The following is a 55,528-nucleotide window of genomic DNA, read 5'->3' as shown; positions in this document are numbered from 1 at the left end:
GCTGCCCGTGCAGCACAAGAACAGCCGCGACCCGGGCGACAACCAGGCCATGGTCGAAGCCCGCCGTGACTTCCTCGACGCCGGCCACTATGCCCCGGTGGCGCGGCGCCTGGCGGAGCTCGCCGCCGAGCGCCAGCCCCGCGCCTGGCTCGACATCGGCTGCGGCGAGGGTTACTACACCGCGCAATTGGCCCAGGCGCTGCCAAACGCCGACGGCTTCGCCTTGGACATTTCCCGCGAGGCGGTCAAGCGCGCCTGCCGCCGTGCCCCCGAGGTGACCTGGATGGTGGCGAGCATGGCCCGCGTGCCCTTGCAGGGTGAGAGCTGCGACTTCCTCGCCAGCGTGTTCAGCCCGCTGGACTGGCAGGAGGCCAAGCGCCTGCTCGCCCCCGGCGGTGGCCTGATGCGCGTCGGCCCGACCAGCGGCCACCTGATGCAGCTGCGCCAGATGCTCTACGATGAAGTGCGCCCTTATGCCGACGACAAGCACCTGGCGCTGGTCCCCGACGGCATGCAGCATGCCCATGGCGAGGTGCTCGAGTTCACCCTGTCGCTGGCTGAAGCCAAAGCCCGCGCCGACCTGCTGGCAATGACCCCGCACGGCTGGCGCGCCAGCGCCGAGAAGCGCGCACAAGTGATCGAGCGCCCCGAACCGCTCGAGGTCACCGTTTCCATGCGTTATGACTATTTCGTGCGCCAAGACTGAGCACACCCGGAGCCCCGACATGCGCCAACCCGATATCGAGATCTACCTCAAGGACAGCGACGTCGATCACAAGCGGATCGCCGAATGGCTGACCCAGGCCCTGGGCCCGTGCAGCGAATGGAAGCAGAAGGGCCAGACCTTCAAGTGCCAGGCCGGTAACATTCCGGTCACCTGGTTACCGAAGGCTGTAGGGAAATGGAACAGCCTGTTCCTGGAAAGTGACCAGACGCCGTGGGACGATGACATCGCCTGCGCCCGCGCCGCCTTCGCCGCGCTCAACGTCGAAGTGCGCTGCGCACCCGGCAGCTGGGTGGAGGAAGATGGCGAGGAAGATGCCGACCGCTGGGTCCGCATCAGCGCCGACGGTGAAGAGGAAATCACCTGGCGCACCAGCTGAAACGTTCGCATCAGGCTGCAAGTTCCACGGTCAACTTGCAGCTTGAAGCGTAAGCCAGAGCCTCAGAGCCCGACCACATCCTCGGCCTGCAGGCCTTTCTGGCCCTGGGTCAGGTTGTACTCGACCCGTTGTCCTTCGAGCAGGGTCCGATGCCCCTCACCGCGGATCGCCCGATAGTGGACGAACACATCCGCCCCACCCTCGCGCTGAATGAAGCCGTAACCCTTGGCATCGTTGAACCACTTAACATTCCCAGTCTCACGAGACGACATCTGAACTACTCCGGATTTTTATTGTGAAGATCGCCTTGCTGGCACGAGAACGTCCCGCACCGACACAGCTTGGGTAAATTTCCTGCAAGCTGCGGACCGAGTATATGACAGCGAACAAAAAAATTTCATGACTGCCCGGATTTTGCCGAACTTCAGCGGATACGGCAGACTAACTGGCTGGAATATCACCTGAACCTCTCACCCAGGGCACTCACCCCATGACCCGTTCCCCCCTGCGCCGCCTGATTTTCGGCGCCCTGCGTCGCGTCCTGTACCTGTGGGTGCGTTCCGAAACCATCAACCAGTCGTCCCTGACCCTCAAGCTCGATCGCAGCCGCCCGGTGTTCTACGCCCTGCCCTCGCCGTCGCTCACCGACCTGGCGGTGATCGACCGCGAATGCACCAAGGCAGGGCTACCGCGCCCGGTCGTGCCGGTCGCGGTGGGCACGCTGCACGAGCCGGCGGCCTTCTTCTACCTGACCCCGGACCCCGACTGGCTCGGCCGCCACGACAAGCGCGGCGCGCCGCCAACCCTGGAGCGCCTGGTCGCGGCGGTCAGCCAGCACCCCGAGGAAGACGCGCAGATCATCCCGGTCAGCGTGTTCTGGGGCCAGTCGCCGGCCAGCGAGTCGAGCCCATGGAAGCTGCTGTTCGCCGACAGCTGGGCGGTCACCGGGCGCCTGCGCCGCCTGCTGACCATACTGATCCTGGGGCGCAAGACCCGCGTGCAATTCTCCGCCCCCATCCACCTGCGCGAACTGGTGCAGCACAACAAGGGCCATGAACGCACCGTGCGCATGGCCCAGCGCCTGATGCGCGTGCATTTTCGCAACCTCAAGACCGCCGTCATCGGCCCGGACATCTCGCACCGGCGCAACCTGGTCAAGGGCCTGGTGCACGACCCGCTGGTGCGCCAGGCGATCAGCGACGAGGCCGAGCGCGAGAACATCCCCTACGCCAAGGCCGAGGCCAAGGCGCTGCACTACGGCAACGAAATCGCCTCGGACTACACCTACACCGCCATCCGCTTCCTCGAAGTGGTGCTGAGCTGGTTCTGGAACAAGATCTACGACGGCATCAAGGTCAACCACATCGAGCAGGTGCAGGGCATCGCCCCGGGCCATGAGGTGATCTACGTGCCCTGCCACCGCAGCCACATCGACTACCTGCTGCTGTCCTACCTGCTGTTCCGCAACGGCCTGACGCCGCCGCACATCGCCGCCGGCATCAACCTCAACATGCCCGTGATCGGCGGCCTGCTGCGCCGCGGTGGCGCGTTCTTCATGCGCCGCACGTTCAAGGGCAACCCGCTGTACACGGCGGTGTTCAACGAGTACCTGCACACCCTGTTCACCAAGGGCTTCCCGGTCGAGTACTTCGTCGAGGGCGGGCGTTCGCGCACAGGTCGCATGCTGCAACCGCGCACCGGCATGCTGGCGATCACCTTGCGCAGCTTCCTGCGTTCCTCGCGCACGCCGATCGTCTTCGTGCCGGTGTACATCGGCTACGAGCGCGTACTCGAAGGCCGTACCTACCTGGGCGAGCTGCGCGGCGCGAGCAAGAAGAAGGAGTCGATCTTCGACATCTTCAAGGTTATCGGCGCGCTGAAGCAGCGTTTTGGCCAGGTCTACGTCAACTTCGGCGAGCCGATCCGCCTGGCCGGCTTCCTCGACCAGCAGCAACCCGGCTGGCGCGAGCAGGAACTGGCCCCGCAGTTCCGCCCCGACTGGCTGAACGACACCACCACGCGCCTGGGCGAGACCGTGGCCCGGCACCTCAACGAGGCCGCGGCGATCAACCCGGTCAACCTGGTGGCCCTGGCGCTGCTGTCCACCAGCCGCCTGGCCCTGGACGAGCGCGCCCTGACCCGTGTGCTCGACCTGTACCTGGCGCTCCTGCGCCAGGTGCCCTATTCGGCGCACACCACCCTGCCCGAAGGCGATGGCAAGGCGCTGATCGAACACGTGCGCGGCATGGCGCTGCTGGCCGAACAGAAGGACGCGCTGGGCCGCATCCTCTACCTGGATGAAGCCAACGCGGTGCTGATGACCTACTACCGCAACAACGTGCTGCACATCTTCGCCCTGCCGGCGTTGCTGGCGAGCTTCTTCCAGAGCAGCTCGCGCATGAGCCGCGAGCTGGTCGGCCAGTACGTCCGTGCGTTGTACCCCTATCTGCAGTCAGAGCTGTTCCTGCGCTGGGCGCCCGAGCAACTGGAAGACGTCATCGACCAGTGGCTGGCGGCGCTGGTCGAGCACGGCCTGCTGCGCTTCGAGAACGGCGTGTACCTGCGCCCGGCGCCCAGCTCGCGGCAGTTCGTGCTGCTGACCCTGCTGGCCCGCGCCATCACCCAGACCCTGCAGCGCTTCTACATGGCCACCTCGCTGCTGCTCAACAGCGGGCAGAACACCCTCACCGCCGAAGAGCTGGAGAACCTGTGCGTGATGATGGCCCAGCGCCTGTCGATCCTGCATGGGCTGAACGCCCCGGAATTCTTCGACAAGACGCTGTTCCGCCACTTCATCCAGACCCTGGTGCGCGAAGGGGTGCTGACTCCGGATGGCAACGGCAAGCTGGGCTATCACGATAAGCTGGGCGAGTTGGCCGAGGGTGTGGCCAAGCGCGTGCTGTCGGCGGAACTGCGTCTGTCGATCCGCCAGGTGGCGCTGCATCGGGACGAGACACTGGACGCGGAGGTGGTCTGAGACCGCCCCGCGATAGGGCCGCCGCATTCACGCAGGCACACCCCATTGCGCTAACCTTCTCCAGGTTGGCCAAACACCAAGGATCCGGAGATGCCATGAAAAAACTCGTCACGCTGTGCTGCGCCACCCTGCTCGCAGCCTGCTCCAGCCAAACACCCAAGCCCCAGGCCAGCCTCGACGGCGAGGTCTTCTACCTGCAGCGCATCGCCCTGCCGTCTGCCGCCACCTTGAGCGTGAGCCTGCAGGATGTCTCGCGGATGGACGCCCCCGCCGTGACGCTGGCCAAGCAGTCCGGCCCGGTCCAAGGCAATGTGCCGCTGCCGTTCCACCTCGCCTACGACCCCGCCCAGGTCAAGCCTGACCACCGCTACGCGGTGAGCGCGCGTATCGAACTGGACGGCAAGCTGCTGTTCATCAACACCGAGCACCATGGCGTGCAACTCGACGGCAGTGACCCGCTCCCCTTGCGTATCAAGGTCGACCCGATTCGCTGATTCACGTGTATTTCTGCCCATAAGGAAGCCCTCATGATTCGTTCCTCCCTGCGCTTCACCACCTTGTGCGCCGGCTTGCTGCTGTCGGCCGGCGCCATGGCCCTGTCGCTTGGCGACTTGTCCCAGAACGATGCCGCCGGCGGCCTCAAGGACGCCCTCACCCAAGGCGCGCAGATCGCCGTCAAGCAACTGAGCACCCCAGGCGGTTTCAGCAACAACCCCGACGTGCGCATCGAACTGCCAGGCAACCTTGGCAAGGCCGCCAAGGCCATGAAGATGTTCGGCAAGGGTGATCAGGTCGATGCCCTGGAAACCAGCATGAACAAGGCCGCAGAGGCGGCGGTGCCGCAGGCCCAGGCGATCCTGGTGGACGCGGTGAAGAAGATGACCGTGACCGACGCCAAGGGCATCCTCAGCGGTGGCGAGGACTCGGCCACCCAGTACCTGAACAAGAGCAGCCGCGAGCAGATCCGCGCCAAGTTCCTGCCGATCGTCAAGCAGGCCACCGACAAGGTCGGCCTGGCCCAGCAGTACAACAGCTTCGCCGGGCAGGCCAAGGGGCTGGGGCTGATCAAAGATGACGCGAACATCGAGAACTACGTGACCGAGAAGGCCCTGGACGGGCTGTTCGAGATGATCGCCAAGCAGGAGCAGAACATTCGCCAGAACCCGGCGCAGGCGGCGACCAGCCTGGCCAAGAAGGTGTTTGGCGCGCTCTGATACGCGCAGTTGCAAGCGCCTAGCTGCAAGCCCCAAGAAAGAGCGAGTCCACACCGCCCCTCTTGCAGCTTGCAGCTAGTCGCTAGTCGCTAGCGTTCCTTCCTGACCCTGAACCACGCCGCATACAGCGCCGGCAGGAACAACAGCGTCAGCACCGTGGCGACGATCAACCCGCCCATGATCGCCACCGCCATCGGCCCGTAGAACACCGAGCGCGACAGCGGGATCATCGCCAGCACCGCCGCCAGCGCGGTGAGCACGATCGGCCGGAAGCGCCGCACCGTGGCCTCGATGATCGCTTGCCAGCGCTGCATGCCGCTGGCGATGTCCTGTTCGATCTGGTCCACCAGGATCACCGAGTTGCGCATGATCATCCCCGCCAGGGCGATGGTGCCGAGCATGGCCACGAAACCGAATGGCTGGCGGAACACCAGCAGGAACAGGGTCACGCCGATCAGCCCCAGGGGCGCGGTGAGGAACACCATCACCGTGCGCGAGAAGCTGCGCAGCTGGAGCATCAGCAAGCTGAGCACCACCAGGATGAACAACGGCATGCCGGCGTTCACCGACTTCTGCCCGCGCTCGGAATCCTCGACCGTGCCGCCCACCTCCAGCAGGTAGCCGTCCGGCAGTTGCTCGCGCACCTGCTGCAAGGTCGGCGAGATCTGCTTGATCAGCGTCGCCGGCTGCTCCTTGTCGTAGATGTCGGCGCGCACGGTCACCGTCGGCAGGCGGTTGCGGTGCCAGATGATGCCTTCCTCGAAGCCGTACTCCAGGGTCGCCACCTGTGACAGCGCCACGCTCTGGCCGTTGTCGGTGGGCAGCGCCAGGCTGCCCAGACTGCCCAGTTGGCCACGCTCCTGCTGGGTACCGCGCAGGAGGATCTCGATCAGCTCGTTGTCCTCGCGGTACTGGCTGACGGTACTGCCGGTCAGCGAGCTTTGCAGGAAGCTCGCCAGGTGCGCGGTACTCACGCCCAAGGCTCGGGCGCGGTCCTGGTCGACCGCCAGGAACACCGCCTTGCTCGGCTCTTCCCAGTCCAGATGCACGTTGACCACGTGCGGGTTCTCGCGCACTTTGGCCGCCACCTCGCGGGCCAGGGCGCGGACCTTCTCGATATGCTCGCCAGTGACCCGGAATTGCACCGGGTAGCCCACTGGCGGACCGTTCTCCAGGCGCGTGACCCGCGAGCGCAGCGCCGGGAACTGCTCGTCCAGCGTGCCGATCAACCAGCTGCGCAGGTGTTCGCGGTCTTCCAGCGATTTGGCCAGCACCACGAACTGGGCGAAGCTTGCCGCCGGCAGTTGCTGGTCCAGCGGCAGGTAGAAGCGTGGCGAACCGGTGCCGACGTAGGCCACGTAGTTGTCGATGCCGTCCTGCTGCTTGAGCAGCGCCTCAAGGCGCTTGACCTGCTCGGCGGTGTTGCTCAGCGAGGCGCCCTCGGCAAGCTTCAGGTCGATCATCAGCTCTGGGCGCCCGGAAGCCGGGAAGAACTGCTGGGGCACGAAGCGGAACAGCAGGATACTGCCGACGAACGCGGCGATGGTCAGCAGGATCACCGTCTTGCGCCGCCGCACGCACCACTCCACGACTCGCCGCACGCGCTGGTAGAACGGCGTGGCATACGGGTCCGGCGCGTGTTCAGCGTTGCCGTGGCGCGCCGCATGGCGCTTGGCCAGGTCTGGCAGCAAGCGCTCGCCCAGGTAGGGAACGAACACCACGGCCGCCACCCAGGAGGTCAGCAGGGCGATGGTCACCACCTGGAAGATCGAACGGGTGTACTCGCCAGTGCTCGAGGCGGCGGTGGCGATCGGCAGGAAGCCCGCCGCGGTGATCAGGGTGCCGGTGAGCATTGGAAACGCCGTGCTCGACCAGGCATAGCTGGCCGCCTTCAGCCGGTCGAAACCCTGCTCCATCTTGATCGCCATCATCTCCACGGCAATGATCGCGTCGTCCACCAGCAAACCCAGCGCCAGCACCAGCGCGCCAAGGGAGATCTTGTGCAGGCCGATGCCGAAGTAGTGCATGGCGGCAAAGGTCATGGCCAGCACCAGCGGGATCGCCAGCGCCACCACCAGGCCGGTGCGCAGGCCCAGGGAGAAGAAGCTCACCAGCAGCACGATCGCCAGCGCCTCGACCAGCACCTGGACGAACTCGCCGACCCCGGCCTTCACCGCCGCCGGCTGGTCGGAGACCTTGCGCAGCTCCATGCCCGCCGGCAGGTTGCGCGCCAGGCGGGCGAACTCGCCTTCCAGGGCCTTGCCCAGCACCAGGATGTCGCCGCCGTCCTTCATCGACACGGCAAGGCCAATGGCGTCCTCGCCCATGAAGCGCATGCGCGGCGCGGGCGGGTCGTTGAAGCCACGGTGCACTTCGGCCACGTCACCGATGCGGAAGGTGCGGTCGCCCACGCGAATCGGGAACTGGCGGATCTGCTCGACGCTGTCGAACTGCCCGCTGACGCGCAGTTGCAAACGCTCGCTGGGGGTTTCGAAGAAACCTGCGGTGCTCACCGCGTTCTGCTCGCGCAGGGCCTGCTGCACGGCGGCCAGGGGCACGCCGAGGGTGGCCAGCTTGAGGTTGGACAGCTCGATCCAGATCTTCTCGTCCTGCAGGCCGACCAACTCGACCTTGCCCACGTCCTTGACCCGCTGCAACTGGATCTGGATGCGGTCGGCGTAGTCCTTGAGCACCGCGTAGTCGAAGCCTTCGCCCGTGAGGGCGTAGATGTTGCCGAAGGTGGTGCCGAACTCGTCGTTGAAGAACGGGCCCTGGACTTCTGGCGGCAGGGTGTGGCGAATATCGGCGACCTTCTTGCGGATCTGGTACCACAACTCGGGAATGGCGTTGGAATGCATCGAGTCGCGGGCCATGAAGGTCACCTGAGACTCACCGGGGCGTGAGAACGAGACGATGCGCTCGTACTCGCCGGTTTCCATCAGTTTTTTCTCGATGCGCTCGGTGACCTGGCGTGAGACTTCCTCGGCGGTGGCGCCGGGCCACAGGGTGCGGATGACCATGGCCTTGAAGGTGAAGGGCGGGTCTTCGCTCTGCCCCAGCTTGGTGTAGGACATGGCGCCGATCGCTGCCAGCAGGATCATCAGAAACAACACGATCTGGCGATTGCGCAGCGCCCAGGCGGAAAGGTTGAAACCCATCGGGACTTACTCCTTGGTCGCCAGGTTCACCACACGGTTGGTGCGATCCACTGGCCGCACTTCCTGCCCCTCGCGCAGCACGTGGCCGCCGGCGGCGACCACCCAGTCGCTGGCCCCCAGGCCCTCCAGCACCGACACGTTGTCGGCGCCATAGGGGCCCAGGCGCACCGGGGCGCGTTCCAGGCGGTTGTCCTTGTTCACCCGCCACACGTAGGCACGCCCCTCTTCGGCGGTGACCGCCGACAGCGGCACCGACAACGGTGCGTGCTCGGCATGGGCGATGAATACTCGGGCACTCTGGCCGAGTTCGGCGGGGGCCTGGGTGGACGTGAAGGCGATACGCGCGGCGAAGGTGCGCGAACGCGGGTCGGCGGCGGGCGACAGCTCACGGATGCGCCCGTCGAAGCGTTGGCCAGGGTGGGACCACAACTCCACGCTGACCGCCTGGCCCACGGCGAAGCGGGCGAACTGCTGCTCCGGCAGGCCGATGAGCACCTCGCGCTCGCCGTCGGCGGCGAGGGTGAACACCGTCTGCCCGGCCGCCACCACCTGGCCGACCTCGACCTGGCGCTTGGCGATCACGCCATTTTGCGGTGCGCGCAATACGGCGTACTCGGCCTGGTTGCCCGCCACCTCGAACTCGGCCCTGGCCTGCTTGAGTCGGGCCAGGCCTGCGCGGTAGAGGTTCTCGGCGTTGTCGAACTGCGAGTGGCTGACCATCTGGCGCTCCAGCAACTTCTGGTAGCGGTCGCGCTCGGCCTTGACCAGCGCCAGGTTGGCCTCGGCGGCCGCCACTTGCGCGCGGTTGGCTTCCAGTTGCAGGCGCACGTCCTGGGGGTCGAGCTCGGCCAGCGGCTGCTCTGCCTTGACCCGCTGCCCCTCCTCCACCAGGCGCTTGCTGACCTTGCCCGCAATGCGGAAAGCCAGCTCAGGCTCGAAGCGCGCCCGCACCTCGCCAGGGTAGCTGTCGGCGGAGGCAGCGCTCGGCTGCGGCTGAATCACCAGGGCCGGGCGCGGCGCGGCGGGAGGGGCCGCTTCCTGGCCGCAGGCGGCGAGCAACAGGAGGGCGGCAACGGGCAAGACAAGGGGCAAGGCGCGACGCAACATGACGAATGACCTTTGGCAGAGGACGCATCGAATATTTATACTGGCGGGTATATTAAGTCAGGGATCGGGGTCGGGGAAGCAGGCAGGCGCGAGAAAAAATGTATTTGCCGCGCGACGTGCGTAGCAGCCCGAGGGCCTTCGACCCGGTAAGATGGGCGACCTTTCAGACAGACACGGAATCCAATGTCCAACGACGCACCCATAGGCCCAGGCCGGCCCAAGGACCTCGCCAAGCGCGAGGCCATCCTCGAAGCCGCCAAGTCGCTGTTCCTCAGCCTTGGCTACGCCAACACCAGCATGGATGCGGTCGCTGCGGCGGCAGGTGTTTCAAAACTCACGGTGTACAGCCACTTCACCGACAAACAGACACTGTTCGGCGCAGCGGTCATGGCGACCTGCCAGACGCAATTGCCCGACCTGATCTTCGAGCTGCCCGAAGACGTCCCGCTGGAGCAGGTGCTGCTGAACATCGCCCGGGGTTTCCAGGCGCTGATCAGCAGCGACGAATCGGTGAAGCTGACACGGCTGATCATGACCTTGGGCACGCAAGACCCAAGCTTCGGGCAGTTCTTCTACGAAGCCGGGCCGAAAGTGGTGCTGGCGGAGATGGAAGCGCTGCTGCGTTGCGCCAACGAACGTGGACTGCTACGCCTGGACAACCCGTTGCGGGCGGCCGAGCATTTCTTCTGCCTGATCAAGGGCGCGCCGGATTACCGGCTGCTGCTGGGGTGCGCGCCCGCGCTGGAGGACGAAGCGGCCGAAGCGCATGTGCGCGAGGTGGTCGGGGTGTTCATGCGGGCGTATCGGGTTTAGCGGTTGGCGGGGCGGGCCCTATCGCGGGGCAAGCCCGCTCCAGGTTCACCGTTGGCACTAAGAGCTGCGGGGTACCTGTGGGGCTTGCCCCGCGAGAGGGCCGGCAGCGTCTACGCCTTCAACGCCTTCTTCGGGTAGATGTCGTACCGGCTCGACTTGCCTTCCAGGCTGTGGCTCGGCTTCACCCCTTCGATGATCGGCGCCTTGCGCGGGCGCTTGACCACCACCCGGTGCGTCGCCAGTGCCAGCGCCGCCTCCAGCAACGCCGGCGCATCCAGGTCATCCCCCACCAGCGGCCGGAACACGCGCATTTCCTTTTTCACCAACGCGCTCTTGTCCCGGTGCGGGAACATCGGGTCGAGGTAGATCACCTGCGGCGCCTCGCCCTCCCACGCGCGCATGCGTTCGATCGCGTTACCGGTCAACAGCCGCATGCGCTCGACGATCGCCCCCACCTCGGCATCTCGCCGGCCGCGCGCCAACCCATCCTCCAACAGCGCGGCAATCAACGGCTGGCGCTCGATCAAGGTCATCTGGCAGCCCAGGCTGGCCAGCACGAACGCATCCTTGCCCAACCCCGCCGTGGCATCCAGCACCTGCGGGCGCACCCCCTGGGCGATGCCAACCGCCTTGGCGATCATTTGCCCATTGCCGCCGCCATACAGCCGCCGATGGGCTGCCTGGCCTTCGACGAAGTCCACCCGCACCGCGCCCGGCGCCTGCGGCCCGAGCTGCTGGACCTGCAGGCCGTCAACGCCGACCTGCACGGCGAAGCCCGCCGCCTCATCCTGCAAAGGCAGCCCCAGGCGCTCGGCCCATGCCGCGGCCTGCGTCTGAAACTCCGGCGATAACGCCTCGACCCTGATACCCAAGCCCTGCTCTTGCTCCACCATCCGCCCCGCACTCAAAAAAATTAAGGAAACCCCGGCCACGGCCGATACACGCAGTATCCGCTATTCTGCCAGAGCACAACGCGCGCGACTGCCATGTCAGACACCCTTCCCATCGGCTTGACCTACCTGTCGCCTGTCGGCAACTACGGTCGGCAGAATACCCAGGCACTCGGAGGCGTCAGCCACCTGTGGCAGGATTTCTTCGCCCGCGCCATGGCCGAGCCGCAAGGGGATGTCACCGACAGTGTGAGCCAGGCCCTGGCCCAGTACCACGACAAGGAAAGCGGCGAGCCTACTGGCGGCGCCCGTGCCCTGGCCCTGATCGATGCCCAGCGCGCCTGTGCGGTGCACGACACCGAGGTCAAGCCGCCCGAGCCGCTGTTCCTGCCCAAGGCCGAGCTGGAGCGCGACCTGCTCGAACCCGCCGCCGAACCCTTCAGCGCCGTCGAGCTGATCGAGCAGCAGCGTCAGTTGGATATCAACAACAGCTGGCTGCGCCCGGTGGTGATAAGCCAGGGCCATCCACACCCTGAGCCTGGCCCCGCGCCGACGCCACGCGCGCTGTTCCTGCCGATCGCCGAGTTCGAGACCGAACTGCTGGACAAGGCAGCGGAACCCTTCGACGAGGCCACCCTCGCCAAGCAGCAGAACGACCTGGAATTCGACATGCACTGGGCACGCCCGGTGGTGCTGAACAACGTTCGCGTTCACGCCTGACCTCAGCGGCAGACCTGCCAGCGCCCCATATCCACGTGAAAGTGGTTGTGGTGGGCAGCGTTGTAGTCAGGCCCGAGCACCGTGCTGAAACTTTTGCAGGCTGCCTGCTGAACCTCACGCAGGAACTCCGCCTTCTTTCCTGCCCCCTGCCAGTCCCGCGCCAGGACGATGCGTTCACCATCGGCCAGGCGAAAACCACTGATGTCCAGGGCATTGGCCGCCGCGTGCTGGCTCAAGCGGCCTTGCTTGCGGTGATAGACGTTGCGACAGGCAAAGCTTCCCAAGTGCTCGACCTGCGCCACGGACTGGCCGAACACCCGCTGCGCCGCTGGTTGCAGGCCATGGGTCTCGAACAACGCATAGGCCACCGCCAACGGGCAAGTGGCGAGGAAGCTGCTGGCCAGCCGCGCCTGCCCGCCTTCGATGCGCCACACGTTGCGCAAAGGGCACGCGGCGTTCGCCGGGCTGTCGGCCTGCGGGCGGTAGCGCAGTGTCGAGGTTTCCAGCGCCTGGCGGCACAGGGTGGGGTCATCGCGCAGGCGGGCGAGCTTGTAGGGGGTCAACAGGTTCGGCGGTTGCCGCACATCGAGCACAGCCCAGGGGTTCCACGCGGCCGGCAGGCGCCAGCCCGATTGCCAGGCAACGCCCGCTGCCAGCAGCAAGGCCACCAACAGCAGGAACGCGCGCATCGGGCCTCAGCGGCGGAACAGGTCGTTGAGTTCGGCGAACGGCACCGCCTGCTCGCCATAGCTGAAGGTGCCCTGCTCGTGGATCTCCCGCGCGGCACGCTGGAAAGCCCCCAAGGCTGCCCGCGCCAACGACGAACCGACACTGATGCGGCGCACACCCAGGTCCTGTAGTTGGTTAACGCTCAGGGGCACACCGGCCATGCCCATCAGCACGTTGACCGGCTTGGGCGCCAGCGCCTGGACCACCGCGCGAATCTCGTCGATGCTGCGCAGCCCCGGCGCGTACAGCACATCGGCCCCTGCCTCGGCATAGGCTTGCAGCCGCAGGATGGTGTCGTCCAAATCCAGGCGCCCGTGCAGCAGGTTCTCGGCCCGGGCGCACATGGTGAACGGGAACGGCAGGCTGCGCGCCGCCTGCACTGCGGCGCGGACACGCTCGACCGCCAGCCCCAGGTCGTAGATCGGCATGTCGGCACGGCCACTCGCGTCCTCGATCGAACCGCCCACCAAACCCACCTCGGCACCCCGCAGGATAGCCTGGGCGCAATCTTCGGGGCGGTCGCCGAAACCGTTCTCCAGGTCAGCGGCTACCGGCAACGGCGTGGCGTCGACGATGGCGCGGGCATTGTCGAGGGTTTCATCCAGGCTCAACGCGCCCTCGGCATCCGGTCGTCCCAGGCTGAAGGCCAGGCCCGCACTGGTGGTGGCCAGCGCCTCGAAACCGAGGCTTGCGAGCAAACGCGCGGAGCCCGCGTCCCAAGGGTTGGCGATGACGAAGGCGCCATCGCGCTCATGCAGTGCCTTGAAGGCTTCGGCTCGCAGGGTTTGCACATCCATGGTCATGACCTCCGGCAGGTGGGGAATATCAAAGCAGGCCCAGTTGTTCGACCTCGGGTGCGCGTGGCAATTCCGGCAACGGCGCAAGCCCCGGCAAGCGCTCGGCCAGGCGCTGGTGGAAGCGCTGGGCCAGGGCGGCGGCGCGGTAGTTGTCGGCGGTGTGCAGGAAGACGTAAGGGTGGCGCCCCTCTTCGATCCACTCCGCCACCTTGGCCACCCAAGGGGTGAGGAAGGGTTCATTGGCCTCCAACTCCGGGTGGCCGATGAAGCGCACCTGCGGGTGCTGGCTGAACGCGGCCGGGCGCGGGGGCACCCTTGGCTTCTTGGCCTGGGCGTGGAGCACGCCCGGGTCGCGTGAAGTGCAACTGAACAGGGCGCGCGGGTCGAGACAGATACGCTCGACGCCACGGCCGTGCAACAGGCGGTTGAGCAGGCGTTCTTCCTCGCCCTTGGCGAAGAACGCGTCGTTGCGCACCTCGACTGCCACCGGCACGCCGATCTCGTCGAGGAAGTGGCTGAGTTCCGCCAGGCGCGCGGGGCCGAATTGGGCGGGCAGTTGCAACCAGTAAGGCGAGACCCGCGCCCCCAGCGGGGCCATCAGGCGGGTGAAGTCCAGCGCCGACTCGAGCTGGTCGCGCAGGTCGCCCGCGTGGCTGACGTCGCCGGGGAACTTGGCGGTAAAGCGAAAATGCGCGGGCATGACCTTGGCCCAACGGTCCACCATGGCGGGCGCGGGGCGGGCATAAAAAGTGGTGTTGCCCTCGACAGCGTTGAACACCTGGCTATACAGCCCAAGGTACTCAGAGGAGCGGGCGTCGGCGGGATAGAGGTAGTCGCGCCAGGCGTTTTCGCTCCAGGACGGACAACCGAGACAGTAAGGCGGGGGCGATGGATTCATCCATCAAATGTACAGGTCCAACCCCAGCACTTCCATCTCCCAGTCGGTGAAACCGGCGGTGGTCAGGTAGCTGGCCAAGGCGGTGGCGGTGCGCCGATCACGTGCGCGGGGGAAGATCATGTCCTGCTGGCGGGCCGGCAGGCCGGCGCCACGACGGCTGGCCTTGGCCTGGACGGGCTCGACCTCCTCGACCACTTCGACGTCGTCGATCGCTTCATCGCGCACCGCTGCCTTGCGCGGCGGACGCTTGACCGGGTAGGACTGGGAGGAGAAACCATCGATGCGCATGGCGTGGCACTCGGAATCAATGATGGCAATTTAGCAGCATCAGAGTTCCATCACCAATGCTCGACTGATAACTGGACCACAGTTTGCTCAAAAGGTTTTAGTGTGAATGGCGATAGCCGACGAACTGCACCTTTTTGGATGAGTTCTTTGGTGGTTTTGACATTGTGTTCGTGGAGAAACACCGGTCTCGAGGACGGTGGAGTACCTGTGGGAACGGGCTTGCCCGCGATGAGGCCTGCACGCTCGCGGCCCCAACCGCGATGTATCAGGGCCGCGCCTTGGGCGTAGCGACATTGTCACGCAGGTAGACCGGCTGCGCCTGCTCGGCGGCAACCGCCTCGCCACGGGCCCAGGCGAAACGCGCCAGGCTCAGCACGTCCAGGGCATTGGGCAGCGCCGTGGCATCACAGGCGCCAACCTGCGCCGCCAGGCGCTCGGCATAACCCCAACCGGTGCCGGCACCGAACCACTCGCCACCTTCAGGCAGCACCACCCGCTCCGGCGCTACCACCACTTCCTGGCCGACCAGGCGCATCTCACCCGCTTGCGCCCGGTAGCACCCCCAGTACACCTCATCCATGCGCGCATCGATGGCCGCAGCCACCTGCTGCACACCCTGCCCACGCAGCGCGCCCTGGGCCAGGGCGGCCAGATTGGACACCGGCAGCACCGGGCGCTCCAAGGCGAAGGCCAGGCCCTGCACCACGCCAATGGCGATGCGCACGCCGGTAAAGGCGCCCGGGCCACGGCCAAAGGCGATGGCATCCACAGCGCTCAGGGCCACACCGGCCTCGCCCAGCAACTGCTTGATCATCGGCAATAGCTTCTGCGCATGCAGGCGCGGGATCACCTCGTAGTGGCTGGTCACCTTGCCGTCATGCAGCAGGGCGACGGAACAGGCTTCGGTGGCGGTATCCAGGGCCAGCAGGGTGGTCATCGAACGTGTATCCAGGCGAGAGGAAAAAGAGCGGCAGTATAAACGACAACGGCCCGCAAGCGGGCCGTCGTGTAGCGCGGGCGTGGATCAGCTCAGGGCTGCCAGGACCTTGGCAGTGATCGCTTCGACCGAGCCGACGCCTTCGATGTGGCTGTACTTCGGCTTGCCGTCGGCAGCGGCCAGCTTCTGGTAGAAGTCGACCAGCGGCTTGGTCTGGGTGTGGTAGACCGACAGGCGATGACGCACGGTCTCTTCCTTGTCGTCGTCACGCTGGATCAGGTCTTCGCCCGTGACGTCGTCCTTGCCTTCCACTTTCGGCGGGTTGTACTGGATGTGGTAGGTGCGGCCCGAGGCCAGGTGCACGCGGCGGCCGGCCATGCGGCCCACGATCTCTTCGTCGTCGACGGCGATCTCGACCACGTTGTCGATCTCGACACCGGCGGCGACCATGGCTTCAGCCTGGGGAATGGTGCGTGGGAAGCCATCGAACAGGCAGCCATTGGCGCAGTCCGGCTGGGCGATACGCTCCTTCACCAGGCTGATGATCAGTTCGTCGGACACCAGTTGGCCGGCATCCATGACTTTCTTCAGTTCCAGGCCCAGTGGGGTGCCGGCCTTGACCGCGGCACGCAGCATGTCACCGGTGGAGATCTGTGGAATACCGAACTTTTCGGTGATGAACTTTGCCTGAGTACCTTTACCGGCCCCGGGAGCTCCCAGCAGAATTACGCGCATCTTGTGCTCCTCATATTTTTTTATGCAAATCAATGGATTCGGCGCACAGGGCCAAGTCCGGAAAATCGGTTCAGACCGAAAAATCGGTCAAAAGGCTGCTCAAGATACACAGCGCCCGGCAGGCAGACAAGCGTTCCAAAGTGGCAGGAAAGCGCCTTTTCCGACTACCGGCGCCGCAGGTTGCGCCCGGCGCAACCCACCCACGCGGCCTCCTGGACGTTCGCCAGGCATCCAGCCCGGCCACCCTGCCCACGCCCCTCAGCCGGTGTTGCGCAAACCAGCGGCGATACCCGCCACGGTGACCAGCAGGGCCTGCTCCAACGGGCTGTCCAGAGCGGCTTCGCGGGCGCGCGAGCGCGCCAGCAGCTCGGCCTGGAGGCGATGCAGCGGGTCCAGGTAGGTATTGCGCAGACGGATGAATTCCAGGGTCTCGGGGCTGTGCGCCAGTAGCACCGGCTGCCCGGTCAGGCCCAACACCACCTGGCACGACTGCGACAATAGGTCGCGCAGGTGCGCACCCAGCGGCAGCAGGGCCGGTTGCACTAGACGTTCGTCGTAGGCCTTGGCGATTTCCGCGTCGGCCTTGGCCAGGACCATCTCCAGCATGTCGATGCGCGTGCGGAAGAACGGCCACTGCTCACGCATCTGCCCCAGCAGCGCGCCCTGGCCGCGCGCCAGGGCATTGCTCAACGCGCTCTCCCAGCCCAACCAGGCCGGCAGCATCAGGCGCGTCTGGGTCCAGCCGAAGATCCACGGAATCGCCCGCAGGCTTTCGATTCCCCCGGCGCGGCGCTTGGCCGGGCGACTGCCCAACGGCAGGCGCCCCAGTTCCTGCTCGGGGGTCGACTCGCGGAAGTACTCGACGAAATCCGGGTGTTCGCGCACCACGCCGCGGTAGGCCTTCAGGCCATCGGCGGCGAGCTGGTCCATCACCTCGCGCCACGCTGGCTGCGGCGGTGGCGGGGGTAACAGGGTGGCTTCGAGCACCGCCGCCAGGTAAAGGTTGAGGTTCTGCTCGGCGATGCCCGGCAGGCCGAACTTGAAGCGGATCATCTCGCCCTGCTCGGTCGTGCGGAAGCGCCCCGCCACCGAACCCGGCGGCTGCGACAGGATCGCCGCATGGGCCGGGCCGCCACCGCGCCCGACGGTGCCGCCACGGCCATGGAACAGCAGCAGCTCGACCTGATGCTCACGGCAGATGCGCACCAGGTTCTCCTGGGCGCGGTACTGCGCCCAGGCCGCAGCCGTGGTGCCGGCGTCCTTGGCCGAGTCGGAGTAGCCGATCATCACCTCCTGCGGCCCATGCAGGCTGGCGCGGTAGCCTGGCAGGCCGAGCAGGCGCTCCATCACCGGGCCAGCGTTGTCCAGGTCGGCCAAGGTCTCGAACAGCGGCACCACACGCATGGGCCGAGTCAGTCCGGCTTCCTTGAGCAGCAACTGCACCGCCAGCACGTCGGAAGCGGCGCCGGCCATGGAAATCACGTAGGAGCCCAGCGAGGCGCCCGGGGCTGCGGCGATCTCACGGCAGGTGGCCAGCACTTCGGCGGTTTCGGCCTGGGGCTGGAAGTGCCCCGGCAGCAAGGGCCGGCGGTTCTTCAGTTCGGCCTGGAGGAAGCCGATGCGCTGCTCCTCGTCCCAGTCGGCGTAGCGGCCCAGGCCCAGGTAGTCGGTGATCTCCGACAGCGCCTCGCGGTGGCGGGCGGCGTCCTGGCGCACGTCCAGGCGCACCAGGAACAGGCCGAACGTCACCGCCCGGCGCAGGGTGTCGAGCAGCGGGCCATCGGCGATCACGCCCATGCCGCACTCATGCAGCGAGTGGTAGCACAGCTCCAGCGGCTCGATCAGCTCGCGGTTGTCGACCAGCACCTGGGCGCTGGCAGGCTGGGTGCCGGTGAGCGAGGCATGGGCCCAGGCGCGCGTGGCGCGCAGGCGATCGCGCAGTTGCTTGAGCAGGGCGCGGTAGGGCTCGGCGCTGTCACCTACACGAGCGCGCACAGCGTCGCTGGCCTGCTGCATGGACAACTCGGCGGCCAGGTAGTCGATGTCGCGCAGGAACAGGTCGGCGGCCATCCAGCGCGCCAGCAGCAGGACTTCGCGCGTGACCGCGGCAGTGACGTTGGGGTTGCCGTCGCGGTCACCGCCCATCCACGAGGCGAAGCGCACCGGCGCGGCCTCCAGCGGCAGGTGCAGGCCGGTGGCCGCGTGCAGGGCCTGGTCGACCTTGCGCAGATGGTTGGGGATAGCCTGCCAGAGCGAATGCTCGATCACCGCGAAGCCCCACTTGGCCTCGTCCACCGGGGTCGGCCGGGTGCGACGGATCTCCTCGGTGTGCCAGGCCTCGGCGATCAACCGGCGCAGGCGCTCGCGCACTTGTTGCCGCTCGGCCGGGGTGAGGTCGCGGTGGTCCTGGACGGCCAACTGCGCGGCAATGGCGTCGTACTTCTGGATCAGCGTGCGCCGCGCTACCTCGGTGGGGTGCGCGGTCAGCACCAGCTGGATGTCCAGGCGCCCCAGCTGCCGGGCCAAGGCGTCGTTGGCATGGCCGGCCTGCTGCAGGCGGGCCAACAACTCGGGCAGCGCGCGGTCTTCAAAAGACGCGGGCTGGTCGGCATCGCGACGGCGGATCAACTGGTACTGCTCGGCGATGTTGGCCAGGTTGAGGAACTGGTTGAAGGCCCGTGCCACGGGCAACAGGTCGTCTTCGGCCAGATCCGCCAACGTCGAGCTCAACTGCTCGGCCGCGCCACGGCGGTCGGCCTTGGCGCTGTGGCGGATGTCCTCGATCTTCTGCAGGAACGCCTCGCCGTGCTGCTGGCGAATGGTCTCGCCAAGCAACTCACCCAACAGATGGACATCCTCACGCAAGCGCACATCGATATCGGTCATTGCCTCTCCCTTGTGGCGCGGTCCACCCGCGCAGCCGCCCAGGTCATGCCACCAAGAGTGCCCACAGGCAGGGCCGCAAGGCAAGCCGTGTTCGGCCAATGCAACTAAAGTGAACACAGGCCCTCCCACAGTCATACCCTGGCGTTCAACGAGGTCATCATGAAAATCCGCGAGCTTGCACAGCACTGGGAAGAGAATGCCGCCGGGACATTGAGCAACACCGGCCATGTGCTGCACCTGGACCTGGAGGCCGAGGCGCGCCTGGCCGCGCTGATCGACATGTACCCCAAGCGCAGTGCCGAAGAGCTGCTCGGTGAACTGGTCGCAGCAGCGCTCGAAGAGCTGGAGGCCAGCTTCCCTTATGTCAAAGGCCAGCAGGTGATCGCCACCGACGAGGAAGGCGACCCGCTGTTCGAGGATGTCGGCCCCACGCCACGCTTCCTCACCCTCTCCCGCCGCCACTTGCAGGCCCTGAGCCAACGTGTCGAGGGTGACGAGAACTGATCGCGGTTGCGCGCGCGTACCGTGACGGAGTGCAAAAGTTTCGTGGTAAATGCGCTGACTGATCAGTCAGAAATAATTGCCAAGCCTAGGTAACTTTTTTCTGAACTATCCTGAAAACGCTCAAGTCACAGCCAATAGCCATCACGCAAAAACCCTGCACACATGGTCTTTGGCGCTGCGGCTTGAGCGACGAGCTTTGTCAGGGAATTGGCGATGGACTGCTACGGACATCGTTATCAGGAGTGATCCAATGGAGTTGACCACTATGAAGACCCGCACCGCGAAACCCTCATCCCCTCAACTGCGCGGGCTCAAGCTGGCCGCGCTGGCGCTGGGCAGCAGCCTGGTCTTGGCCGGTTGTGCTGGCAACCCGCCGACCGAGCAGTACGCCGTCACCCAGTCGGCGGTGAATTCCGCCGTCAGCGCCGGGGGCACCGAGTACGCGGCCGTCGAGATGAAAGCGGCCCAGGACAAGTTCAAGCAGGCGGAAATCGCCATGCATGACAAGAAGTACGACGACGCCAAGCGCCTGGCCCAACAGGCTGAATGGGACGCTCGTGTAGCCGAGCGCAAAGCACAGGCGGCCAAGGCCCAGAAGGCCGTGCAGGACGCCCGCCAAGGCGTTCAGGACGTGCGTGAGGAAGGCCTGCGCAGCGCTGAATGAGCGCTGCCTCGCAACCCACTGCCTTCGCAATCGATCAAAGGATGAACACCATGCGCAATTACGTAATGATCCCCGCCCTGCTGGCCCTGAGCGTTGGCCTCGCAGCCTGCTCCCATGACCCGAACCCGAACCTGGAGTCGGCCCGCAGCAACTTCTCGGCGCTGCAGAGCGACCCGCAGTCGAGCAAGGTCGCGGCGTTGGAGACCAAGGACGCCCAGGACTGGCTGAACAAGGCCGACAAAGCCTTCATGGACCGTGAGGACACCAAGCAGGTCGACCAATTGGCCTACCTGACCAATCAACGCGTCGAAGTGGCCAAGCAGACCATCGCCCTGCGCACTGCCGAAAATGAGCTGAAAAACGCGGCCGCAGAGCGCGCCCAGGCCAAGCTGGACGCCCGTGACGCGCAGATCAAGAAGCTGCAGGACAGCCTCAACGCCAAGCAGACCGACCGCGGCACCCTGGTGACCTTCGGTGACGTGCTGTTCGACTTCAACAAGGCCGAACTCAAAAGCAGCGCCTACCCGAACGTGACCAAGCTGGCGCAGTTCCTCCAGGAAAACCCGGAGCGCAAGGTCATCGTCGAGGGCTATACCGACAGCGTCGGCTCGGCGGGTTACAACCAGAGCCTGTCCGAGCGCCGCGCCAACGCGGTGCGCATGGCGCTGGTGCGTGCTGGCGTGGACCCGGCGCGCATCGTCGCCCAAGGCTACGGCAAGGAGTACCCGGTGGCGGACAACTCCAGCAACTCGGGCCGCGCGCAGAACCGTCGGGTGGAGGTGACCATCTCCAACGACAACCAGCCAGTCGCACCGCGCTCGGTGAGCCAGCTGTAAGGCGCATCTCGGGCTGAATGAAGAACCCCGCCGTGATGGCGGGGTTTTTCGTTTCTGGGTCTGGCTTGCCCAGCGATAGGGCTGCAACTCACTGCACCTGCTGCGGCGTCTCCTGCCCCATGCACCGGATCGCACGCTTGCGGTTGTCCACTAGCACCCCGGTCAGCCCCTTCTGCTGGGTATCGAACAGCACCAGCACGCCATCGACGCACTGCGCCACCTGTGGCGCCGGCTCCAGTGACACTTTGTAATCCTCCCCCGGCAGGGTCTTGAGCATGGTGTAGTCCTGCAACAGCAGCGCATCCTGCGGCTTGGCGAAATGCAGGTAGCCGTAGTGCCACAGCACGCCCACGGTCACGATGATGCTGCCAATGCCGGTCAGGATCAGCGGGATGGCGTTGCGTTCTTCACTCATTGCTCATTGTTCTCGTCAGGGAAGTTCGGCACTTCGGCCAGTCGGCGCAGGCCGTTGAAATGGCTGGGGTCGTCGAGGAAGCGCAGCATCACCTGGCGCCAGGTCGGGTCGGCGAAGGTCTGCACATGGTCGCCTCGGGTCAGTTGCAGCACCCGCGGCGGCGGCGCGTGCTGGTACAGGCGGATGCCGTTGCCCATCGGCACCAGCTTGTCGTCGATGCTGTGGAAGAACAGCTTGGGCGGGCTGTCGAGGCGCGCGATCGAATGAATGGCGCTATCGCCATCGGGTACCAGCCACGACAGCGGCACCTGCAACGGCCAGGTCATCCACGACGTACTCAGGGCGAACCGGCCCACCTCGCGGTAGCTGGCCGGCACGCCGTCGAACACCAGGGCGCTGAAGCGCTGGCGCTGCTCGGGGTGGGCCGCCAGGTAGTGGATGGCCATCGCCCCGCCCAGGCTCTGGCCCAGCAGCACCAGGGGCTTGCCGCCCACTTCGGGGGCCGTGCCGAGCCACTCCATGGCTGCATCAATGTCCTGATAGACCGCAGGCAGAGACGGCTCGCCCTGCGACAGCCCATAGCCCCGGTAATCGATCATCAACACCTGGTAGCCGGCCTTGGGCAACCAGTAGCTGCCGCCCAAGTGCCACGCCAGGTTGCCGCCGTTGCCATGCAGGTGCAGCACCGTCCCCTTGACCTCGACACCGTCCTTGGCCGGCAGCCACCAGCCGTGCAGGCGGGTACCGTCACGGGCGATCAGGGTGATGTCGCGGTAGGCCAGGTGCGCTTTCTCCGGGGTGAACGGCTGGCCCGGCTCGGGGTAGAACAGCAGGCTGCTGCACCCGCCCAGAAGCAGCAGCCCCAGCCCCAAGGCCAGGGCGCGGCAGGCCTCAGAGAATGTTCGCGTAGTCGGCTTCAATGCGGTCCAGGCTCAGGTGGTTGAGGAAGTTGGAGAAGCACATCCAGGCCGACAACGCATTGAGGTCACGGAACTGCTCGGGCAGGTACTTGGGGGGCTCCACCAGGCCTTCCTCGACCAGCTGGCGCAGGGTGCGCATGTCTTCCAGGGTGGTCTTGCCGCAGAACAGCAAGGGGATCTGCTCGAGCTTGCCCTTCTTCACGGCCAACTGAATGTAGTTGTAAACCATGATGAAGCCCTTGAGGTAGGACAAGTCCTTGGTGAATGGCAGGCCGTTCGGCACCGAGCCACGGAACACGCGGCTGGCGTTGCCGTAGCTTTCCGCCATTTCAAAGCCCTGGCCACGGAAGAACTCGAACACCTGCATGAAGTCGGCGCCCTCCTCGACCATGTGGATGGCACGGGTGCGGTTGGTCAGCTTGCGCAGGCGGCTGGGGTAGGAGGCGAAGGCGATCACCTCCATGAGGATGGCCAGGCCCTCCTGGGTCACCGTCGACGAGGGCGGCCCCTTGGCCAGGAACGTGCAGATCGGCTGGTTCAGGCCATTGAGCGTGGTGCCCACGTGCACCAGCCCTTCGTGCACCTCCAGCGCGCGCACATCGCGGCTGTTGAACATGGCATCGGCACGCACCTTGATGTAGTCGGCGCCGGCCGCGGCGTCGGCGACGATGCCGTCGGACTCGAACACGCGGATGGTTTCCTCGGCCTCGCCGAACACCTTGTTCAGGCGGCGCTGGAGGATCTCCACGGCCTCCTTGGCGGTGAGGCTCTTGGGTTCGTCCTTCAAGTCGCCACGGCCATCGATGTTGTTCAGGTAGTCAGAGAGCATCAGGCCCAGGTCGGCCAGGGTCGGGTCGCCGGCATGGAAGGCGTCGGAGGCGGCGCCGTACAGCTCCTGCGAGATCAGCCCGAAGTCCTCGGTACCGCGCGCCTCGAGCATGCGCACCACCATGCGGTACTCCTTGCACATGCGCCGCATGATCTGCCCCACCGGGTTGAACTGGCCGAGCTGGCGGGTGATGTCACGCTCGATGCTCTGGAACTCGGCCTTCACCGCGTTGGAGTCGAACGACAAGGGCCGGCCCTGGTAGTAGGCGCGGTCGACTGCCGGCGGCTCCTTGCCCTTGGCCTTGAGGAAGCCCTGGCGAATGCCGTCGTCCCACTTCACCGCGTCGAGCACACGGATGGGGGTCTGCGCCGCGACGATGCGGTCGGACAGCGCGCGTATGGTCTGCTGGTATTCGTCCACCGGGGCTCCTTACGTGGGCCAGAGTGCCTTGCAGTGTCGGTAGTGGCTTCTTCGCAGGCTCGCCTACGAAGCGGCCAGCGTCATCATTTGCCGACGCGCTGGAAGCGCGCCACCTCGACGAACAGGTCGGAGTTGGCCGGGTCGTCCAGATACGCCAGGACCCGCTCGGCCGGGCTGTCGATCAGCACACCGGGGCCGTTGTCCTCCGGCACCTCGGTGCTGCGCCCGCTCAGTTCCTTGTTGTCCACCGCCTGCTGGACCTGCTCGACGTCCAGGTTGTAGACCACCAGTTGCTGGTTGCCCTCGACGACCTCGAAGCCGCCGATCAGGAACTTGCCCCCCAGGCGCTTGGGCACGCCGGCCGAGAGGTACCAGCGGTTGCCATGGCGCGACACGGTGAAGGCGTACTCCTGCGGCGCCTTGCCCTGGGCACGGGCCACGGCCTTGTAGGTGTTGCCGCCGGCGCGGCTGATGCTCAGCTTCAGCGGTTGGCCCCAGGCGTCCTTGCTGCTCCACTGGCCGAGCAGCGCCTTCGGTGCCTGCTGGTTACTGGCCAGCGGCTCGTCGAAGGTCACCAGGCAGCCGCCGAGCAGCAGGAACGACAGGGTCAGCAACAACACACGCCAGGCTTTCATCAGGTTCTCCTTGAAAAATCGGCCGCGCACCTCAGGCCGCCGCCAGCACCAAGTGCAGGTAACGGGTAAGGATAGCGAGCATCTGCCCATCGGCCTGTGCGTTCGCCTCTTTGAGCAGCCCTTGATATTCCATCTGCTCGATGATGGCCGTCAACACCAGGGCATCCTGCTCGGGCTGGCGCGAGCCGACCACCTGAAGCATCTGCCGCGCGCCATGCAGGAGGATCTGCTCGTGCGCGCGCACCAGGTCGGCCAGGCGCGAGCACAGCAGCGCTTCCTGGCGGAAGGCCTGCTCGGCCATGAGGAAGTCGCGGCGGTTGAACAACTGGCGAGTGACGTATTCGGCGGTCATGCGCGCCACCTCGTCGGCCAGCCGTGCCCGCGACTGCGGGCTGCCGTCGCCTTGGGCGAGCAGTTGACGCAGCACGCCCTCGGTATTGGCCCACAGCTTGGCCATGTACGCGGCGCTGCGCTCCACGTACTGGGCGAAGGTGTCGGTGAGCAGGTCTTCGATGTCCTTGAAGTAGTAGGTGGTGGCAGACAGCGGCACACCGGCCTCGGCGGCCACCGCGCGGTGGCGCACGCCGCGCACGCCATCGCGCACGACGATGCGCATGGCGGCGTCGAGGATCTGCTGGCGACGTTGTTCGCTGCCCTGGCGGCTGGTCTTGCGGCCCTGGTACTGGACGTTCTCGGCGACGGCGCTGGCCACGCCGGCGGCGCCTTGCTGGGCGTTTGCGGGGGTCACGGTGGGGACCTCGGGTCTGTCTGGTGGATATTCATCGTCTGTACCGACCCTGTAGCGGGCTTGCCCCGCGATAGGGCTGGTACAGACACTACACAGCCAGGCAAGAAAAAGCCGCCCCGAGAGGCGGCTTTTTCAAATCACTCAAGCCTGCGGACGCATGTGCGGGAACAGGATCACATCACGAATCGATGGCGAGTTGGTCAGCAGCATCACCAAACGGTCGATGCCGATGCCTTCACCGGCGGTCGGCGGCATGCCGTACTCCAGGGCGCGGACGAAGTCGGCATCGTAGTGCATGGCCTCGTCGTCACCGGCGTCCTTCTCGGCCACCTGGGCCATGAAGCGCTCGGCCTGGTCCTCAGCGTCGTTGAGCTCGGAGTAGGCGTTGGCGATCTCGCGACCACCGATGAACAGCTCGAAGCGGTCGGTGACGCTCGGGTCCTGGTCGTTGCGGCGGGCCAGCGGCGAGACTTCGAACGGGTACTCGGTGACGAAGGTCGGCTGCTCCAGCTTGCTCTCCACCAATTCCTCGAAAATCATCACCTGCAGCTTGCCCAGGCCTTCGTGGCCGAGCACCTTGGCGCCGGCTTGCTTGGCGATGGCACGGGCCTTGTCGACGTCCAGCAGGTCGGCCTCGGTCAGCTCCGGGTTGTACTTGAGGATCGCCTCGCGCACGGTCAGGCGGGCGAACGGCTCGCCGAAGTGGAACAGCTTGTCGCCGTACGGCACGTCGGTGCTGCCCAGCACCAGCTGCGCCAGCTCGCGGAACAACTCCTCGGTGAGGTCCATGTTGTCCTTGTAGTCGGCATAGGCCTGGTAGAACTCGAGCATGGTGAACTCGGGGTTGTGCCGGGTCGAGACACCTTCGTTGCGGAAGTTGCGGTTGATCTCGAACACTTTCTCAAACCCACCAACAACGAGCCGCTTGAGGTACAGCTCCGGCGCGATGCGCAGGAACATGGCCATGTCCAGGGCGTTGTGGTGGGTTTCGAATGGCTTGGCCGCGGCGCCGCCAGGGATGGTCTGCAGCATCGGCGTCTCGACTTCGAGGAAGTCGCGCTTGGCCAGGAAGCTGCGGATGTGCGAAATGACCTGCGAGCGCACGCGGAAGGTGTGGCGGGTTTCCTCGTTGACCATCAGGTCGACGTAGCGCTGGCGGTAGCGCTGCTCGGTGTCGGTCAGGCCGTGGTGCTTGTCCGGCAGCGGGCGCAGGGACTTGGTCAGCAGGCGCACGTCGGTCATCTCGACGTACAGGTCGCCCTTGCCGGAACGGGCCAGGGTGCCCTCGGCGCTGATGATGTCGCCCAGGTCCCAGGTCTTGACCGCCGCCAGGGTTTCTTCCGGCAGGGTCTTGCGGTTGACGTAGACCTGGATGCGCCCGGTCATGTCCTGGATGACCATGAACGAGCCACGGTTGAGCATGATGCGACCGGCGACCTTCACCGGGATCGCTGCAGCTTCCAGCTCTTCCTTGGTCTTGTCCGCGTACTGTTTCTGCAGGTCGTTGCAGTAGCTGTCGCGACGGAAGTCGTTGGGGAAGGCATTGCCCTTGGCACGCTCGGCGGCAAGTTTTTCCTTGCGCAGGGCGATCAGGGCGTTTTCTTCCTGTTGCAGGTCTTGCGGTTGGGTGTTCAGGTCGCTCATGTCGTCATTGTTTCCATCAGGTATTCGTTGCCCCTGTCGGGCAGGGCGCGCGATACCGGCGCCGGGCCAGGTATCGCGGCAGTGGTGTACGGCTTACAGCCCCTGCTTGAGGCTCGCTTCCAGGTACTGGTCGAGGTCACCGTCCAGGACCTTCTGGCAGTCGCTGCGCTCGACGCCGGTGCGCAGGTCCTTGATGCGCGAGTCGTCGAGCACGTAGGAACGGATCTGGTGGCCCCAGCCGATGTCCGACTTGCTGTCTTCCAGCGCCTGCGAGGCGGCGTTGCGCTTCTGCATCTCCAGCTCGTACAACTTGGCCCGCAGCATTTTCATGGCGGTGTCCTTGTTGGCGTGCTGGGAGCGTTCGTTCTGGCAGGCCACCACGGTGTTGGTCGGCACGTGGGTGATACGCACCGCAGAGTCGGTGGTGTTCACGTGCTGGCCACCGGCGCCCGAGGAGCGGTAGGTGTCGATGCGCAGGTCGGCCGGGTTGATCTCGATCTCGACCTTGTCGTCGATCTCGGGCGAGACGAACACCGCCGAGAACGAGGTGTGGCGGCGCGCGCCGGAGTCGAACGGGCTCTTGCGCACCAGGCGGTGCACGCCGATCTCGGTGCGCAGCCAGCCGAAGGCGTACTCGCCCTTGATGTGCACGGTGGCGCCCTTGATACCGGCGACTTCACCTTCGGAAAGCTCGATGATGGTGGCGTCGAAGCCACGCTTGTCGGCCCAGCGCAGGTACATGCGCAGCAGGATGTTGGCCCAGTCCTGCGCCTCGGTGCCGCCGGAGCCGGCCTGGATGTCCAGGTAGGCGTTGTTCATGTCCATCTCGCCGCTGAACATGCGACGGAACTCGAGCTGTGCCAGGCGCTCTTCCAGGCCTTCCAGCTCGGTCACGACGTCGCCCACGGCGCCTTCGTCATTTTCCTCGACGGCCATCTCGAGCAGGTCGGTGCAGTCGGCCAGGCCACCGGACAGCTTGTCCAGGGTCTCGACGACCTGCGCCAGCATGGCGCGCTCGCGGCCCAGGCCCTGGGCGTACTCGGGCTTGTTCCAGACGTTGGGGTCTTCCAGTTCGCGGTTGACTTCGATCAGGCGGTCAGCTTTTTGATCGTAGTCAAAGATACCCCCGAATGGACTGGGAGCGTTCGGTGAGGTCCTTGATGGTGTTGAGGATCGGTTGGATTTCCATGGGCTGCCTACTCGCGCGAATTCGGTGAAAAGCCCGCGAGTATAACGCAGTCTCGTGTGCGACGGCAGGGCCGTCGAGCGGTGATGATCGGTGTCGCTCGCATCGCGGGGCAAGCCCGCGCCTACAGGGGCTGCGCCGTGCCTGTGGAAGCGGGCTCACCCCGCGCCGTCAGGCGATGCCGACCTGGTTGCGCCCACTGTGCTTGGCCTGGTAAAGCCCCTTGTCCGCCGCCGAGATCAACTGCCGGCATTGGCTGCCAATGCTCGGCGTCTGGGTCGCCAGGCCGATGCTCACGGTCAGGCGCGAGTCGGCCTGCGGCGCGGTATGCGGGATATTCAGCGCATGCACGGTCTGGCGCAGCTTCTCGGCGACCAATCGGGCACCGCCCGGCGACGTGTTGGGCAGCACCAGGGCGAACTCCTCGCCGCCATAACGCGCTGGCAGGTCGCTGGGGCGCGAGCAGGAGCCGCGAATGGCCTCGGCCACCTGGCGCAGGGCCTCGTCGCCGGCCAGGTGGCCGAAGCCGTCGTTATAGGCCTTGAAGTAGTCGACGTCGATCATCAGCAGCGACAACTGCTGCTGCTCGCGCATCGCCCGGCGCCACTCCAGCTCCAGGTACTCGTCGAAATGGCGGCGGTTGGACAGCCCGGTCAGGCCGTCGGAGTTCATCAGCCGCTGTAGCATCAGGTTGGTGTCCAGCAGCTGTTGCTGGCTCACGCGCAGGGCGCGGTAGGCCTCGTCACGCTGCAGCAGGGTCAGGTACGAGCGCGAGTGGTAGCGGATGCGCGCCACCAGCTCGATGGTGTCCGGCAGCTTGACCAGGTAGTCGTTGGCACCGGCGGCAAAGGCCGCGCTCTTGACCAGCGGGTCCTCCTTGGTCGACAGGACGATGATCGGAATGTCCTGGGTGGCCGGGTTGTTGCGGTACTCGCGCACCAGCGTCAGGCCGTCCAGGCCCGGCATGATCAGGTCCTGGAGGATCACCGTCGGCTTGATGCGCATGGCCTGGGCCACCGCCTGGTGCGGGTCGGCGCAGAAATGGAAGTCGATGTTCTCCTCGTGGGCCAGCCCACGGCGCACCGCTTCGCCGATCATCGCCTGGTCGTCGACCAGCAACACCATCGCCGCGCTTTCGTTGATGGTCGTGAAACCTTCGATCGGTAACTCATTCATTCCAGTTCACCCGGTCACTGCGCGCCTGGCGGCGTGACTCAATACATAGCGTCATTTCGAAAATATCTCCACAAGTCGCCCGGCAATCCTTTCCAGCGGACGGATCTCCGTGGCCGCGTCTATTGCCGCGGCGGCCTTCGGCATGCCGTAGACCGCACTGCTGTGCTGGTCCTGGGCAATGGTCAGGAAGCCGCGCTGACGCATGTGTTTCAGCCCCTGGGCGCCATCGCGCCCCATCCCGGTCAGCAACACCCCAACCGCATCGCCACCCCAAAAACGCGCCACGCTCTCGAAAAACACGTCGATGGATGGCCGGTAGATCTCGTTCACCGGCTCGGCCGTGTAGGCCAGCTGGCCGCCCTGCAACAAACGAATATGGTGGTTGGTACCGGCCAACAGCACCTGCCCCGGCTGCGGTGGCTCGCCTTCGCAGGCCAGGCGCACCGGCAACCCGGACACGCCACTGAGCCATTCGGCCATGCCGGCGGCGAACACCTGGTCGACGTGCTGCACCAGCACGATGGCCGCCGGGAAATGCCGCGGCAGCCCCTTGAGCAGCACCTCCAGGGCCGCCGGCCCACCGGCCGACGAGCCAATGGCCACCAGGCCCTTGCGCTGGATCGCCTCACGCAGTGGCGTGGCGACCGCGCGCGGCGCGCTGGGCCGCTGCTGGCCGATCAACCAGCCGATGTTGAGGATCTTGCGCAGCAGCGGCGCCGCCGCCTCGCGCGCATCCCCTGCGCCCAGCGCCGGGGTGTCGACCACGTCCAGGGCGCCATGGCCCATGGCCTCGAACACCCGGTGCACGTTCTGCTTGCGGTCGACGGTGACGATGACGATGGCACAGGGGGTCTCGGCCATGATCCGCCGGGTCGCCTCTACGCCGTCCATCACCGGCATGATCAGGTCCATCAGGATCAGGTCCGGCGTCTGCTCGGCGCACAAGCGCACGGCCTCGGCGCCATCGCTGGCCACCCACAGCACCTGGTGCGCCGGCTCGAACGCCAGCGCCCGACGCAAGGCCTCGACCGCCATGGGCATGTCGTTGACGATGGCGATCTTCATCCCTGAGCCCCTCCGATCAACTCCACCACGGCATCGAGCAAGGCGTCGTCATGGAAACTCGCCTTGGCCAAATAATAGTCGGCGCCGGCATCCAGTCCACGGCGTCGATCTTCTTCACGGTCCTTGTACGACACCACCATCACCGGCAGCGATTGCAGGCGGTGGTCGCGGCGCACCAGGGTCACCAGCTCGATGCCGTCCATGCGCGGCATGTCGATGTCGGTGATCAGCAAGTCGAAGTCTTCGCTGCGCAGGGCGTTCCAGCCGTCCATGCCATCGACCGCCACCGCCACGTCGTAGCCGCGGTTGCCAAGCAGCTTGCGCTGCAGCTCGCGCACGGTCAGCGAGTCGTCGACCACCAGCACGCGCTTGCGCGCCACCCCACGGCCCGCCCTGGCGCCACGGTCGATACGTTCCAGGCGGCCGGTGCTGAGCAGTTTCTCCACCGAGCGCAGCAGGTCCTCGACGTCGATGATCAGCACCACCGAGCCGTCGTCGAGCAAGGCGCCGGAGGAAATGTCCTGGACCTTGCCCAGGCGCGGGTCGAGCGGCATCACCACCAGCACCCGCTCGCCCACCAGACGCTCCACGGCCACGCCATAGAGCTGCTCGCGCTCGCGGATCACCACCACCCGCAGGTTGCTTTCATCGCCCTGCCCCGCAGGCCGGTTGAGCAACTGGCTGGCGGCGACAAGGCCGATATGCCGGCCTTCGTGCCAGAAGTGCTGACGCCCCTCGATTTGCACGATGGCCTCGGCCGGCACGTCGACGGTGCGCTCGATGTGCGCCAGCGGGAAGGCATAGGCTTCTCCGCCCACTTCGACCACCAGGCTGCGCACCACCGACAGGGTCAGCGGCACTTCCAGGTGGAAACAGCAGCCCTGGCCAGCGACCTGGGTCAACTCGATCGAGCCACGCAGCTCGCGCACCATGTGCTGCACCGCGTCCAGGCCGACGCCGCGCCCGGACACCTCGGTAACCTGGTCGCGCAGGCTGAAGCCGGGCAGGAACAGGAACGTCAGCAGCTCCGCCTCGCTCATCTGCGCGACGGTCTCGGCCGGTGACAGGGCGCGCTCGGCGATGCTGCGGCGCAAGCGTTCCAGGTCGATACCGGCGCCGTCGTCGGTCAGTTCCAGAATCAGCAGCCCGGCCTGGTGCGAGGCACGCAGGCGCAGGGTACCTTCGCCAGGCTTGCCGGCCAGCAGGCGCCGCTCGGGCAGTTCGATGCCGTGGTCGACCGCGTTGCGCAACAGGTGGGTCAGCGGCGCCTCGAGCTTTTCCAGCACATCGCGGTCGACCTGGGTTTTCTCGCCTTCGATCAGCAGGCGCACCTGCTTGTCGAGCGAGCGCCCCAAGTCGCGGACCATACGGCTTTGCCCGGTGAGCACGTCGGCGAATGGGCGCATGCGACAGGCCAGTGCCGTGTCGTACAACAGTTGCGCGCGCTGGCTGGCCTGCCAGCCGAACTCATCGAGGTCGGCGGCCTGCTGCTGCAGGGTTTGCTGGGTTTCGGCGAGCAGGCGCTGGGTCTGGGCCAAGGCGTCGAGCACCTCGGCGCTCTGGCCGCTGGCCTCGAGCTGCCCCTTGAGGCCGTCCAGGGCCCGCATGCCCTGGCCGTGCATGCGCTTGAGGCGCTGCAGGGTGGCCAGGTAGGGCTTCAGGCGCTGGGTCTCGACCAGGGATTTGCTCGACAGGTCGAGCAGGCTGTTCAGGCGGTCGGCGGTCACCCGCAGCACCCGCTCGCCGCCTTCGCCGCCACGCTTGCCGGCCTTGCGCGGTGCCACGGGCTCGACCTCGGGCTCCACTTCAGGCGCAGGCGGGGGCGGCGCTACGGGTTCGGCGCTGAGCGATGGCGCCCGCGGCAGGGGCACTGCAGCCGAGGGGTCGAGCAGGCCAGCCATCTGCACCAGGAACGCCGGCACCGCCTCGGCGGCCTGGTCGCCGGGCGTGGCGATACGCATCAGCAAATCAGTGCCCTGCAACAACGCGTCGATATGCTCGGGGCTCAACAGCAGGCGCCCTTCCTGGGCCGCGACCAGGCAATCCTCCATGACGTGGGCGATGCTGACCCCGGCATCGATGCCGACGATCCGCGCCGCGCCCTTGAGCGAGTGGGCGGCGCGCATGCAGGCTTCCAGCTGGTCCGCCTGGGCCGGGTTACGCTCCAGCGCCAGCAGGCCGGCACTGAGCACCTGGGTCTGAGCTTCGGCTTCCAGGCTGAACAATTCGAGCAGCGATGCGTCGCGCATTTGCTCCGGGGTCATGACAGGCTCCGCTTCACGGCAGACAGAAGGTGTTGCGGGTCCAGCACACGCACGCTGCGGCCCCGCCATTGCAGCACCGCCTGGGTGAACGGGGCTGCGTCGTGCGAGGCGCCCAGGCGCGAGGTGTCGAGGCGGTGGATGCCGTCGACCTCGTCCACCGGCATCACTACCGGCCCGCCATCCGCGGCGAGGATCAACATGCGTGGCATCACCCGCCCACCACGCTCCTGGGCTGGCGCCGCGTCCATGCCCAGCAGGTCGGCCAGCGACAGGCACGGCACCAGCGCGCCACGCACATTGGCTACGCCCTGGAGCATGCGAGAACGTTGGTGCGGCAAGGAATGCACGGTTTGCAGCGGCGCGATCTCGGCCAGGCAAGCGGTGGCCAAGGCCAGCCATTCCTCGCCCAGGCGGAACAACAGCATCGAGCAGCCGCTGACGTCCTCGACCGGCGCCGCGGCCTCGAACCGTTCATCCTGCAACAGCGCGTAACGGTCGAGCAGGCGCGTGGCGGCGGCAGCATAGACCTCGCAGTTGCGGCAGTGGATATGCCGCTCGAGCAGCGGGCACTGCTTGTCGCCATGCACGCCTATGCGGTTCCAGCAATCGTCGATGGCCTCGCCATCATGGGCGATCAGGTGCATCGGGTTGGCGCCACTCATCGTTCAGACTCCCTGCCCGCCCGCGCCGCACGCTCCTGAAGGCGCCGGGCGCCTACGGCATCGCCCTGGGACGCCAGCAACGCGGCCAGGTGCGCCAGCGTCTCGGCGTGCTGCGGCTCCAGATACAAGGCCTTGCGGTAGTGTTGCAGCGCTGCCTGGGCATCGCCTGCGGTGTCGCTGAGCAGGCCCAGCCAGTAATAGACCTGCGCCTTGGGCTCGAACTGGCGCAAGTAGCGCTCGCAACTGGCGCGAGCCTGCTCACTGGCACCCGCGTTGGCCTGCTGCGCGATGGTCGCGAGCAAGGCGCTTTCGCTTTCACCCGGGGCGCCGGGACTGGCCAGCACCGGGCGAGGCGGCGCAACCCGCGGCGCCACCGGCGAGACGACCGAGCGCGGCGCAACGGTCGGCACCACGGCGGGGCGGGGCGCCGAAACGGGCGGCACAGGGGGTGGCGCTTGGGTCTCGTCCTGACGCACGTAGGCGAACGACTGGGCGATGCCCAGGGGCCGCATGCCCAGGCGCGCCAGCAGGCTCCCTTCGGCCGGGCCGATGAACAGCACGCCCTGGGCATGGGTCAGGCGCTTGAGCACCTCGAACACCCGCTGCTGGGTCGGCACATCGAAATAGATCAACAGGTTGCGGCAGAACACGAAGTCATAGCAGCCATCACGGTCACGCAGCGCCGGGTCCAGCACGTTACCGACCTGCAGGTTGACCTGCCGGCGCACCCGCTCGTCGAGCCGGTGACTGTCGTCGACTTCGCTGAAATGCCGCTCACGAAACGCCAGGTCGCTGCCGCGAAACGAGTTGCGCCCATACAACGCCTGCTCGCCACGGGCGATCGAACTGGGGCTGATGTCGACGCCATCGATGCGAAACGCCCCCGCCGCCATGCCGGCGTCGAGCAACGCCATGGCGATCGAGTAGGGTTCTTCACCGGTCGAGCACGGCAGGCTGAGGATGCGCAAGGGGCGCGCGCCGGCCAACTCGGCCAGGCGCTTGTGGGCCAGGCCGACCAGGGCGGTGAACGATTCGGGGTAACGAAAGAACCAGGTCTCGGGGACGATCACCGCCTCGATCAGCGCCTGCTGCTCTTCGCTCGATTGCTGCAAGAGCAACCAGTAGTCATCCAAGTGCTCGGCGGCCATGGCCACGCAGCGCTGGCGCAAGGCGCGCTCGATCATCGGCGCGCCGACCGACTCGACGTCCAGCCCGATGCGCTCTTGCAGGAAGCGATGGAAACGTTGCTCGCTCATGCCGGCACCTGCCCGGGTTGATCGGGGAACAGCAGCGCACGCACCGCGTCGCTGAGCAGGTCATCGACCTGGATGCGCTGCAGCAAGCCGTGTTCGTCCTGGCGCACCGGCCCCAGGTACGGGGCCTCGGCGTTGTCCACGCCATAGGGTTGGAATTCGTCGGGGCGGCAGCGCAGGGTATTGGTCGCCTGTTCCAGGATCAGGCCCAGTTGAAGGGCGCCGCAGTAGTGCACCAGCACCAGGCGGGTGCTGGTGCGCTGCGGAGCGGGCTCGCCGAAGCTCAGTGCCGAGAGGTCGATCACCGGCACCAGGGCGCCGCGATGCGCGAGGATGCCGGCAACCCAGGCCGGCGCCTGGGCAATGGGTTTGAGCAGCCGTTGCGGCAACACCTCGATCACTTCGCGCACATCCAGCGCGAAGCGCTGCTCGCGCAGACGAAACAGCAGGTACAGCGCGCCCTGGGCCTCGACGGGGCGCGGATCGCGTGCAGGCAGGTCGTTCATCGGCGTCAGACTTTGAAGCGCGACACACCGCCGCGCAGGCCGGCAGCCACTTGACTGAGCTCATCGATGGCGAAACTGGCCTGGCGCAGCGACTCCACGGTCTGGGTGCTGGCATCGCTGAGCTGGGCCAGCGCCTGGTTGATCTGCTCGGCGCCGGTGGCCTGGGCCTGCATGCCCTCGTTGACCATCAACACGCGCGGCGCCAGGGCCTGCACCTGATGGATGATCTGGCTCAACTGCTCACCCACCTGCTGCACCTCGAACATGCCGCGGCGCACTTCCTCGGAGAACTTGTCCATGCCCATCACCCCCGCCGACACCGCCGACTGGATCTCGCGCACCATCTGTTCGATGTCATAGGTGGCCACGGCGGTCTGGTCGGCCAGGCGGCGCACCTCGGTGGCCACCACGGCGAAGCCACGGCCGTACTCGCCGGCCTTCTCGGCCTCGATGGCGGCGTTGAGCGAGAGCAGGTTGGTCTGGTCGGCGACCTTGACGATGGTCACCACCACTTGGTTGATGTTGCTGGCCTTCTCGTTGAGGATCCCGAGCTTGGCGTTGACCAGGTCGGCGGCGCCCATGACCTGGTGCATGGTCTCCTCCATGCGCGCCAGGCCCTGCTGGCCGGAGCCCGCCAGGCTCGAGGCCTGGTCGGCGGCGCTGGTCACTTCGGTCATGGTGCGCACCAGGTCGCGCGAGGTGGCGGCGATTTCCCGCGAGGTGGCGCCGATCTCCGTGGTGGTGGCGGCGGTTTCGGTGGCGGTGGCCTGCTGCTGCTTGGAGGTGGCGGCGATCTCGGTCACCGAGGTGGTCACCTGCACCGACGAGCGCTGGGCCTGGGCAACCAGGTTGGCCAAGGCCTCGCCCATTTCGTTGAAGCCGTTCTCGATGGCGCCGAACTCGTCCTTGCGGTCCAGGCTCAGGCGGGCGCTGAGGTCGCCCGAGCGCAGCTTGTCCAATGCGTGAACGATACGTTGCACGGGGGCCGTGATAGCGCGCATCAGCAACAGGCCGCAAACGCCAGCGGCGATGATGGCCAGCAGCAACGAGACGACCATGCTGCCCTTGGCCGTGGCCACGGCAGCGACGATATCGCGCGAGGCGGCGTTGGCCGACTCGGTGTTGCGGTCGATGAGCGCGTTCAGGTGCTTGCGCCCGGCAGCCCAGGTGGGCGTCAGCTCATCGATGATCAGGCGCTCGGCCTCGACATAGTTCTTCGCACGGTATGCCTCGAGCACCCGGTCGACCACCTTGAGGTAATCGGCCTCCAGGCGCACGAAGGTATCGAAGGCCGCCTGGTCCTGCGAATCCTCGATGGTGCCCTGGTAATGGTCCATCTGTTCCCTGAGGCGGTCGTTGAAGCTCTTGAACAGCTCGACGTCGGCCGAGGTCAATTCACGGTGCTCGGAGAGCCCCACCAATTGCTGGCTGGCGACGTAGCTGTCGACCCAGGCGCTGCGGATCATCGAACTGTAATAGACCCCGGGGATGCTGTCGGCCCCCACCGCCTCTTCGCTCGCCTCGATCGACACCAGGCGCGAATAGGCGGCCACGATCATCAACAGCATGATGGCGATGATCACGGCGAAACTTGCCAGGATCCGTTGGCGCAAGGTCCAGTTTTTCACAATCAGCCCTCAAGAATTCGCTACGAGCGGGAAAATCGCCGAAGTATAGCGTAGGCGCTCTGTAGGTTCGCGGCTGAATTGCGGGGGGATTCAGGCATTCATGCCGATGGAGTAGCCAGTGGCCATTAGCGGGGCTGTCGGGGGCGGCCTCATCGCGGGGCGAACCCGCTCCCGCAGGTACAGCACCGCTCTCAAGGACTGCGCCGTATCTGGAGGAGCGGGCTTGCCCCGCGATAGCGCCCGCCCAGGCAACACCAAACCGCGATCACTGCCCTGCGGCGAGCCTCACCTGGTTTTCCAGTTCCTGGCGCAACGCCGGGTCGAGGCGCAACTGGCGGGCCAGCTCGTCCAGGTAGGCACGCTCCATGAAGTTCTCCTGGTCGACCATCATCACGCTGGCCAGGTACATCTCGGCGGCCATTTCCGGCGTCTGCGCGGCACGCGCCACTTCGGCGGGGTCCAGTGGTTTGTTCAGTTCGGCATGCAGCCAGCCTTGCAGCTCGCGGTCGCTGTCGAGCCGGGTGAACTCACCCTCGATCAGCGCCCGCTCGCGCTCGTCGATATGGCCATCGGACCTGGCCGCCGCCACCAGGGCACGCAATACCGCCTGGCTGTGCTGCTCGGCCTGGGCCGGCGGCAGGCGGTCGAGCGTTTGTGGCTCCTGCCCGGTGTTCGCGCCCTGGCGCGCCTGCCAATTGCCATAGGCCTTGTAGGCGAGCACGCCAAGCGCCGCCAGGCCACCATAGGTCAGTGCCTTGCCACCGTATTTGCGCGCTTTCTTGTTACCCAGCAGCAGGCCCATCGCGCCCGCCGCCAAGGCGCCGCCGCCAGCCCCCGAGAGCAGGCTGCCCAGGCCCGAGCCCTTGCCGCCGCCCAGCAGGTCGCCAAGCCCTGGCGCCTGGCCCGCGCCGCCCTTGCCTTGCTGCTTCTGCAGCAGGTCCTGGCCGGAACGGAGCAATTGATCGAGCAGACCACGGGTGTTCATCTGGGGTACCTCCGCGAAGGGAAAGAAAGGCCCAGATTAGGCCTGCGGGCTGAATCCACGCTTAATGCATTTGCTTCTGAATGTTGCTTGATGTCCATACCGGACTCACCGCGGGGCAAGCCCCGCGATGAGTCCAATGCCGTGGCTGAAGAAGCCAGACCGAGCGACGCGCCGGGTTCAGTCGCGCAAGTCCGACTCGTGTATCGGGTTGGCCCGGCTGGTCGCGCGTTGGTACTGGGCCGGCCAGGTGGCCTTGCTTCCCCCCAGGTCGTCATCGGCGTGCAGAGGCCAATACGGGTCGCGCAGCAGTTCGCGGGCGAGGAAGATGATATCGGCCTGGCCGGTGCGCAGGATGTGCTCGGCCTGCGCCGGCTCGGTGATCATCCCGACGGTGCCGGTGGCGATGCCCGACTCCTTGCGCACCCGCTCGGCGAAACGGGTCTGGTAGCCGGGGCCGGTGGGGATCTCGGCGTGCATGGAGGTGCCACCGGAGGAGACGTCGATCAGGTCCGCGCCCAGCGCTTTCAGGCGACGGGCCAGTTCTACGGTTTCATCGGGGTTCCAGCCGTCCTCGACCCAGTCGGTGGCCGACACCCGCACGATCAGCGGCAGTTCCTCGGGCCACACCTCACGCACCGCCTGGGTGACTTCCAGGGTCAGGCGGATGCGGTTGTCGAAACAGCTGCCGTAGCGGTCGCGACGCTGGTTGCTCAAGGGCGACAGGAACTGGTGCAACAGGTAGCCATGGGCGGCATGCACCTCGACCACCTTGAACCCTGCGGTCAAAGCGCGACGAGCGGCGTCGGTGAAGGCCTGGATGATGCCCGAGATTTCCTCTTCGGTCAGCTCATGGGGCACGCTGTGCTCCGGGTCGAAAGCGATCTTCGACGGCCCGACGGGTTGCCAGCCGCCCTCCTCGACCTTGACGCTGCCATGCTTGCCCAACCAGGGGCGATGGGTGCTGGCCTTGCGCCCAGCATGGGCCAGCTGGATGCCCGGCACGGCGCCCTGGGCAGTGATGAAACGGGTGATGCGTTGCAGCGGGGCGATCTGCGCGTCGCTCCAAAGGCCCAGGTCCTCGGCGGTGATGCGACCGTCCGGGGTCACGGCTGTGGCTTCGGTGATGATCAGCCCGGCGCCGCCGACGGCGCGGCTGCCAAGGTGCACGAGGTGCCAGTCGTTGGCCAGGCCATCGACGCAGGAATACTGGCACATGGGGGAAACGGCGATGCGGTTGGGCAGGGTCAGCTGACGCAGGGTGTACGGCTCAAGCAGCAGGCTCATGACGGGACCTCCCAAGGACTCCAATGGTGATCCGGCCCGAGCACTCATGCGCGACCCTGGCCCGGTACCGGTCTCTTGAGACTAGACCAGATTGTTCTGGGGATGAGGTTTTGCGGGAGATGTGCCGGCCCTATCGCGGGGCCGGCACGGGCCACCTCAACGCGGCTCCATGTGCGCGATCATCAACTGCACACTCTCATTGCCCCGAAACTCGTTCACATCGAGCTTGTACGCCAGCTCCACCCAGCGCACGGTCGGGTTCGGCCACACATCGCGGTCGATGCCGAAGGCGATGCCGTCGAGCTTGACCGAGCCGCATTCGCTCTTGAGCACCACCTTCAGGTGCCGCTCCCCAACCACCCGTTGCTCGACCAGCTGGAACACCCCATGGAACAACGGCTCGGGGAAGTGCTGCCCCCAGGGCCCGGCATGGCGCAGAGCCCGAGCCAGGTCCAGGTGGAACTCTTCCACCGCCAGGCTGCCATCCGACAACAGGCGCCCGGTCAGGTCGTCCTCGCGCAGCTGGCGGCGCACTTCCTCGTCGAATGCCTGGGCGAATGCCGGGAAGTTGTCCGCCGGCAGCGACAACCCCGCCGCCATGGCGTGCCCACCGAACTTGCTGATCAACTGCGGGTGACGCGCCGCCACCGCATCCAGCGCATCGCGGATATGGAACCCCGGCACCGAACGCGCCGAACCCTTGAGCATCCCCTCCCCCGCGTCGGCGAAGGCGATGGTGGGACGGTGGTAGCGTTCCTTCAGGCGCGAGGCGAGGATGCCGATCACGCCCTGGTGCCAATCAGCCTCGAACAAGCACAGGCCATAGGGCATGGACTCGACCGGCAAATCCTTGAGCTGGGCCAGCGCCTCACGCTGCATGCCCTGCTCGATGGACTTGCGGTCCTGGTTCAGGCCATCGAGCTGCTCGGCCATGTCCTGTGCCTGGGCCGGGTCTTCGCAGAGCAGGCATTCGATGCCCAGGCTCATGTCGTCCAGGCGACCGGCGGCATTGAGCCGCGGGCCGAGGATGAAACCGAGGTCGGTGGAAGTGATGCGCCGGTGGTCGCGCCGGGCGACTTCGAGGATCGCCTTGAGCCCCGGGCGCGCACGACCCGCGCGGATGCGCTCCAGGCCCTGGTGCACGAGGATGCGGTTGTTGGCATCCAGCGGCACCACGTCGGCCACGCTGCCCAGGGCCACCAGGTCGAGCAGCTCGCCAATGTTCGGCTGCGGCTGGCTTTCATAGCGGCCAAGGCTGCGCAGGCGCGCGCGCAGGGCCATCAGCACGTAGAAGATCACGCCCACGCCGGCCAGCGACTTGCTGGGGAAATCGCAACCCGGCTGGTTCGGGTTGACGATGGCGTCGGCGTCCGGCAACTGCGCGCCGGGCAGGTGGTGGTCGGTGACCAGGACCTTGAGCCCAGCGGCCTTGGCGGCGGCCACGCCCTCGACGCTGGAGATGCCGTTGTCCACGGTGATCAGCAACTGCGGCTGACGCTGCAAGGCCACCTCGACGATCTCCGGGGTCAGGCCGTAGCCGTATTCGAAACGGTTGGGCACCAGGTAGTCGACATGCGCCGCGCCCAGCAGGCGCAGCCCGAGCAGACCGACAGTGCTGGCGGTGGCGCCATCGGCGTCGAAGTCGCCGACGATGAGGATGCGCTGGCGCTGGTCCAAGGCGTCGACCAGCAGGTCGATCGCCGCGTCAATGCCCTTGAGCTGCTGGTAAGGCAGCAACCGCGCCAGGCTCTTGTCCAGCTCGGCCTCGCTCTGCACGCCGCGGGCGGCGTACAGGCGGGTCAGCAACGGCGGCAGGTGACCGAGGAACGGCAGGGTCGATGGCAGGGGGCGGGGTTCGATGCGCATGGGGTCGGGTCAGCCACGCTCACCGAGCAGCCACTCCAACTGCACTTCGTGTTGGCCGCGATCGTCGGTGACGAACACCGTGCCTTCGCTGATCATCACGTCCCACTTGATGGTGCGCGGCATGTCCTTGGCGAGGATTTCCAGCGCTTCCTGAGGCACGGCGGCGATGTTGAGGTTCTTCAGGGTTTTGACCGCGTCCACCACCTTGTTCTGCCATACCCGCAGGCTGCCGTAGGCCAGCAGGCTGGTGCGCTCGGTGCGGCGCGAACACCAGGTCAGGCGCTCGGCGTCAGGCTGGCCGACCTCGATCCAGTGCAGGATGCGGTCGTCCAGGCTCTTTTCCCACAAGGCGGCTTCATCGACGTCCGACAACCCGCGCCCGAACGACAGGTTCTCGTTGTACCAGAGGGCGTAGGCCAGCAGACGCACGGCCATGCGTTCCTCGGTTTCCGAGGGGTGACGGGCGATGGTCTGACGGACGTTCTCATAGACGCCACGGTCGAGGTCGGTCAGGTTCAGTTCGAATTTATAGGTAGTGGACGGCTGGGCCATGGGGAGCGGGCTTCTTGGGAGAAAAGTCGGACAGTCTAACCGATCCTGTCAGGGGTGTTGTGTCGGTGATGGCCCTATCCGCCTACAGGCGCGGCTGTGTTCCTGTCCGCGCGGGCTTGCACCGCGATAGGGCCATCACTGCCCCACGGCAGTACCTGACACCGACCAGCTGTGATAAAACCAGCGCTCGTCCCCCGCAGCCACGGATGCCCCATGACCACCCCCAGCAAACCCCTCGCCGGCCTCAAAGTCATCGAACTCGGCACCCTGATCGCCGGCCCCTTCGCCTCGCGCATCTGCGCCGAGTTCGGCGCCGAGGTGATCAAGGTCGAGTCTCCCGACGGCGGCGATCCGCTGCGCAAATGGCGCAAGCTCTACGAGGGCACCTCGCTGTGGTGGTTCGTCCAGGCGCGCAACAAGCAGTCGCTGACCCTCAACCTCAAGCACCCGGAAGGCCGCGAGATCCTCAAACGCCTGCTCGCCGAAGCCGACATCCTGATCGAGAACTTCCGCCCCGGCGTGCTGGAAAAACTCGGCCTGGGTTGGGACGTGCTGCACACCCTCAACCCGCGCCTGGTCATGGTGCGCCTGTCCGGCTTCGGCCAGACCGGGCCAATGAAGGACCAGCCCGGCTTCGGCGCGGTCGGCGAATCCATGGGCGGGCTGCGCTATATCACCGGCTTTGAGGACCGGCCGCCGGTGCGCACGGGGATCTCCATCGGCGACTCCATCGCTGCCTTGTGGGGCGTGATCGGCGCACTGATGGCCCTGCGCCACCGCGAAGTCAACGGCGGCCAGGGGCAGGTGGTCGACGTGGCATTGTACGAAGCGATCTTCGCCATGATGGAAAGCATGGTCCCGGAATTCGACGTGTTCGGCTTCATCCGCGAGCGCACCGGCAACATCATGCCCGGCATCACGCCCTCCTCCATCCATACCAGCGCCGACGGCAAGCACGTGCAGATCGGTGCCAACGGCGACGCCATTTTCAAGCGCTTCATGCAGGCCATCGGCCGCGACGACCTGGCTGAAGACCCGGCCCTGGCCACCAACGATGGCCGCGACCTGCGCCGCGACGAGCTGTACGGGGTGATCGACCGCTGGGCCAACGGCCTGCCACTGGCGCAACTGATGCAACTGCTCAACGACGCCCAGGTGCCGGCCAGCCGCATCTACAGCGCCGAGGACATGCTCAGCGACCCGCAGTTCCTCGCCCGCGAGATGTTCATCCAGGCCCGACTGCCCGACGGCAAGCCGTTCAAGATGCCCGGCATCGTACCCAAACTCTCGGACACCCCCGGTTCCAGCGAATGGGTCGGCCCCGCGCTGGGCGAGCACACCGCCACGTTGCTGACGGGCCTGGGCTACGACGAGGCGGCCATCGCCCGCCTGCGTGAAAGCGGCGCGGTCTGACCCCGCCCATGCGCGCCAGCGGTCTTGCCCTGTGTGCCCTCCTGCCGCTGCTGGCCATGCAGGCGGCGCAGGCGCGCGAACGCCTGCTGTGGCTGGTACGCGACCTGCCACCGTTCACTATTTTCGAGGGTGAGCAGAAAGGCCAGGGGGTGATCGACCAGATGCTGCCACTGCTGATCGCGCAGATGCCCGAATACGACCACAGCATCGTACGCGTCAACCGCGCGCGTGGCATCCAGATGCTTCAGGAGCGCCAGTTCACCTGCGACCCGACCCTGTTGTGGACGCCTGAACGGGCGAAGTTCGTGCAATTCTCACAACCGTCGCTGGGCGTGCTCAGCAGTGGCGTGGTGGTGCGCAAACGCGATCAGGCGCTGCTGGCTCCCTTCCTCGAAGGGCAACAGGTCGACCTCGAGCGCCTGCTGGAAGACACCCACCTCAAGCTCGGCATCGTCGCTGAACGCAGCTATAGCGTGCAGGTAGACGAGATCTTGCGGCGGTTGCCGGACAACGCGTTCAGCCGCCACTACGGCAACGACGCCACCGCCAACCTGCTGCAAATGCAGCAACTGGGGCGTCTGCAACTGGTACTGGGCTATTGGCCGGAGGTGCGCTACCTGGTGCAGCAGCAAGGTGGCGCGCTGGACGACTTTCAGTTTCACCCGATCAAGGGAACACAACGCTACCAGTTCCTGCATGTCGGCTGCGCCAACTCGCCACTGGGCCGCGAGGCCATCACCCACATCGACCGCCTGCTGCCGGCCTTGCGTCAACGCACCCTGCCCGGCCTATACGCCAGCTGGCTGGACCCGACGCTGCGCGGCGGCTACCTGGAGGACGCCAAGCGTTTCTTCGACGAACAACCTGCGGCCGCCGCGCCAGGGCCGTGAGCTGGGCAAAAAGAAACCCCGGACGCTGGGGAGAACATCCGGGGTCAACTGAAAGTCCTTGGACTTCCCGTGGCACATCGATCGCTACCGGAGCAAAGCATCGATCGATTGCCCCTGCCAGGTCTGACGAAGTACTCAGGCAAAGGTTCCATGAAATTCTCGCTGGTGCCGCAAGGCGGCGATGACGCAGGGCTGCAAACGCCCTTCAACGATCTGCACGTCGCGGAGCAGGCCATCGACCAGGTCGACCAGCAAGCGCTGCTCCTGCAACTGGCGCGGGCTAACCGTGCGCCGCAGGACTTCGCCACCCTGGCGGTCCAGCAGGGTCAGTTGGCGGTTGCCGTCGGCGTCCACGGCACCCAGCCGGGCCTGGTAAGGGGTCAGGGCATCATTGAGCAGTGTGCAGATTCTTTCCATCCGGCGTACTCACTTGTTCGGGGAGGTATGGGAACTGACCGTCGGGCACGCTGGAAAGTTCGCCCAACCGTGCCCGTCCCAGCGAGCATGCGCGGGTGACATGACCGTTTGCATATCCCGCCACACACACCTGTCGGCAGGCCGCACCAGTCGCCGGAGTGTCGCCTGCAGGGCGCTGACCGGCAGCGGCCAGGACAACTGCGCGAGCACCCAGAGGCCCTGCTGGCGCGCGTCCTCCACGAGCTCCGTGGGCTCGCCGATGAACGCCAGCGCACGGGCCCGGCGCTGGCCGCACAAGTATTCGAGCAAGGGTTTAGCGCAAGAAGCTGGCAACGCGTGGTCGACCAGCAGCAAGTCGACGGGGTGATGTGACAGGCAAGCTTGCGTAGCCGCCAGGTCGGCAGCGATACGCACATTGAACACCCCGAGCGCGTTGCAGGCCTGGTGCAGGCGAATCTGGTGGGAAGGGCTGCCCTGGAGGATCAGGACGTCGAGCCGGTGCATGAGCCGCTCCTGAGGGCCGATGCCCTGTTTGGATGGGGCCGGTCACTCTAAGGAAGGCTGGGAAGGCGCTTGTATAAGAAAAGTCTGAAATAAGCCGGGAAACCTCCCGCCCTATTGTAGAAGCCGGTTTGCCCAGCGATGGCCCCTCACCGGCAGGATATGTCCGTGAGGGCCCCATCGCGGGGCAAGCCCGCGCCTACATGGGTGCGGCTTAGAGCGGCTTGCCGCGGTTGCCGTGCTGGCTGACGAAGGCTTGCACCGCCTTCAGGTCGTTGGCCAGCACCGTGCAACGCTCTTCGCGGCTGAACAGGTCGCTCAGGTGCGCCGGCAGCTCCAGCGCGCGGACGACGCCGGCCTTCTCCACCGCCTCGGGGAACTTGACCGGGTGCGCGGTGCCCAGCACCACCATCGGCGTTTCCAGGCTGCGGCGGCACTCGCGGGCGGCCTTGACGCCGATGGCGGTGTGCGGGTCGAGCACTTCACCGGTGGCGGCGAACACGTCGGCGATGGTCTCGCAGGTCTGCTCGTCGCTGACCGCCAGCGAGTCGAACAGCTTGCGCGCCTCGGTCCAGCGGTCCTGCTCGACGCTGAAGCCGCCACCTTGCTTGAAGGTGTCCATCAGTTGCGCGATGGCGGCGCCGTTGCGACCGTGCAGGTCGAACAGCAGGCGCTCGAAGTTGGACGAGACCATGATGTCCATGGACGGCGACAGCGTCGGGTGCAGGGTGTCCTTGGCGTACTGGTTGCCGCTCATGAAGCGGTGGAGAATGTCGTTGCGGTTGGTGGCGACCACCAGTTGGCTGATCGGCAGGCCCATGTTGCGCGCCAGGTAGCCGGCGAAGATGTCGCCGAAGTTGCCGGTCGGCACCGAGAACGCCACCGAACGGGCCGGGCCGCCGAGCTGCAGCGCGGCGTGGAAGTAGTAGACGATCTGGGCCATGATCCGCGCCCAGTTGATCGAGTTCACTGCCACCAGGCGGGTGCCCTTGAGGAACGACTGGTCGGCGAAGCTGGCCTTAACCATCTCCTGGCAGTCGTCGAAGTTGCCCTCGATGGCAATGTTGTGGATGTTGTCGCCGAGGATGGTGGTCATCTGCCGACGCTGCACTTCCGACACGCGTTGGTGCGGGTGCAGGATGAAGATGTCGACGTTGTCGCAACGGCGGCAACCTTCGATGGCCGCCGAGCCGGTGTCGCCACTGGTCGCGCCGACGATCACCACGCGCTCGCCACGCTTGACCAGCACGTGGTCGAGCAGGCGACCGAGCAGTTGCAGGGCGAAGTCCTTGAACGCCAGGGTCGGGCCGTGGAACAGCTCCATCACCCACTCGTTGCCGTTGAGCTGACGCAGCGGCGCCACGGCGGCGTGGGCGAACTCGCCGTAGGTTTCCTCGAGGATCTTCTTGAAGTCGGCATCGGCGATGCTGCCCTCGACGAACGGGCGCATCACCCGGAAGGCCAGCTCGTGGTACGGCAGGCCGGCCCAGGAGGCGATCTCTTCCTGGGTGAAGCGGGGCAGGTTTTCCGGCACGTAGAGGCCGCCGTCACTGGCCAGGCCCGCCAGCAACACATCTTCGAAATTCAGGGCCGGAGCCTGACCGCGGGTACTGATATAGCGCATGGTGCAAACCTTCGATCTGGGCGCGGGCCACCTTGGGCGGCCCGCCGCGAAATTAATTAAGCTGCTCGACGCGGATGCGCACGACCTTGCCGACCACGTCCTGCAGCGACTCCAGGGCGACGATGGCGTCGTTGATGCGCTGCTCGACCACGCCATGGGTCAGCAGGATCATCGGCACCAGGCCATCCTGCTCCTCGGCTTCCTTCTGCATGATCGACTCGATGTTGATGCCACGCTCCGAGAGGATGCTGGCGACCTGGGCCAGCACGCCTGGGTGGTCCTTGGCCTGGATGCGCAGGTAATAGGCGCTTTCGCAGGCCTCGATCGGCAGGATCGGGTGGGCCGACAGCGAATCCGGCTGGAAGGCCAGGTGCGGCACGCGGTTCTCCGGGTCGGAGGTCATGGCGCGGACCACGTCGACCAGGTCGGCGACCACCGACGAGGCGGTCGGCTCCATGCCGGCGCCGGCACCGTAGTACAGGGTGGAGCCGGCGGCATCGCCATTGACCATCACCGCGTTCATCACGCCGTTGACATTGGCGATCAGGCGGTCGCTGGGGATCAGCGTCGGGTGCACGCGCAGCTCGATGCCATCGGCGGTGCGGCGCGCCACGCCCAGGTGCTTGATACGGTAGCCCAGGGCCTCGGCGTAGTTGACATCGGCAGTGGTCAGCTGGGTGATGCCCTCGGTGTAGGCCTTGTCGAACTGCAACGGGATGCCGAAGGCGATGGACGCCAGGATGGTCAGCTTGTGCGCGGCGTCGATGCCCTCGACGTCGAAGGTCGGGTCGGCCTCGGCGTAGCCCAGGGCCTGGGCCTCGGCGAGCACGTCGGGGAAGGCGCGGCCCTTGTCGCGCATCTCGGTGAGGATGAAGTTGCCAGTGCCGTTGATGATCCCGGCCAGCCAGTTGATACGGTTGGCCGACAGGCCCTCGCGGATCGCCTTGATCACCGGGATGCCACCGGCCACGGCGGCTTCGAAGGCGACGATGACGCCCTTCTCGCGGGCCTTGGCGAAGATCTCGTTGCCGTGCACGGCGATCAGCGCCTTGTTGGCGGTGACCACGTGCTTGCCGTTCTCGATGGCCTTGAGCACCAGGTCGCGGGCCACGGTGTAGCCACCGATCAGTTCGATGACGATGTCGATCTCGGGGTTGCTCGCGACTTCGAACACATCAGCGGTAATGGGGGTACCGGTAATCTGGCAGTTCGGGTTCTGCGAGCGCATGGCGATCTGTGCCACTTCAATACCGCGCCCGGCACGGCGGGCAATCTCCTCGGCGTTGCGCTGAAGTACATTGAAGGTTCCGCCACCGACGGTCCCCAACCCACAGATGCCTACTTTGACCGGTTTCACTGTGAACTCCCCATTGAACGGCCGGCACCTGCGCCGACCGTGAAACATGCCGTCACCCATGACGACGGCGTACTGAATGATTACTTGGCAGCCTGCTGCTGAGCAGCCAGGGCCAGTTTGGCCACCTGCGGTGCCGGCTGGTAGCCCGGGATCACCTGGCCGCTTTCCAGCACGATCGCCGGCGTGCCATTGACGCCGATCGACTGGCCGAGCTGGAACTGCTTGCTGACCGGGTTGGCGCACTTGGCGGCCTTGATTTCCTTGCCATCGACCATCTTGTCCATCGCCGCGCGGCGGTCGCTGGAGCACCACACGGCCTGCAACTGCTCGTCACCCGGCGAACCCAGGCCCTGGCGCGGGAAGGCGACGTAGCGCACTTCGATACCACGCTTGTTGAGTTCGGGGATTTCGGCGTGCAGCTTGTGGCAGTAAGGGCAGGTGGTATCGGTGAACACGGTGATGTGCGACTTGGTCTCGCCCTTGGCAGGATAAACCACCATCTCGGCGGCCGGAATGCCGTTGATGAGCTTGGCGATGCCCAGGCGCTCGGCCTTCTCGGTGAGGTTGACCGGCTTGCCGTCTTGCATCTGGTACAGGTAGCCCTGCATGAAGAACTGCCCGTCGGCGCTGGCGTAGAGCACGCGGCCGCCTTGCAGCTTGACTTCGTAGAGGCCGCTGACCGGGCTGCTGGCCACGCTTTCGACCGGCACTTCCAGTTCGAGGGTTTGCAGGGTCTTGCGGATGGCCTGCTCGGCCCCGGCGCCGGCGGCGCCATCGGTGGCCGCGGCGACGGCAAAGGTACTGGCCAACGCCAGGGCGGCGGCGGCGAAAAGCTGGGTCACGCGCATGGGGTACTCCTGAAGGCGGACGGGGGCCGGAGGACGTTGCCTGCGGTGAAGTCGCGGCAACCGGGCGGCCCCTGGTGCAAACCGCTCAAGCCTACCACATCAGACTGGCGCGCAATCAGTCCCGAGGCACCGCCGGGCGGAACATGAAAATCATTCATCCACGCGGATGGTGCTGGGCGTGCAACTGCTGCAGGCGCGCCTTGGCGACGTGGGTGTAGATCTGCGTGGTGGACAGGTCGCTGTGGCCGAGCAGCATCTGCACCACGCGCAGGTCGGCGCCGTGGTTGAGCAGGTGGGTGGCGAAGGCATGGCGCAGGGTGTGCGGCGACAGCGGCTTGTCGATACCGGCCACGCGAGCCTGGTGCTTGATGCGGTGCCAGAAGGTCTGGCGGGTCATCTGCTCGCCGCGCAGACTGGGGAACAGCACATCGCTGGGGCGGGCGCCGAGCAGCTCGGCGCGACCGTCGCGCAGGTAGCGCTCGACCCACAGCACCGCCTCCTCGCCCATGGGCACCAGGCGCTCCTTGCTGCCCTTGCCCATCACCCGCAGCACGCCCTGGCGCAGGTTGACCTGGTCGAGGGTGAGGCTGACCAGCTCGGTCACCCGCAGGCCGCAGGCATACAACACCTCGAGCATGGCGCGATCACGCTGGCCGATGGCCTCGCCCAGGTCCGGCGCCTGCAACAAGGCCTCGACGTCGGCTTCCGACAGCGACTTGGGCAGGGGCCGCCCCAACTGCGGCATGTCCACCTGCAGGGTCGGGTCGACGGCGACCAGGCGTTCACGTAGCAGGTAGCGGAAGAAGCCGCGCACGCCGGAGAGGAAGCGCGCGGTGGAACGGGGCTTGTAGCCCTGGTCGAAGCGCCAGGCCAGGTGGTCGAGGATCAGCTCGCGACCAGCGTCGGGCAAGGCCACCCCGTGCTCCTGGAGCCAGCCATTGAACAGGGCCAGGTCGCTGCGGTAGGAGACGCGAGTGTTGTCGGAAAGGCCCTTTTCCAGCCAGAGGGCGTCTAGGAACTGGTCGATCAGGGGGTGGTCAAGGGCAGGCATGGGGTCGATGCTGAGCGATTGAAGTGGGGGCAGTGTTTCATAGCGAGCGACGGGTTGTCTGTACCGGCCCCGTGACAGGGCCGACACAGGAAACCCTCAAGCTGGCGGCAACACCGGCACCGGCCGCTTGTCCTCGTCGATGGCGACGAAGCTGAACACACCCTGGATCGCCTGCTCGCGCCCATCGACATACATGTTCTCGACGAACACATCCACCTGCACCTGCAAGCTGGTGTTCCCGACCTTGATCACCGTGCCCACCAGTTCGACGATCGAACCGGCGGCGATCGGGTGCTTGAAGTCGATGCGGTCGGTGGACACGGTCACCAGCGGCAGGCGGCAGAAGCGCGTGGCGGCGATGAACGACACCTCGTCCATCCACGCCAGGGCGGTGCCGCCGAACAGGGTGTTGTGGTGGTTGGTGGTGTTGGGGAAGACAGCCTTGGTCACGCGGGTCACCGACAGCTCGGTGCGGCGCTGGATTTCCTGGTCTCGTGGGGTCATGAGGGGTCACATCGCAAGGGTTGAAGACGGCGGTCGAGGCAACGACCGGGCCGGACCAGATAGCATAAAACGCAAAAAGCAGCCCGAAGGCTGCTTTTTTCTCGCAAGGCGGCCACAGCCACCGGTCAAACTGCACTCAGGACAGTTTTTCCTTGATGCGAGCGGCTTTGCCGGACAGGTCGCGCAGGTAGTACAGCTTGGCTTTACGCACGTCACCACGACGTTTCACGGCCAGGCTGTCGATCTGCGGGCTGTAGGTCTGGAAGGTACGCTCTACGCCAACGCCGCTGGAGATCTTGCGCACGGTGAAGGCGCTGTTCAGACCGCGGTTACGCTTGGCGATAACGACGCCTTCGAACGCCTGCAGACGCGAGCGGTCGCCTTCCTTCACTTTAACCTGGACGACAACGGTGTCGCCTGGTGCGAAGGTCGGGATCTCTTTGCTCATCTGCTCGGCTTCGAGCTGCTGGATGATCTTGTTGGTCATGCTGTGCTCCTAAGATGGATAACTCGATCCACCATCGATACGTTAACTATCGTCCCGCTCGCGGAGGTATTCCTCGAGCAGCTTCTTCTCTTCTCCAGAAAGTGAGCGACTTTCCAGAAGATCGGCGCGTCGTTCGAAGGTCCTACCAAGGGACTGCTTCATCCGCCAACGCCGGATATGTGCATGGTTGCCACTTAGCAACACGTCGGGAACGCGCTGATCCGCATACACCTCGGGTCGGGTGTAGTGCGGGCAATCGAGCAGACCGTCGGTGAAGGAGTCTTCCTCCGCCGAGTCCACATGCCCTAAAGCTCCGGGCAGCAGCCGCGTAACCGCATCGATCAGCACCATGGCCGGCAGCTCGCCACCGGAAAGCACATAGTCGCCAATCGACCACTCTTCATCGACATGAGCTTCGATAAAACGCTCGTCGATGCCTTCATAACGACCGGCGATCAGGATCAACGATTCCTGTTCGGCCAGGCCTTTGACCGCCTGCTGGGTCAGCTTGCGGCCTTGTGGCGAGAGGTAGATCACCTTCGCCGCAGCTCCAGTCGCTTGCCTGGCACTGGCCAGGGCATCTTCCAGAGGCTTGATTTTCATCACCATGCCAGGACCACCGCCAAAAGGCCGATCATCCACCGTGTGGTGGCGATCCGTGGTGTAGTCCCGCGGGTTCCAGCAGGTCACTTGCAGCAACCCCTGTTTTACCGCGCGGCTGGTAATGCCGTACTTCGTGATGGCCGAGAACATCTCGGGGAACAACGTGACGACTTCTACGCGAAGGTTACCCATCGTTTAGAAATCCGCGTCCCATTCGACACGCATCACACCCGCTTCCAGGTCGACTGCCAGCACGCATTGCGCCGTATAGGGCAACAAACGCTCGCGATCATCCAGGCTGCCTGTGCAAGGCTTGACCACCATTACATCGTTCGCACCGGTCTCCAACAGGTGATCGATCGAGCCGAACAGGTGTTCGTCCTGATTGATGACCTTCAGGCCCACCAACTGGTACCAGTAGTACTCGTCGGCTGCCAGATTGGGCAAAAGGCTCCGCGGGATGCAGATCTCGTAACCGCTCAGAAGACGGGCTTCATCACGATCGTCGAGGCCTTTCAGTTTCACGACCAGGCCCTTTTGGGAGCCACGACCGCTGACCAGCTCTACCTGTTTTACCGTGCCTTCGTGCCTGAGCGTCCAGCGCCGATAATCCAACAGGTTCTCAATCGGATCGGTAAAGGAATACACCTTCACCTCGCCGCGAACGCCGTGAACCGAAAAAATCTTGCCAACGACGATGAGGTCGTCAGCCTTCTCTGGCGTCGCGTTCATACTACTTAGGCAGCGGCCTTGGCAGCGTCCTTCAGCAGCTGAGCAACACGCTCAGACGGCTGCGCGCCCTGGCTCAGCCAGTAGGTGACGCGTTCCTGGTTGACCGACAGCTTGACTTCAGCGCCCGAAGCGATCGGGTTGAAGAAGCCTACGCGCTCAACGAAACGGCCGTCACGGGCGTTACGCGAGTTGGTCACGGTCAGGTGGTAGAAAGGGCGCTTCTTGGAGCCGCCACGGGCAAGACGGATGGTTACCATGTGAACATCGTTCCTATAGTCGGTGCTGCAAATCTGAAAGCCAAATAGGCACAGGGTGCCCAAAAGGCCGCATATTCTCGGGGAATACACGGACATTTGCAAATGGCTTTTTCAGCAAGGCCATGCCCCACTGCTCAGGTTTGCCGGTTAAGCCGCTGTTTCGCGGCCGTTTTCCCGCCGAGGCGGGGTCTGGCGGGCTGCCTTGCTAAAGAGAAGGCAACCCGCCGGATTCGCTTACATCTTCGGCATACCGCCGCCCGGCAGCATCCCGCCCAGGCCACGCATCATCTTGGCCATGCCGCCCTTGGCGGAGAATTTCTTCATCATCTTCTGCATCTGCTTGTGCTGCTTGATCAGCCGGCCAACGTCCTGCACCTGGGTGCCGGAGCCCAGCGCGATGCGGCGCTTGCGCGAACCGCTGATCAGCTCGGGATCGCGGCGCTCGGCGGGGGTCATGGAGTTGATGATCGCTTCCATCTGCTTGAACTGCTTCTCGGCCGCGCCCTGGGCGTTGCCCATCTGCGACAGGTTCATGCCGCCGATGCTCGGCAGCTTGTCCATCAGGCCGCCCAGGCCGCCCATGTTCTTCATCTGTTGCAGTTGGTCGCGGAAATCTTCGAGGTCGAAGCCCTTGCCCTTCTTGAGCTTCTTGGCAAGCTTGTCGGCCTTGGCCTTGTCGATGTTCTGCTCGGCCTGCTCGATCAGGCTGAGCACGTCGCCCATGCCGAGGATGCGCGAAGCGATGCGGTCAGGGTGGAAGGGCTCCAGGGCTTCGCTCTTCTCGCCCATGCCGATGAACTTGATCGGCTTGCCGGTGATGGCGCGCACCGACAGCGCGGCACCGCCACGGGCGTCACCGTCGACCTTGGTCAGCACCACGCCGGTCAGCGGCAACGCGTCGCCGAAGGCCTTGGCGGTGTTGGCGGCATCCTGGCCGGTCATGGCGTCGACCACGAACAGGGTCTCGATCGGCTTGACCGCGGCGTGCAGGGCCTTGATCTCGTCCATCATGTCGGCGTCGATATGCAGGCGACCGGCGGTGTCGACGATGACCACGTCGATGAACTTGAGCTTGGCTTCGCGGATCGCCGCCTCGGCGATGGCCACCGGCTTCTGGCTGATATCGGACGGGAAGAAGGTCACGCCGATGTCATTGGCCAGGGTTTCCAGCTGCTTGATCGCCGCCGGGCGGTAGACGTCGGCCGACACCACCATCACGCTCTTCTTCTTGCGCTCTTTAAGGAAGCGCGCGAGCTTGCCGGCGGTGGTGGTCTTGCCCGCGCCCTGCAGGCCGGCCATCAGCACCACGGCGGGCGGGGCGGCGTTGAGCGCGAGGTCTTCGTTGGCCGCGCCCATCAGGCTTTCCAGTTCGGCCTGGACGATCTTCACGAACGCCTGGCCAGGGGTCAGGCTGCGCGACACCTCGGTGCCGACCGCGCGCTCCTTGACGTTGTTGACGAAATCCTTGACCACCGGCAGGGCGACGTCGGCCTCGAGCAGGGCCATGCGCACTTCGCGCAGCGTGTCCTTGATGTTGTCTTCGGTCAGCTTGGCCTTGCCGGTGACATGGCGCAGCGTCTGTGACAGGCGGTCGGTCAGGTTTTCGAACATGGTGATCCTTTCAGGCCCAGTGAAGCCGAGGTTTTTCAGGCGCCCTTGGCGGACAAGCACACGCGAGGGGCACAGCAAGCCGGGCATTATAACGAAGAGCGGCGACGGCGCACACCTTGGCGCTGGCCGGTCGAGTGCTCGTGCCTGCCCCACGATGCGGCCACAGTCTTCCTTGCCAGACGCGTTCTATGCCAAACTCACTCCCTTTAAGGGCTCGCCTACCAGGACTTATGTTCTCCTCACCCAGCCTCATCCCCAACCTGCTCGCGGCCGTCCTTTATATCGCCGCCACGGCCTACCAGGGCTCGCGCCTGGCGCAAGGCGCGAAAGCCGACAAACGGCTGCTCGGCTTGCTGGGCGTGATCGCCGTGCTGGCACAGGCCGGCGCGCTGTTCTTCCAGTTGATCACCCCCCTGGGCCTGAGCCTCGATTTCTTCAGCGCCGCCAGCCTGATCGCCGCCGCAGTGATCGCCCTGACCCTGCTGGCGAGCCTGAGCATCCCGGTAGAGAACCTGCTGGTGCTGCTGTTCCCCCTGGGCGCGGTGACCACCCTGCTGGCGCAGTTCGCCCCGCCCGGTACGGTGCCGCTGATCAACGAAGAGCCCGGCATCCTCGCGCACATCCTGCTGTCGATCCTGGCCTACGGGCTGTTCACCATCGCCGTGTTCCAGGCCCTGTTGCTGTTGCTGCAGGACCACCAGCTCAAGCACAAGCACCCCTCGGGGTTGATCCGCAACTTCCCGCCGCTGCAAACCATGGAAAGCCTGCTGTTCGGCTTCCTCTGGGCCGGCTGGGGCCTGCTGTCGCTGTCACTGATCTCCGGCTGGCTGTTCCTCGACAACCTGTTCGCCCAGCACCTGGTGCACAAGACGTCCCTCGCGTGCCTGGCCTGGGTGGTGTTCAGCGTGCTGCTGTGGGGCCGCACCCGCCTGGGCTGGCGCGGACACAAGGCGATCCGCTGGACCCTGGCGGGCTTCTGCCTGCTGATGCTGGCCTATTTCGGCAGCAAGCTGGTCCGCGAATTCATCCTGCACATCTGACGGTCGCCCATGGACACCTTGCCGCACGCCCCGCTGCTCGGCACTTTGACACTGGCACTGCTGTGGTCGGCGTTGTTCAGCGCCGTCGATGCCGCCCGCCAGCAGCTCAACGGGCATAACCGCCCGACCGACCACGGCGAACCCGCCCTGCCCGCCCAGGCCCTGGTGCTCTGTGCCAGCCTCGGCAAGCTGCTGGTGCTTGGCCTGGCCTGCCTGATCGGCCAGCGCCACAGTGGCGAGCATGGCTTCTGGCTGGCCGGCCTGGGCGCCACTGTGGCGTTACTGGTGTTCGCCGAATACCTGCCGCGGCGCCTGGTGCGACGCAACCCGCAAGCGTTCCTCGCCCTGGGCGCCAGCCTGCTCAAACTGCCGCTCGCTGTCCTGCAACCGTTGGCCTGCGCCCTCGATGGCGTGGCCAGGCTGGTCCTGCGTCCCTTCCGTGTGCAGCCCAACGCCGTGGCCCTGCACCCACAGGCCGATGACGCCTTCGACGAGGACGCTCCCACCGAAGCGCCACGCAACGGCTTGCTCGACGGCTTGCAGGCGCTGGACAAGATCACCGTCAACGACATCCTGGTACCGCGCAACGAAGTGGACGGCATCAACCTCGACGACCCCATCGAAAGCATCGTCGAGCAGTTGATCATCAGCCGGCACACGCGCCTGCCGGTGTATCACGACGACATCAACCAGGTCGAAGCGGTACTCAACACCAAGCTGATCAGCCACCTGCTGCCACGCGCCGAGTTGACCTTCGAGGCCCTGCAAGCCGCCTGCTACGAGCCCTACTTCGTGCCTGAAAGCACGCCCCTGCAAATGCAGTTGCTGAACTTCCACAAGCAGCAGCGGCGCTTGGGCGTGGTGGTGGACGAGTACGGTGAAGTGCTGGGGATCGTCAC

General features: G+C 65.9%; 55 protein-coding genes (2 of these 55 running past the window's edge). 14 read left to right on the top strand and 41 right to left on the bottom strand.

Features of this window, described 5'->3' with window-relative positions; genetic code table 11:
* On the top strand, positions 1-706 hold the 3' portion of the coding sequence (locus P0Y43_RS07095; RefSeq protein WP_275636582.1) for a putative RNA methyltransferase. The gene continues 107 nt to the left of window position 1, outside the view; 706 of the gene's 813 nt are visible here — the last part of the coding sequence; its start codon lies off the left edge, out of view; its stop codon occupies positions 704-706.
* Positions 707-725: 19 nt separating this feature from the next.
* Positions 726-1,103 (top strand): hypothetical protein, encoded by a 378-nt coding sequence (locus P0Y43_RS07090; protein WP_275636581.1) that lies wholly within the window; start codon positions 726-728, stop codon positions 1,101-1,103.
* Between the two features lie 62 nt (positions 1,104-1,165).
* On the opposite strand, the gene P0Y43_RS07085 is transcribed toward P0Y43_RS07090, so the two are convergent.
* Complete coding sequence (locus tag P0Y43_RS07085) at positions 1,166-1,375, bottom strand: cold-shock protein (RefSeq protein ID WP_275636580.1); 210 nt, start codon at positions 1,373-1,375, stop codon at positions 1,166-1,168.
* Between the two features lie 218 nt (positions 1,376-1,593).
* On the opposite strand from P0Y43_RS07085, the gene plsB reads away from it, so the two are divergent.
* From plsB to P0Y43_RS07070, 3 genes are all read left to right on the top strand, one after another.
* On the top strand, positions 1,594-4,080 hold the full coding sequence (gene plsB / locus P0Y43_RS07080; protein ID WP_275636579.1) for a glycerol-3-phosphate 1-O-acyltransferase PlsB: 2,487 nt from the start codon (positions 1,594-1,596) through the stop codon (positions 4,078-4,080).
* 95 nt (positions 4,081-4,175) lie between these two features.
* On the top strand, positions 4,176-4,574 hold the full coding sequence (locus P0Y43_RS07075; protein WP_275636578.1) for a YbaY family lipoprotein: 399 nt from the start codon (positions 4,176-4,178) through the stop codon (positions 4,572-4,574).
* A gap of 33 nt (positions 4,575-4,607) precedes the next feature.
* A complete protein-coding gene (locus tag P0Y43_RS07070; protein ID WP_275636577.1) occupies positions 4,608-5,294 on the top strand; it encodes a DUF4197 domain-containing protein in 687 nt (228 codons plus the stop codon).
* Between the two features lie 89 nt (positions 5,295-5,383).
* Here the strand turns inward: P0Y43_RS07070 and P0Y43_RS07065 are convergent, their stop codons facing one another.
* Entirely contained in the window at positions 5,384-8,452 is a 3,069-nt protein-coding gene (locus P0Y43_RS07065) for an efflux RND transporter permease subunit (protein WP_275636576.1), read from the bottom strand.
* A 6-nt stretch (positions 8,453-8,458) separates the two neighbouring features.
* Positions 8,459-9,559 (bottom strand): efflux RND transporter periplasmic adaptor subunit, encoded by a 1,101-nt coding sequence (locus P0Y43_RS07060; protein WP_275636575.1) that lies wholly within the window; start codon positions 9,557-9,559, stop codon positions 8,459-8,461.
* A 183-nt stretch (positions 9,560-9,742) separates the two neighbouring features.
* Between P0Y43_RS07060 and P0Y43_RS07055 the strand changes: the two genes are divergently transcribed.
* Entirely contained in the window at positions 9,743-10,372 is a 630-nt protein-coding gene (locus tag P0Y43_RS07055) for a TetR/AcrR family transcriptional regulator (protein ID WP_275636574.1), read from the top strand.
* Between the two features lie 110 nt (positions 10,373-10,482).
* On the opposite strand, the gene P0Y43_RS07050 is transcribed toward P0Y43_RS07055, so the two are convergent.
* On the bottom strand, positions 10,483-11,265 hold the full coding sequence (locus P0Y43_RS07050) for a class I SAM-dependent methyltransferase (RefSeq protein ID WP_275636573.1): 783 nt from the start codon (positions 11,263-11,265) through the stop codon (positions 10,483-10,485).
* Between the two features lie 93 nt (positions 11,266-11,358).
* On the opposite strand from P0Y43_RS07050, the gene P0Y43_RS07045 reads away from it, so the two are divergent.
* A complete protein-coding gene (locus P0Y43_RS07045) occupies positions 11,359-11,982 on the top strand; it encodes an energy transducer TonB (RefSeq protein WP_275636572.1) in 624 nt (207 codons plus the stop codon).
* Between the two features lie 2 nt (positions 11,983-11,984).
* Here P0Y43_RS07045 and P0Y43_RS07040 read toward each other — a convergent pair whose 3' ends face one another.
* From P0Y43_RS07040 to ppc, 7 genes are all read right to left on the bottom strand, one after another.
* Positions 11,985-12,671 (bottom strand): extensin family protein, encoded by a 687-nt coding sequence (locus P0Y43_RS07040; protein ID WP_275636571.1) that lies wholly within the window; start codon positions 12,669-12,671, stop codon positions 11,985-11,987.
* A gap of 6 nt (positions 12,672-12,677) precedes the next feature.
* Positions 12,678-13,508 (bottom strand): isocitrate lyase/PEP mutase family protein, encoded by an 831-nt coding sequence (locus P0Y43_RS07035; protein ID WP_275636570.1) that lies wholly within the window; start codon positions 13,506-13,508, stop codon positions 12,678-12,680.
* A 28-nt stretch (positions 13,509-13,536) separates the two neighbouring features.
* A complete protein-coding gene (locus P0Y43_RS07030) occupies positions 13,537-14,406 on the bottom strand; it encodes a DUF72 domain-containing protein (RefSeq protein ID WP_275636569.1) in 870 nt (289 codons plus the stop codon).
* Positions 14,407-14,409: 3 nt separating this feature from the next.
* Positions 14,410-14,694 carry a hypothetical protein gene (locus P0Y43_RS07025; RefSeq protein WP_275636568.1) on the bottom strand — a complete coding sequence of 95 codons (285 nt, stop codon included), beginning with the start codon at positions 14,692-14,694 and terminating at the stop codon, positions 14,410-14,412.
* A gap of 265 nt (positions 14,695-14,959) precedes the next feature.
* Positions 14,960-15,631: a tRNA (adenosine(37)-N6)-threonylcarbamoyltransferase complex dimerization subunit type 1 TsaB gene (tsaB, locus tag P0Y43_RS07020; protein WP_275636567.1), complete on the bottom strand. Its 672-nt coding sequence runs from the start codon at positions 15,629-15,631 to the stop codon at positions 14,960-14,962.
* Positions 15,632-15,718: 87 nt separating this feature from the next.
* Positions 15,719-16,366: an adenylate kinase gene (gene adk / locus P0Y43_RS07015; protein WP_275636566.1), complete on the bottom strand. Its 648-nt coding sequence runs from the start codon at positions 16,364-16,366 to the stop codon at positions 15,719-15,721.
* A gap of 258 nt (positions 16,367-16,624) precedes the next feature.
* Positions 16,625-19,252 (bottom strand): phosphoenolpyruvate carboxylase, encoded by a 2,628-nt coding sequence (gene ppc / locus P0Y43_RS07010; RefSeq protein WP_275636565.1) that lies wholly within the window; start codon positions 19,250-19,252, stop codon positions 16,625-16,627.
* Between the two features lie 159 nt (positions 19,253-19,411).
* Here ppc and P0Y43_RS07005 point away from each other — a divergent pair, with 159 nt between their 5' ends.
* The 3 genes from P0Y43_RS07005 to P0Y43_RS06995 all read left to right on the top strand — a co-directional run bounded on the left by P0Y43_RS07005 (position 19,412) and on the right by P0Y43_RS06995 (position 21,256).
* Positions 19,412-19,756: a pilin assembly protein gene (locus P0Y43_RS07005; RefSeq protein ID WP_275636564.1), complete on the top strand. Its 345-nt coding sequence runs from the start codon at positions 19,412-19,414 to the stop codon at positions 19,754-19,756.
* A gap of 250 nt (positions 19,757-20,006) precedes the next feature.
* On the top strand, positions 20,007-20,420 hold the full coding sequence (locus P0Y43_RS07000) for a DUF4398 domain-containing protein (protein WP_275636563.1): 414 nt from the start codon (positions 20,007-20,009) through the stop codon (positions 20,418-20,420).
* A 50-nt stretch (positions 20,421-20,470) separates the two neighbouring features.
* Entirely contained in the window at positions 20,471-21,256 is a 786-nt protein-coding gene (locus tag P0Y43_RS06995) for an OmpA family protein (RefSeq protein WP_275636562.1), read from the top strand.
* A gap of 88 nt (positions 21,257-21,344) precedes the next feature.
* On the opposite strand, the gene P0Y43_RS06990 is transcribed toward P0Y43_RS06995, so the two are convergent.
* The 18 genes from P0Y43_RS06990 to P0Y43_RS06905 all read right to left on the bottom strand — a co-directional run bounded on the left by P0Y43_RS06990 (position 21,345) and on the right by P0Y43_RS06905 (position 41,294).
* Positions 21,345-21,671 (bottom strand): hypothetical protein, encoded by a 327-nt coding sequence (locus P0Y43_RS06990; RefSeq protein WP_275636561.1) that lies wholly within the window; start codon positions 21,669-21,671, stop codon positions 21,345-21,347.
* Positions 21,668-22,591, bottom strand: a complete 924-nt coding sequence (locus tag P0Y43_RS06985) for an alpha/beta hydrolase (RefSeq protein ID WP_275636560.1) — start codon at positions 22,589-22,591, stop codon at positions 21,668-21,670. The genes P0Y43_RS06990 and P0Y43_RS06985 overlap by 4 nt, the downstream gene beginning before the upstream one ends.
* On the bottom strand, positions 22,563-23,840 hold the full coding sequence (locus P0Y43_RS06980) for a flavohemoglobin expression-modulating QEGLA motif protein (protein WP_275636559.1): 1,278 nt from the start codon (positions 23,838-23,840) through the stop codon (positions 22,563-22,565). The genes P0Y43_RS06985 and P0Y43_RS06980 overlap by 29 nt, the downstream gene beginning before the upstream one ends.
* A gap of 83 nt (positions 23,841-23,923) precedes the next feature.
* A complete protein-coding gene (locus P0Y43_RS06975) occupies positions 23,924-24,475 on the bottom strand; it encodes a hypothetical protein (protein ID WP_275636558.1) in 552 nt (183 codons plus the stop codon).
* A gap of 31 nt (positions 24,476-24,506) precedes the next feature.
* Positions 24,507-25,223: a TetR/AcrR family transcriptional regulator gene (locus tag P0Y43_RS06970; protein WP_275636557.1), complete on the bottom strand. Its 717-nt coding sequence runs from the start codon at positions 25,221-25,223 to the stop codon at positions 24,507-24,509.
* A 141-nt stretch (positions 25,224-25,364) separates the two neighbouring features.
* Positions 25,365-26,867: a lysine--tRNA ligase gene (gene lysS / locus P0Y43_RS06965; protein ID WP_275636556.1), complete on the bottom strand. Its 1,503-nt coding sequence runs from the start codon at positions 26,865-26,867 to the stop codon at positions 25,365-25,367.
* 93 nt (positions 26,868-26,960) lie between these two features.
* Positions 26,961-28,056, bottom strand: a protein-coding gene (gene prfB / locus P0Y43_RS06960) for a peptide chain release factor 2 (RefSeq protein ID WP_275636555.1) whose coding sequence is annotated in 2 segments (ribosomal slippage) — positions 26,961-27,983 and positions 27,985-28,056 — 1,095 coding nt in all. Because the reading frame shifts where the segments join, the coding sequence is not laid out codon by codon here.
* A 168-nt stretch (positions 28,057-28,224) separates the two neighbouring features.
* On the bottom strand, positions 28,225-29,229 hold the full coding sequence (locus P0Y43_RS06955) for a response regulator (protein ID WP_275636554.1): 1,005 nt from the start codon (positions 29,227-29,229) through the stop codon (positions 28,225-28,227).
* A 51-nt stretch (positions 29,230-29,280) separates the two neighbouring features.
* On the bottom strand, positions 29,281-30,294 hold the full coding sequence (locus P0Y43_RS06950) for a chemotaxis response regulator protein-glutamate methylesterase (protein ID WP_275636553.1): 1,014 nt from the start codon (positions 30,292-30,294) through the stop codon (positions 29,281-29,283).
* Positions 30,291-32,558: a hybrid sensor histidine kinase/response regulator gene (locus tag P0Y43_RS06945; RefSeq protein WP_275636552.1), complete on the bottom strand. Its 2,268-nt coding sequence runs from the start codon at positions 32,556-32,558 to the stop codon at positions 30,291-30,293. Before P0Y43_RS06945 ends, P0Y43_RS06950 begins: the two co-directional genes overlap by 4 nt.
* A complete protein-coding gene (locus P0Y43_RS06940) occupies positions 32,555-33,220 on the bottom strand; it encodes a chemotaxis protein CheW (RefSeq protein WP_275636551.1) in 666 nt (221 codons plus the stop codon). Before P0Y43_RS06940 ends, P0Y43_RS06945 begins: the two co-directional genes overlap by 4 nt.
* Positions 33,217-34,476: a CheR family methyltransferase gene (locus P0Y43_RS06935; protein WP_275636550.1), complete on the bottom strand. Its 1,260-nt coding sequence runs from the start codon at positions 34,474-34,476 to the stop codon at positions 33,217-33,219. Before P0Y43_RS06935 ends, P0Y43_RS06940 begins: the two co-directional genes overlap by 4 nt.
* On the bottom strand, positions 34,473-34,979 hold the full coding sequence (locus P0Y43_RS06930; RefSeq protein WP_275636549.1) for a chemotaxis protein CheW: 507 nt from the start codon (positions 34,977-34,979) through the stop codon (positions 34,473-34,475). Before P0Y43_RS06930 ends, P0Y43_RS06935 begins: the two co-directional genes overlap by 4 nt.
* A 5-nt stretch (positions 34,980-34,984) precedes the next feature.
* Positions 34,985-36,607 carry a methyl-accepting chemotaxis protein gene (locus P0Y43_RS06925; protein WP_275636548.1) on the bottom strand — a complete coding sequence of 541 codons (1,623 nt, stop codon included), beginning with the start codon at positions 36,605-36,607 and terminating at the stop codon, positions 34,985-34,987.
* Between the two features lie 265 nt (positions 36,608-36,872).
* Entirely contained in the window at positions 36,873-37,592 is a 720-nt protein-coding gene (locus P0Y43_RS06920) for a tellurite resistance TerB family protein (RefSeq protein ID WP_275636547.1), read from the bottom strand.
* Positions 37,593-37,769: 177 nt separating this feature from the next.
* A complete protein-coding gene (locus tag P0Y43_RS06915) occupies positions 37,770-38,876 on the bottom strand; it encodes an NADH:flavin oxidoreductase/NADH oxidase (protein WP_275636546.1) in 1,107 nt (368 codons plus the stop codon).
* A 156-nt stretch (positions 38,877-39,032) separates the two neighbouring features.
* A complete protein-coding gene (gene recJ, locus P0Y43_RS06910) occupies positions 39,033-40,742 on the bottom strand; it encodes a single-stranded-DNA-specific exonuclease RecJ (protein WP_275636545.1) in 1,710 nt (569 codons plus the stop codon).
* A gap of 9 nt (positions 40,743-40,751) precedes the next feature.
* Positions 40,752-41,294, bottom strand: coding sequence for a YaeQ family protein (locus P0Y43_RS06905; protein WP_275636544.1), 543 nt, complete (start codon positions 41,292-41,294; stop codon positions 40,752-40,754).
* Positions 41,295-41,507: 213 nt separating this feature from the next.
* On the opposite strand from P0Y43_RS06905, the gene P0Y43_RS06900 reads away from it, so the two are divergent.
* Together P0Y43_RS06900 and P0Y43_RS06895 are read left to right on the top strand one after the other, a co-directional pair.
* Positions 41,508-42,707 (top strand): CaiB/BaiF CoA transferase family protein, encoded by a 1,200-nt coding sequence (locus P0Y43_RS06900; protein WP_275636543.1) that lies wholly within the window; start codon positions 41,508-41,510, stop codon positions 42,705-42,707.
* An 8-nt stretch (positions 42,708-42,715) separates the two neighbouring features.
* A complete protein-coding gene (locus P0Y43_RS06895; protein ID WP_275636542.1) occupies positions 42,716-43,597 on the top strand; it encodes a TIGR02285 family protein in 882 nt (293 codons plus the stop codon).
* 135 nt (positions 43,598-43,732) lie between these two features.
* Here P0Y43_RS06895 and P0Y43_RS06890 read toward each other — a convergent pair whose 3' ends face one another.
* The 12 genes from P0Y43_RS06890 to ffh all read right to left on the bottom strand — a co-directional run bounded on the left by P0Y43_RS06890 (position 43,733) and on the right by ffh (position 53,589).
* The gene (locus tag P0Y43_RS06890) at positions 43,733-44,014 is read right to left on the bottom strand and encodes a DUF3509 domain-containing protein (RefSeq protein ID WP_275636541.1); all 282 of its coding nucleotides are present in this window, start codon (positions 44,012-44,014) and stop codon (positions 43,733-43,735) included.
* Positions 44,015-44,023: 9 nt separating this feature from the next.
* The gene (locus tag P0Y43_RS06885) at positions 44,024-44,518 is read right to left on the bottom strand and encodes a histidine kinase (protein ID WP_345774558.1); all 495 of its coding nucleotides are present in this window, start codon (positions 44,516-44,518) and stop codon (positions 44,024-44,026) included.
* A gap of 211 nt (positions 44,519-44,729) precedes the next feature.
* A complete protein-coding gene (thrC, locus tag P0Y43_RS06880; protein ID WP_275636540.1) occupies positions 44,730-46,139 on the bottom strand; it encodes a threonine synthase in 1,410 nt (469 codons plus the stop codon).
* Positions 46,140-46,191: 52 nt separating this feature from the next.
* Positions 46,192-47,496: a homoserine dehydrogenase gene (locus P0Y43_RS06875; RefSeq protein ID WP_275636539.1), complete on the bottom strand. Its 1,305-nt coding sequence runs from the start codon at positions 47,494-47,496 to the stop codon at positions 46,192-46,194.
* Between the two features lie 80 nt (positions 47,497-47,576).
* Positions 47,577-48,344, bottom strand: coding sequence for a DsbC family protein (locus P0Y43_RS06870; protein ID WP_275636538.1), 768 nt, complete (start codon positions 48,342-48,344; stop codon positions 47,577-47,579).
* Positions 48,345-48,498: 154 nt separating this feature from the next.
* Entirely contained in the window at positions 48,499-49,395 is an 897-nt protein-coding gene (gene xerD, locus P0Y43_RS06865; RefSeq protein ID WP_275636537.1) for a site-specific tyrosine recombinase XerD, read from the bottom strand.
* A 96-nt stretch (positions 49,396-49,491) separates the two neighbouring features.
* The gene (locus P0Y43_RS06860) at positions 49,492-49,899 is read right to left on the bottom strand and encodes an acyl-CoA thioesterase (RefSeq protein ID WP_275636536.1); all 408 of its coding nucleotides are present in this window, start codon (positions 49,897-49,899) and stop codon (positions 49,492-49,494) included.
* Positions 49,900-50,035: 136 nt separating this feature from the next.
* Entirely contained in the window at positions 50,036-50,386 is a 351-nt protein-coding gene (gene rplS / locus P0Y43_RS06855) for a 50S ribosomal protein L19 (protein WP_011535315.1), read from the bottom strand.
* A gap of 42 nt (positions 50,387-50,428) precedes the next feature.
* The gene (gene trmD / locus P0Y43_RS06850) at positions 50,429-51,181 is read right to left on the bottom strand and encodes a tRNA (guanosine(37)-N1)-methyltransferase TrmD (RefSeq protein ID WP_275636535.1); all 753 of its coding nucleotides are present in this window, start codon (positions 51,179-51,181) and stop codon (positions 50,429-50,431) included.
* 3 nt (positions 51,182-51,184) lie between these two features.
* Positions 51,185-51,721, bottom strand: a complete 537-nt coding sequence (gene rimM, locus P0Y43_RS06845) for a ribosome maturation factor RimM (protein WP_275636534.1) — start codon at positions 51,719-51,721, stop codon at positions 51,185-51,187.
* 5 nt (positions 51,722-51,726) lie between these two features.
* The gene (gene rpsP / locus P0Y43_RS06840) at positions 51,727-51,978 is read right to left on the bottom strand and encodes a 30S ribosomal protein S16 (RefSeq protein ID WP_008094480.1); all 252 of its coding nucleotides are present in this window, start codon (positions 51,976-51,978) and stop codon (positions 51,727-51,729) included.
* A gap of 234 nt (positions 51,979-52,212) precedes the next feature.
* Complete coding sequence (gene ffh, locus P0Y43_RS06835; RefSeq protein ID WP_275636533.1) at positions 52,213-53,589, bottom strand: signal recognition particle protein; 1,377 nt, start codon at positions 53,587-53,589, stop codon at positions 52,213-52,215.
* Between the two features lie 230 nt (positions 53,590-53,819).
* On the opposite strand from ffh, the gene P0Y43_RS06830 reads away from it, so the two are divergent.
* Complete coding sequence (locus P0Y43_RS06830) at positions 53,820-54,629, top strand: cytochrome C assembly family protein (RefSeq protein WP_275636532.1); 810 nt, start codon at positions 53,820-53,822, stop codon at positions 54,627-54,629.
* A 9-nt stretch (positions 54,630-54,638) separates the two neighbouring features.
* Positions 54,639-55,528: the 5' portion of a transporter associated domain-containing protein gene (locus P0Y43_RS06825; protein ID WP_275636531.1), read on the top strand. 316 nt of this gene lie beyond the right edge of the window; 890 of the gene's 1,206 nt are visible here — the first part of the coding sequence; the start codon lies at positions 54,639-54,641; its stop codon lies off the right edge, out of view.

Origin of the sequence: Pseudomonas entomophila (genome assembly GCF_029193575.1) — a bacterium.
Lineage (GTDB): Bacteria > Pseudomonadota > Gammaproteobacteria > Pseudomonadales > Pseudomonadaceae > Aquipseudomonas > Aquipseudomonas entomophila_G.
Note: the sequence above shows the minus strand (reverse complement) of the source record. Positions and strands in the feature narration are given on the sequence as shown.

Bases quoted from the DNA above. Each gene is read 5' to 3' on its own strand.
- P0Y43_RS07060 (WP_275636575.1), bottom strand. From the start codon at position 9,559: ATGTTGCGTCGCGCCTTGCCCCTTGTCTTGCCCGTTGCCGCCCTCCTG.
- P0Y43_RS06830 (WP_275636532.1), top strand. From the start codon at position 53,820: ATGTTCTCCTCACCCAGCCTCATCCCCAACCTGCTCGCGGCCGTCCTT.
- recJ (WP_275636545.1), bottom strand. From the start codon at position 40,742: ATGCGCATCGAACCCCGCCCCCTGCCATCGACCCTGCCGTTCCTCGGT.
- P0Y43_RS07000 (WP_275636563.1), top strand. From the start codon at position 20,007: ATGGAGTTGACCACTATGAAGACCCGCACCGCGAAACCCTCATCCCCT.
- P0Y43_RS06885 (WP_345774558.1), bottom strand. From the start codon at position 44,518: ATGCACCGGCTCGACGTCCTGATCCTCCAGGGCAGCCCTTCCCACCAG.
- P0Y43_RS07045 (WP_275636572.1), top strand. From the start codon at position 11,359: ATGTCAGACACCCTTCCCATCGGCTTGACCTACCTGTCGCCTGTCGGC.
- thrC (WP_275636540.1), bottom strand. From the start codon at position 46,139: ATGCGCTATATCAGTACCCGCGGTCAGGCTCCGGCCCTGAATTTCGAA.
- P0Y43_RS07005 (WP_275636564.1), top strand. From the start codon at position 19,412: ATGAAAATCCGCGAGCTTGCACAGCACTGGGAAGAGAATGCCGCCGGG.
- P0Y43_RS06955 (WP_275636554.1), bottom strand. From the start codon at position 29,229: ATGAATGAGTTACCGATCGAAGGTTTCACGACCATCAACGAAAGCGCG.
- P0Y43_RS06920 (WP_275636547.1), bottom strand. From the start codon at position 37,592: ATGAACACCCGTGGTCTGCTCGATCAATTGCTCCGTTCCGGCCAGGAC.
- P0Y43_RS07025 (WP_275636568.1), bottom strand. From the start codon at position 14,694: ATGCGCATCGATGGTTTCTCCTCCCAGTCCTACCCGGTCAAGCGTCCG.
- P0Y43_RS06905 (WP_275636544.1), bottom strand. From the start codon at position 41,294: ATGGCCCAGCCGTCCACTACCTATAAATTCGAACTGAACCTGACCGAC.
- P0Y43_RS07070 (WP_275636577.1), top strand. From the start codon at position 4,608: ATGATTCGTTCCTCCCTGCGCTTCACCACCTTGTGCGCCGGCTTGCTG.
- P0Y43_RS06890 (WP_275636541.1), bottom strand. From the start codon at position 44,014: ATGGAAAGAATCTGCACACTGCTCAATGATGCCCTGACCCCTTACCAG.
- rpsP (WP_008094480.1), bottom strand. From the start codon at position 51,978: ATGGTAACCATCCGTCTTGCCCGTGGCGGCTCCAAGAAGCGCCCTTTC.
- trmD (WP_275636535.1), bottom strand. From the start codon at position 51,181: ATGGGTAACCTTCGCGTAGAAGTCGTCACGTTGTTCCCCGAGATGTTC.
- P0Y43_RS06915 (WP_275636546.1), bottom strand. From the start codon at position 38,876: ATGAGCCTGCTGCTTGAGCCGTACACCCTGCGTCAGCTGACCCTGCCC.
- P0Y43_RS07075 (WP_275636578.1), top strand. From the start codon at position 4,176: ATGAAAAAACTCGTCACGCTGTGCTGCGCCACCCTGCTCGCAGCCTGC.
- P0Y43_RS07040 (WP_275636571.1), bottom strand. From the start codon at position 12,671: ATGCGCGCGTTCCTGCTGTTGGTGGCCTTGCTGCTGGCAGCGGGCGTT.
- rimM (WP_275636534.1), bottom strand. From the start codon at position 51,721: ATGAACGCGACGCCAGAGAAGGCTGACGACCTCATCGTCGTTGGCAAG.
- P0Y43_RS06950 (WP_275636553.1), bottom strand. From the start codon at position 30,294: ATGAAGATCGCCATCGTCAACGACATGCCCATGGCGGTCGAGGCCTTG.
- P0Y43_RS07090 (WP_275636581.1), top strand. From the start codon at position 726: ATGCGCCAACCCGATATCGAGATCTACCTCAAGGACAGCGACGTCGAT.
- xerD (WP_275636537.1), bottom strand. From the start codon at position 49,395: ATGCCTGCCCTTGACCACCCCCTGATCGACCAGTTCCTAGACGCCCTC.
- P0Y43_RS06945 (WP_275636552.1), bottom strand. From the start codon at position 32,558: ATGACCCCGGAGCAAATGCGCGACGCATCGCTGCTCGAATTGTTCAGC.
- P0Y43_RS06930 (WP_275636549.1), bottom strand. From the start codon at position 34,979: ATGAACGACCTGCCTGCACGCGATCCGCGCCCCGTCGAGGCCCAGGGC.
- P0Y43_RS06900 (WP_275636543.1), top strand. From the start codon at position 41,508: ATGACCACCCCCAGCAAACCCCTCGCCGGCCTCAAAGTCATCGAACTC.
- P0Y43_RS06870 (WP_275636538.1), bottom strand. From the start codon at position 48,344: ATGCGCGTGACCCAGCTTTTCGCCGCCGCCGCCCTGGCGTTGGCCAGT.
- P0Y43_RS06995 (WP_275636562.1), top strand. From the start codon at position 20,471: ATGCGCAATTACGTAATGATCCCCGCCCTGCTGGCCCTGAGCGTTGGC.
- P0Y43_RS06860 (WP_275636536.1), bottom strand. From the start codon at position 49,899: ATGACCCCACGAGACCAGGAAATCCAGCGCCGCACCGAGCTGTCGGTG.
- P0Y43_RS07035 (WP_275636570.1), bottom strand. From the start codon at position 13,508: ATGGATGTGCAAACCCTGCGAGCCGAAGCCTTCAAGGCACTGCATGAG.
- P0Y43_RS06895 (WP_275636542.1), top strand. From the start codon at position 42,716: ATGCGCGCCAGCGGTCTTGCCCTGTGTGCCCTCCTGCCGCTGCTGGCC.
- P0Y43_RS07050 (WP_275636573.1), bottom strand. From the start codon at position 11,265: ATGGTGGAGCAAGAGCAGGGCTTGGGTATCAGGGTCGAGGCGTTATCG.
- rplS (WP_011535315.1), bottom strand. From the start codon at position 50,386: ATGACCAACAAGATCATCCAGCAGCTCGAAGCCGAGCAGATGAGCAAA.
- P0Y43_RS06935 (WP_275636550.1), bottom strand. From the start codon at position 34,476: ATGAGCGAGCAACGTTTCCATCGCTTCCTGCAAGAGCGCATCGGGCTG.
- P0Y43_RS06975 (WP_275636558.1), bottom strand. From the start codon at position 24,475: ATGAAAGCCTGGCGTGTGTTGTTGCTGACCCTGTCGTTCCTGCTGCTC.
- P0Y43_RS07085 (WP_275636580.1), bottom strand. From the start codon at position 1,375: ATGTCGTCTCGTGAGACTGGGAATGTTAAGTGGTTCAACGATGCCAAG.
- P0Y43_RS07065 (WP_275636576.1), bottom strand. From the start codon at position 8,452: ATGGGTTTCAACCTTTCCGCCTGGGCGCTGCGCAATCGCCAGATCGTG.
- P0Y43_RS07055 (WP_275636574.1), top strand. From the start codon at position 9,743: ATGTCCAACGACGCACCCATAGGCCCAGGCCGGCCCAAGGACCTCGCC.
- P0Y43_RS06990 (WP_275636561.1), bottom strand. From the start codon at position 21,671: ATGAGTGAAGAACGCAACGCCATCCCGCTGATCCTGACCGGCATTGGC.
- adk (WP_275636566.1), bottom strand. From the start codon at position 16,366: ATGCGCGTAATTCTGCTGGGAGCTCCCGGGGCCGGTAAAGGTACTCAG.
- plsB (WP_275636579.1), top strand. From the start codon at position 1,594: ATGACCCGTTCCCCCCTGCGCCGCCTGATTTTCGGCGCCCTGCGTCGC.
- ppc (WP_275636565.1), bottom strand. From the start codon at position 19,252: ATGACCGATATCGATGTGCGCTTGCGTGAGGATGTCCATCTGTTGGGT.
- P0Y43_RS07030 (WP_275636569.1), bottom strand. From the start codon at position 14,406: ATGAATCCATCGCCCCCGCCTTACTGTCTCGGTTGTCCGTCCTGGAGC.
- P0Y43_RS06940 (WP_275636551.1), bottom strand. From the start codon at position 33,220: ATGAGTGGCGCCAACCCGATGCACCTGATCGCCCATGATGGCGAGGCC.
- tsaB (WP_275636567.1), bottom strand. From the start codon at position 15,631: ATGACCACCCTGCTGGCCCTGGATACCGCCACCGAAGCCTGTTCCGTC.
- lysS (WP_275636556.1), bottom strand. From the start codon at position 26,867: ATGAGCGACCTGAACACCCAACCGCAAGACCTGCAACAGGAAGAAAAC.
- ffh (WP_275636533.1), bottom strand. From the start codon at position 53,589: ATGTTCGAAAACCTGACCGACCGCCTGTCACAGACGCTGCGCCATGTC.